The following is a 55,210-nucleotide window of genomic DNA, read 5'->3' as shown; positions in this document are numbered from 1 at the left end:
GGCAGGTACTGGCGACTGTTGGCGGCGACCTGGGCCGCTTGCTGGCGAGCGCGTTCGGCGTTCAACCGGGCCTGTTCGGCTTGATGCGCCTGTTGCACTTGCTGCTCGGCGAGGCGTTGTTGTTCAGCCTCGCGAGTGCGTTTTTCCGACTCAAGGCGCTGGCGTTGTTGCTCGGCCTGAAGCTCGCGCTTTTTGTCTTCGACCCGTTTGCGCGCCAACGCAGCTTGTTCGAGTTTCTGCGCCTGGATCTGTGGGTCGATGGCGGGTTTGACGGGAGCCGGAGCAATCGGTTCGGGCGGTGATGGCTCGACCAACGCCGGTGCCGGTTCGGGTGCCACAGGTTGCGGCGCCGGCGGCAACATCACCAGTTGGGTTCTCAGCACAGAAGGCGGTTCGACGGGCGGCTTCTGCGGCGACCAACCGTGCACCAGCAACGCGAGGACGGCCGCGTGCAACGCCACCGCCAGGCTCGCCGCCAGACTGTTCTGCCAGAAGCCGCTGCGAGCACCGGGCAGCAACGTCATGGAAGGACTGTGCATGATCATCGCCGTCATTGCGGGGCCTCGGTCACCAGCCCGAGGTTGCTGACTCCGCCCTGCTGCAACGCCGCCATGGCCGCGACCACGCTGCCATAACCGGCGTCCTTGTCGGCGCGAATGTAGACCTGAGTGTCGTGGCGCTCGGCGACGATTTGCGCCACTTTCGCCCGCATGTCGTCAAGGCTCACCGCACTGTCGGTCTGGTGTTGAGTGTCGAGTTCACCGCCGACATTCCAGTAGTAACCACCCTCGGCCTTCACCGACAACGTGAGGATTTGCTGACGCGTGTCAGTGGCCAGGGCTTCACTGGCAACCTTGGGCAGTTCGATCTTTACACCTTGGGTCAGCATCGGCGCCGTGACCATGAAAATCACCAGCAGCACCAACATCACGTCGATGTACGGCACCACGTTCATTTCGGCCTTGGGTCCGTGTTTGCGTTGCGGTTTGATCAGCATCTTCACGCTCCTCTCAGGCTGCGGCGGCCAGGTTCAACGGCGCACCGTGCAATGTGCGATGCAGACGCACCTGAAGTTCATTGCCGAAGGCGTAGTAACGGGTGAGCAAGGTCTGGCTGCGGGAGGAAAACCGGTTGTAGGCAATCACCGCCGGAATCGCCGCAAACAAACCGATGGCCGTGGCGATCAGCGCTTCGGCGATGCCGGGCGCCACGGTCGACAGCGTCGCTTGCTGGACCTGAGACAAGCCGAGGAAGGAATTCATGATCCCCCACACTGTGCCGAACAGACCGATGTAAGGGCTGACCGAGCCGACGGTGGCGAGAAACTGCAAGCCTTTCTCCAGCTGCACTTCCTGTTCGCTGATCGCCACATACAACGCGCGCTCCACACCTTCGAGCACCACGTCGGCGGGGTTGCCCGAACGCTGATTGAGATGACTGAATTCGCGAAGCCCTGCATGAAAAATCGGCTCCACACCGCTCTCGCTACCTGCCGTTTCCCGGTACAGCGGCTGCAGATCCGAAGCGCCGCGAAACTGCTGCACGAAGGCATTCATCTGCCGCTCGCGCTGCTGCAACACGCGACCGCGCTGGATGATCAGGTACCAACTGAGCAACGACGCCAGCAACAGGGTGAGCATGACCGCCTTGACCAACAGACTGGCGTCGCTGATCAGCCCCCAGATCGTCATGTGTTCGAGCGTGGCCTGCATGGTGAAACTCCTTGTCTGAAGCGCTCGGGCCGTCGATGCGCGACGGCCGTTGAGCTATTGGATGAAAGTGGGATGACAGGTTGATGACCGGCCCGGATCAAGGCAGCTTCAGGGCTTGAGTGACCTCGGTCCAGGGCACGAATTTGAAGTTTTGCGTCTGCTCGGGCATGCGCTTGCGGCCGTCCTGCACCACCAGCAGGCCTTGGCTCCAAGGCCCGCCGAGGTTCACCGAAGTGACTTCAAGGCCATCGGTTTCCGAAGCGCCATCGATGCCGAGCGCTGCGTTCAGGCCGACGCGAAAAGCGCCCCGCGAGGCGAACGGCGGCTCGGCGTCCAGCACCAGGTAGCTGTCGTTACCCTGGCTGGAGATCACCAGATAATCGCGAGCCTCGCTTTGATACAGCGCCAGACCTTCAACGTCGGCCTGCAGTTGTGGGCCGACCTTGATCACGCTGGTCAGTGTCGCCGGCTGGTCGGCGCGGGCATCCACCGCCCAGACGCCGACATCTTCTTCACCGAGAAACAGCCGTTGACGTTGGTCGTCGGCCACGCAGCCTTCGGGTTGGCTGTCGACCTTGAACTGGCGCACCAACTCACCTTTTACCGTGCCGTTCGGCGCACTCAGGCGGTATTGCAGGAACGTGCCGTCCTTGCCGTTGGCGATGGCGTAAAGCTCGCCACTGGCAGGCTGGAACAGGCAGATGCCGTAGATTTCCTTGAGCGGCGTGGGGATCTCGCCGGCTTCACGCAGCTCGCCGCTAAGACGGTCGATGCTGAACAGACTGAGGCTGTTGTGATCGCGATTGCTGGCGACGGCGAGGTCGACAGTCTGTGGGCCGAGTTTGAAATTCGGCCTCAGGTCGACGTTGTTCAGGCGCCCGACCGGTAACTCCTGCAGCAACTTGCCTTGCAGGTCATACGCCAGCAACCCCTGCTTTTTATTGGTGCCCAGCACCCGGCTCAGCGACGGTTGCTGCGGGTGAATCCAGATCGCCGGATCGTCCGCCGCATCGCCCTGACGGCCGACCGGATCACTCTGGCTGAGCGCTTTAACGTTCGGCAGCACCCGCGCCAAGGGCACCGGTGTCGGCTGCCAGTTCAGTTCGCCTTCATACAGACGGCCGTCGTCATCGTCGCGCAGAAGAACCTGCAGGCCTTTGTCGGTCGGGCGCAGGGCGAGGTTTTCCGGTTCTATCAAACCTGGCAGCGCCAAGGTCGCCTGGGCCGACCAGTGTTCGCCCTGCTGCTGGTAGACATGCAATTGCGCGGCTTTCGGGTCCAGCGCGACGAGGCCACCGGGCACCAAAGCCATGGCGCCAGCGGTTTTTTTGATCGTGCCGAACGGTTCGCGCATGGCCACCGGCGTGCGGCTGACCTCGGCTTCGGGATGCGCCGGATACACCCACCACCCCACATTCTCTTCGTTGACCACCAACTGATTGGCGCCGTCGTCGACCTGACAATCCGTGGCCGACGGTGGCAGCGGCAGACCGCGCACCCGTTGTGGTTGCGGGTTGAGCGCCGCGTCGTTACCCACCAGCCATTGCTCGCCCTTGCCCTCCTCGCCCACCAGAAACAGGAACAGGTTGCTGGCCTCGTCGCGATACAGGCACAGGCCGTTCACCGGGTAATCCCGCGTCGGCAGATACACCGGCTGGCCCCAACTGCGTTTGTCCGAATCGAGACTGACCAAAAATGCCTGCTGACGGCTGTTGTCCAGGCTTGCGACCAACACTTGCCGGCCGGCTGCGCGGCTGTCCACGCCACTGAACGATCCTGGTAAACGCGCCAGTTCCCGGCCCTGTGCATCGAGCAGCAGCAAACCGTCTTGATCGCTGGCCGCCAGGCGTTCGGCGCCAACATTGGCGGGCAGGAACGCCACCGCATCAACCGACAGATTGGCGCCCCATGGCTTGAGTGTCAGGCTGGGTACCGCCGCCAGCACCTGGCCGGCGGTCAGGCTGATCAATGCGGCCAGAAGATGGCGCTTGGATAGAAACGAAATACTCATGAACAGGCAAAGTCCTTGTCGTGGAATCGTGTAACGGCCATCGCGGGCGAGCCTCGCTCCTACGGCAATGCTGTTCACTTAAGTGCGGGCACCGACAATTGTGGCGAGGGGATTTATCCCCGTTGGGTCGCGAAGTGGCCCCCAGCGTCCGGCCAAACAGACTGAATTGTCCGGATCGACGACCGCTTCGCAGTCGAACGGGGATAAATCCCCTCGCCACAGTTGTCAGTGTTCGCCAAGCAAACAGCATTACGCTCCTACGGAGGCCGCATCGGGGCTCAAAAGTGGGTGAAGGTCAGGCCGAGCTTGTAGGTCGGGCCGTATTCTTCGTACTGGCCGTTGTAGGCGCGGTGGCCGGTGTAGACGAAATACGGCTCGTCGGTGAGGTTCTGCGCCTCGAAGCTGACTTGCAGGTTTTTGGTCAGCGAGTAACGGGCGCTGAAGTCGATAAAGGTCTGGGCATCGACGTGCAGGTCGTGGGCCTTGTCGTTGATGGACGCCAGTTCAAAGAGGTAATCCGACTTATAGTTGGCCGACAGGCGCAGGCTCAGCTTGTCGTCTTCCCAACCGAGCATCAGGTTGCCGACCGTGTCGGACTGGTTGGGTAAATCGATGCTGCGCTTGCGGTTGATGCCACTGGCGGCGTCGAAGCCCTTGATCTCGGCATCCGAACGGCTGAAGGTGCTGTTGGCGCCAATCAGCAGGCCGTTCCAGGGCGCCGGCAACCAGTCGAATTTCTGCGAATAAGCCAGTTCCAGGCCATAGAGCTTGGCGCTGTCGCCGTTGGCAAACGTGTGGGCTTCGGAGAAATCGACCCAGGCACCCGTGCCGGCCAGGTCGGTGTTGTAGACGAAATTCTTGATGTCCTTGTAGAACACGAACGCCGAGACGGTGCCGGCGCGGCCCATGTAATGCTCGATGCCCAAGTCAAGATTGCTCGACTCCAGCGGTTTGAGTTCCGGGTTGCCGAACGTGGCTTCGTCATCGTCGATGACAAACCCTGGCGCCAGTTGACCGAAAGTCGGGCGCACCACGGATTTGGTCCACGCGGCGCGAACCTGGGTGTTTTTGTCCAGTTGATAGCGCGCATGCAGGCCCGGCAGCCAGTGGTGATATTTGCGCTGGGTGTCGGTGGAAGTGAACGCGCCATCGGTCACGCCGGTGCCCTTGGCTTCGAACTCGGTGCCTTCGTAGCGCAGGCCGGCGATGAACCGCCAGTCGTCGATATCGATCGTGTTCATCAGGTAGCCGGCGTTGATGTCTTCGCTGATCTTGAAGTCGTTGACCCGCGATTCGACTTCGTCATAGAAGTCCGCCTGGTTGAGGCCGCCGATCAACTGCTTGATCGCACTGCCGCTGATCCCCGGGCCGAACTGGCCGAGGCGATAGTCGACGTTGCCTTTGGTGAAGTGCGACAGGTTGAGCTGATCGTCGCTGAAACCCAGGCCATCGAAATCCTCATAGACCCAGGCGTCGAGGTCGTTGTCCTTGTTGCGCCGACTGACCTTGCCGCCGAATTTGACCTGGGACGCGTAGCCTTTGAAGTCGTAATCCCGGGCCAGGTCCAGGCGCAGGTTTTTCTCGGTGTCGGTGGTTTTCTGCTTTTCCCACTCGACCTTATCGAGGCTGAAATTGGCCGGATCGTAGAAGGCCTGGCCAATGATCGGCCGTGGTTTGTCCTTGTCGTAGTAACCGCTGCCGGCAAAGTCATCAATGCCGGTGAACGCAGCGTTGGCAATGTGACCCGGGCTGTCTTCGCCGGAGCGGCTGTAGCCAGCCTGGCCGCTGAGGGTCCAGAGGCCGAACATGCGTTCGCCGCCCAGGACGTAGGATTGAATTTCCTGGGTCTCTTCGCGTTGTTTGAGTTTGCGCGAGCCTTCGGCGTCGCCCAACTCGCCCGCAGCTTGCGGGTCGGCAAATTCGAAGGCCGCGGCGTTGCGTGTTTCGCTGTCCTTGTAACGGCTGTAGAGGGTGCGCAGGTAATAGCTGCTGAGGTCATCGGGCTTGTAGTCGAAGTTCAGACCACCGCCGGCGCGTTCGCGGCTGATGTCGTAGTCGCGTTGCTCGAACTCTTCGAGACGGGCGCCTTGCTCGAAATCCCAGGCACCGCCGGTTTCGACGTTGTCCGAACCGAAATCGCGCTTCTGCCAGCTCAGCGCGGCGGCCACACCGAAATTGTCGATGCCGTCGCCGAGGCTGAAGCGGTCACTGATGGCGCCGGAAAATTTCGGGCTGGTCTGGTGGGTGTTTTTGTCATAACTGGCTTCGCTGCTGCCGGTGTAGAACAGGCCTTTGTGATCGAACGCCGAGAGGCTTTTCACGTCGACGGTGCCACCCAGGGAGTTAGCGTCCATGTCCGGGGTCAGGGTCTTGATCACCGATAACGACTGCACCAGTTCCGAGGGCAACACATCGAGGGCTACAGCGCGGCGCTCGCTTTCCGGCGACGGTACGAGCGTGCCGTTGATGGTCACGCTATTGAGGTCCGGACCGAGGCCGCGTACGCTGACAAACCGCCCTTCGCCCTGATCGCGCTCGACGCTGACTCCCGGCAGTCGCTGCACGGCTTCGGCGACGTTTTCGTCCGGCAGCTGCGCCACGCCGTCCGCATGCACCACGCTCTTGATGCTGTCGGCGTTGCGTTGTTCCTTGAGCGCCTGGTCGATGCTTGCCGCTTGCCCCACCACTTCGACGTGTTCCGTGTTCGCGGTGGTTTCGGCAGCGCTCAAGCGTTCGCTGGCCATTGCCATGGCCAATGCGGTGAGCGTGAAGCTGACGAGCCCGGCAGTGCTGCTGCGCTGGTACATGGTGTCCTCCCCCAAGAGTCCGATAACGCCAGGCAAGTGGCCCGGCAACTGGGAGGGCAAGCTAGGTTCGGGGGATGACGGTTCTGTGACAGGGGTTGGCGGGAGACGCTGTAAACCGGGGTTTTGCCAGGCTTCAGGCTGGTTAATGAGCTCAAATGACCTGAGTCTGGCGCTAATCCTGTGGCGAGGGGGTTACCCCCGTTGGAGTGCGAAGCGCTCCCCTATCAAACACGCAGTGAATCTAACGGCGGCCGCTGCGCGACCGAACGGGAGCAAGCGCCCTCGCCACAGGTCATCGCCAGGCAGAAAAAAACCGCTGCACCATGAGCTGATTCGACCTTTCACCCCAGTCACCCCACTGTCACAAACATCTGCTGTGCTGACGCGCATCGCCTCTTTGCCAAAGGATCACGGCCATGTTCTCAGTGCTCAAACCCCATCGTTGGAAACTTGCACTGCTGCTGTTGGCGGCGAACGCGGGATTGCTGTTGCACCTGGCGTGCGGCGAGTTGAAAAGCATCAGCGAATGGGTCTGGCTGGACATCGTCGGCGAAGGTGGCTCGGCGCTGCTGGCGCTGGTCTGGTTGGGGCTGGTACTCAAGAGTCGCCCGGCCGGTCGCGTCACCAATTATCTGGCGCTCGGCTTGAGCGGCATCTTTTTCTCCTGGTGGATCGACAGCCTCGACGAGTTCATCCGCCTGCCCGACAGCATCACCTGGGACCACTGGCTGGAATCCGGACCGATGCCGGTGGGCATGATTCTACTGACCCTCGGCATCTATCACTGGCACCGCGAGCAACTGGCGATCAGCGCGCAAATGGAGAAGCGTGAAAAGCTGTTCCGCGAGCACCGGTTGTTCGACAAACTCACGCCACTGGGCGGCGCCGACTACCTCAAGCGACAACTGATCGAAAGCCTTGAAGAGAGTCAGCGGCAACAGCAGCCGCTGTCACTGCTGGCGCTGGATGTCGATAACTTCACGGCCATCAACCAGACGTTCGGCCATGCCGAAGGCGACGCCGTATTGCAGGCGCTCAGCCATTTGTTGCTGCTCAATCTGCGGCGGCAGGACTTGCTCTGCCGACTGGCCGGCGACCGCTTCGTGGTGCTGCTCCCCAACACCGGCGAGAGCCAGGCACGGCTGCTGGCGCTGGAGCTGGAACAGGCGGTTCAGGGCTTGGCACACAAAACCCGGCAACACGGCGAGCGCGTGCAGTTGTCGGCCAGTACCGCCGTGGTCATGGCGGTCAACGAGGCTCCGGATCCCCTGCTCAAACGCCTTAACCTGGCGCTGGCACGGGCCAGGCAGCCGTTGGCAAAAACGGCCTGAGGCGCGGTCATGACCCTGAAAACCACATGGTATGAAACCGACAGCCGCTTCATTCCCGGGCATTACCAACCGGCGACCTTGATTGATCTGGCCTTGTCCCGGGATATCGATAGCCATCGCCTGCTGCGCGGCACCGGCCTGTTTCATGAAGACATCCTCGCCGGCCAGACCCGCCTCAGTCCCCAGCAATTTTTCGGGCTGATCAACAACAGCCGCCGGTTGCTGGACGCCGACGACAGCAGTTTCCTGTTCGGCCAACGCTTGCTGCCGGGACATTACGGACCGGCCAGCCATGCCTTGCGCCACGCACAAAACCTGCACCAGGCACTCGACACACTGGTGCAACAACAGGCGCTGCTCAGCCCGCTCGCAACGCCGCGGTTGGTGCTGGATGAAAAGCACGCCTGGTTCTATTGGCTGGACAGTTGTGGCGCGGGCGAACAATGGCGTTTTCTGCTGGAAGCGAGCATGACCTCCATCGTCGCCATGAGCCGCTCACAGAGCGGCCAACGCCTGCCGTGGGAATGCAGCTTCAGCCATGCCGAGCCACGTTACGTCGAGCAATACTGGGTGCATCTGGGCGAGCACACCCAGTTCAACCGCCCACTGGACCTGATGCGCATCCCACGGGAATACCTCACGCTCGCCTGGCCCGCCGCGTCGGCCACCGCCAGCCAGGTCGCCCGTCAGGAAGCCCAAGGACAAATCGAACAACTGGGCTTTGCCTCAAGCTTCGTCGACTGCCTCTATCGCTACCTGCAAACCCATATACGACAAGCCCCGAGCCTGGAACAAGCCGCTCAGGCCTTCGCCATGAGCCCCGCCACGCTCAAACGCAAACTGCAAAAGCACGACACCGGTTTTCAGCAACAGGTGGATCGAGTGCGCAAGCATGTGGCGCTGTACCTGTATCAGATCAAGGGGTTCAGCAACGAGGAAGTCGCGGAGTATTTGAGCTTTAACGATGCGGCGAATTTCCGGCGTTCGTTCAAGCGCTGGACCGGTAGTACACCGAACCTGATCCGTCAGCTGTTCACTTCAGGTTAAGACAAACACGAAAAAGCCCAACCTCAATAAGGTCGGGCTTTCTCATTTATGGGCGGGTATCCATCATTTTGTCAGCGAGGGCCTTGGCTCTTTCAATCAACAGATTCTGCCTGTCCTCATGAGTGGCCCCTCCCACAACTGGCGCCGTCAGATGGCTTTCCGCAATCAGCGCAGCGCAGAAATATTGATCCCACACGGCTTTGTCCGCGGACGTCTGTGCGGTGGTTGGGTCGGCAGTCATAGTGCGGCTCCTTTTGATGAAGTAGCCCTGCCAGTTTACGCCTGATTCATAACCCGCAACCGGCCACCATTCGTCGCCTGAAAACTCCCGTCAAGAAACTGTAACCACCTTTGGCTCAAGCTTTGCAAACGCTGGCCGTAACCGCCCCGGAACGACGGAATTCTGACGTGGAGGCCAATCAATCAATATTTATGGGCACCAGCGCTACGCTGGGTCCGGCACCCGGAGATGTAACGTGTCAACTCTCAATGAAATCGCAGCGAACCACGCGAAAATGGCGAAAAAACTGGCGGGAGAGTCGACCGAAATGTGTGAACGACAGCCGCTGGTGGTGGGTGGGTTCGAGGTCACGTCAGTGGATGAGCAACCCCATGTACCCATGCATCTTATCGTTGCGGCGCAGGACAACCATCTCGTGCAGGTTGCTGGCTACTTGCCCTGAGCCGCCTCAGTTCAAATACCACCCCCAGGGTCCACCGCCGTATCGGGTGATTTGCTTGGTCTCGAGGTAATTGTTGTAGCCCCACTCACCCAGCTCGCGTCCGATACCGCTCTGCTTGTAACCGCCCCAAGGGGCCTCGACAAAAGTCGGTTGCGAGCAGTTGACCCACACGATACCGGCGCGAAAGCGTCGGGCCACTCGTTCGCAACGCGGGATATCGCGGGACATGACCGCGGCCGCCAGACCGAATGGCGAGTCGTTGGCCAGGCGAATTGCTTCGGCTTCGCTGTCGAAGGCCCGCAGGCAGACCACCGGGCCGAAGATCTCATCGCGCCATACCGAACTGTGCTCCGGCACATCGGCGAATATTGCCGGGGTCACGTAATAACCTTTCTGCAGATGGGCCGGGCGTGTGCCGCCTGACACCAGTCGCGCCCCCTCTTGCTGACCGGCCGCAATGGCGTCGAGCACCTTGTCCAGTTGCCCCTGACTGACCAACGGCCCGAGTTTCACACCCTCGGTAAAACCTTGGCCAATGCGGATCTGCTCTGTGGCTTTGATCAAACGCTCCAGCAGCGCCGGATACAAGGCGCGCTCCACCAACACTCGCGACGTGGCCGAACAGACCTGGCCCTGGTTCCAGAAAATCCCGAACAGGATCCACTCCACCGCAGCGTCGAGGTCACTGTCGGCGAAGATCACGAACGGCGATTTGCCGCCCAGCTCCAGGCTGATGCTTTTGATCTCGGCCGCCGCCGCTTGCATGATCTTGCGCCCGGTCGGCACGCTGCCGGTGAAGGCGATCTTGTCGACGTCCGGGTGTTCGGCCAGCGGCGCGCCGGCCTCACGCCCCAGCCCGCTGACGACGTTCAACACCCCCGCTGGCAAGCCGGCCTGGTCGGCAATAGTTGCCAATTCAAGGGCGGTCAGCGGCGTCAGTTCCGACGGTTTGAGCACCACCGTGCAGCCCGCTGCCAGCGCCGGAGCGACTTTCCACGACGCCATCAGCATCGGGAAATTCCAGGGAATGATCGCGGCGACCACGCCCACCGGCTCCTTGATCACCGAGGAACTGAAGCGCTCATCGGACACGCTGATCGACTGCTCGCTGTGTTGGTCCGCGCCTTCGGCGAGCCCGGCATAGAAATCGAAACAACCCGCGGTGTCGGCGATGTCCCACAGCGCTTCCGGCAGCGGCTTGCCGTTGTCGCGCACTTCGATCGCGGCCAGTTCGTCCTGACGCGCACGAATGCCGTCAGCGATTCGCCGCAGAACCTGCGCTCGCTGCACACCCGTCCAGCGCGGCCAGTCACCTTCGTCGAACGCCTTGCGCGCGGCGGCGACGGCCAGGTCGATGTCTTCCGCCGTGGCGGCAGCAACCTGTGCCAGCACCGATTCATCACTCGGGTCTAACGTCTCGAAAACGCCACGCTGCACCGGCGCAATCCACTCGCCGCCGATGTACAGCCGTTGATAGTCACGCATGACAAATTCCCTCGCTGACCGGTTGCTCCAGCCGAATATTCTCAAGGCGACTGAACGCATCCACCCGCACCCCGCTGCCCACGCTCACCCCCGGCCCGAACACCACGCAAGGCTCGATGCGCACGTCCGTGGCCAGTTGCGTATCAGCGCTGAAAAACACCGTGTCCGCCGCCACCAGGCTGACACCAGACTGCATGACCGAACGGCGTCGGCGCTGCTGGAAAAGTTGTTCGGCCGCATGCAATTGCTCGCGATCATTGACCCCGAGCACGTCGTCCTCGTCCACTTCCACCGCTGTGACCGGCAGGCCGGCGCTGTTGGCCACTGCCACTGCATCAGTGAGGTAATACTCGCCCTGCGCATTCTGGTTGCCGATCCGGTCCAGCAGCCACAGACAGGTATCGGCACGTAAACCCATGACACCACCATTGCAGAAGTTGACTTCAAGCTCTTTCGGGCTGGCGTCCCTGGCTTCGCGAATGGCCAGCAAGCGACCCTCCTCCACCAGCAATCGTCCGTAAGGCCCCGGCTGTGTGGTGTGAAATCCCGCGACCGCCACGGCGGCACCGTCGATCAGTGCCTGACGCAATTGCGCCAAGGTCTGCGCGCTGATCAATGGCGAGTCGCCAAACAGCACCAGCACGCAACCCTGTTCATGAGCCTGCAATGCGGGCCGGGCGGCAAGCAACGCATGGGCCGTGCCCAACTGCTCTTGCTGGGTAAACGTTCGCGCAGTCGGCGCTGCCTGTTTCAAGTAATCGGCAACCGCCCGACTGCCTGCGCCCAACACCACCGCGCATTGATCGATATTCGCCGCCTCGACCGCCGCCAGTACATGGCCGAGCAACGGCCGGTTACCCACCGGGTGCATGACTTTCGGCAGCTGCGAACGCATGCGGGTGCCCTGCCCGGCGGCAAGAATCACCGCCAGGGTCCGCCAGGAAATATTGTCGCTCATTGCGACCCTCCCACTGAGTCAAGCCTGATCGCGATAGAACACGTCGTCGGCATACGGATACCACCAGTCCTGAATCTTTGGCTGGTGATCGATGATGACCATTTTCGAGCGTCGGAACGCTTCGAGGCCCTGACGCCCGAGTTCGCGCCCCAGGCCGGACATCTTCCAGCCGCCAAACGGCAGCGCGTCGTTGTCGATCAGCGGGTTGTTGACCCAGACCATTCCGGCTTCGAGGCGCTCGGCAGCCTCCATGGCTTCGGCAAGGTCGGTTGAAAACAGTGATGCGCCCAGACCGAACGGCGAATCATTGGCCAGCCGCACCGCTTCATCGAAATCGCTGACACGACAGATCGCCGCGACGGGGCCGAAACACTCTTCCTGAAGAATCGCCATGTCAGCGGTCACGCCGGTTAGGATGGTCGGCTCATAGAACCAGCCCACGCTGTGCTGCGGCGGAATCCGCCCACCGCAAACCAGCGTCGCGCCCTTGGCCAGGGCGTCGTCGACCAGGCGCATGACTTTGTTGCGCGCAGCCTCGCTGACCATCGGCCCGATCTCCGTATGTTCCAGGCCATGGCCGATGCGCAAGGCGCGGGTGCGTTCAGCGAACTTCGCGACGAACTCATCGTGGACTTCATCAACCACGTAGAAGCGCTCTGCCGAGGTGCAAATCTGCCCGCTCAGGTGGAACGCGGCGGTCACCGCACCTGCCGCGGCGACGTCCAGCGGCGCGTGTTTTGAGATGATCAGCGGGTCGCTGCCACCTGCCTCGATCACGCACGGTTTCATCTGTTCGGCACACGCCACTGCCACCGCTTTGCCCGCCGCCACGCTGCCGGTAAAGGCAACTGCGTGAGTGCCGGTCGACTTCACCAGAAACTGCGCCGTCACCGCATCGCCCGGCACACAAGACACCAGCCCCGGCAGCAACGAGGTGAAATGTTCCATGAACTTGAGCGTGCACAGGGTCGTGGCTTCCGCCGGTTTGATGATGCAGGCATTGCCCGCGGCCAACGAGGCAGCGACCGTCCAGCACATCAACAGGATCGGAAAGTTGAACGGCATGATGTGCACGCTGACGCCATACGGTTCATAGCGCACATGCTGGAACGAGCCAATCTGCGTGGTGCCGGCAACCTTGCCGGCATCGTCCCGGGCCATTTCCGCATAGTAGCGAAAGATCGGCGCGCAGTTGGCCAGTTCACCCATGGCTTCGGGAAACGGCTTGCCCATTTCCAGGGTCATCAACCGTGCGACTTCACGGTTGCAGGCGACGTCTTGTTCGATGGCATTGGCCAGCGTGTGCAAAAGCGCGGCGCGGCTTTTCGCGTCGATCAGCCGCCACTGTTTTTGCGCGGCGGTGGCGGCATCGACGGCGGCTTGCACGTCAGCTTCGCCACACAGCCCGACCTGCCCGACAGGTTGCAGCGTTGCCGGGTCGAGCACTTCGCGCGCGCGGGCATTCGTCAGCGGCAGGTATTCAGAGTTGATGAAACGCAGTGCGATGTCAGTGTTGAACGTGGCCATGGGGTAATCCTTGAACCAATCGATAAGGGGTTTCGCGCAAAACCGCGAGGGTTGCGGGCGACAGATCGTCGCGCCAGCCCGGCACATGCCCGTTGAGCCAGGCGCGCAGCGGCGCGAACGCCTCGGCCTCCAGCGCGCGAACAAACAAACCCAGGGTGCGCGGCAGGTGAGCCAGGTAACCGTGCTTGCCGTCGCGGCCCGCCAGTCGCACAAAAATCCCCAGCACCTTGGCGTGACGCTGGGCGGCCAGCCGCCGGTAATCCTCGAGAAATCGCGGCGCATCGAGCTCCGGGCGTTGCATCAGGTAGTGCGTCAGCAGCGCCACGCGCAACGCTTCGGACACGTCGCGGCGCGCGTCTTCGAGCAATGACATCAAGTCGTACGCCGCCGCACCGATCAGTGCGTCCTGAAAATCCAGCAGACCGCAGGCCGCAACGCCATCGCGGCCTTCGAGCAGCATCAGGTTATCGACGTGGAAGTCGCGCAACACCAGCGCTTCGCGACGTAGCGCGACATCGCTGCAGGCCTCGGCGAACAGCGCCAGATACGACTCACGAAGGCCCAGCGCCGCTTCCTTGCCAATCAGCAACGGCACGTACCAATCGATAAACAGCGCACACTCGTCACTCAGTTGTCGAGCATCGTAGGGCGCCACTTCCGCCGTCGGTGGCGCGCGGTGCAACGCCACCAGCGCGTCGACCGCCAAGCGATACAGCGCCGCTTCCGGATGCCCGGCTGCCAACAATCGGGTGTAGGTGTCGTGACCGAAATCCTCGATCAACGCCAGCCCCGCCGCTTCGTCGACCTGCAGCAAGGCCGGCGCGGAAAGCCCCAGTCGGTGCAGGTGCCGGGCAACCTGGACAAACGGACCGATCGGCTCGCTGTGCGGTGGCGAATCCATCAACAGCAGGCCTGCACCGCTCAAGCGGAAATAACGCCGGCTCGAGGCATCCGCCGGCAGCGCAATCAACTGCGCCTCGGCGAAGCCGGCACGCGCCAGGAAGGCTGCGCGCTGGTCCTCGCGGGTTGGCGATGATGCACGTGTCTCAGTCATGGCAATCACCGGATCATGTAGACCTTTTTCACCGTCTCATGGACGGTGCACACGCCTTTCCAGTCCTTGCGGAAAAAGGCTGCAGTGTCGGGCTTGATCTCGATCACTTCGCCGGATTCGTGGACGTAGGTGCAGCGGCCTTCGAGGAAATGGCAGAACTCATCACTGGTGACGTGGCAAAACCATTTGCCCGGCGTGCAGATCCACACGCCACACTCGGACTGACCTTCGGGGCCTTTGTGCAGCACCACGCCGGAAACACGGGATTCACCTTCAAGCATGGTCGGGATCACGCCCCAATCCTTGACGTCAGTGATGCTCAGCGGGTCGTACAGAAACGGGGTAGTCATGTGTTGCTCTCCAAAAAAGTCAGGTTCAGACAGATAGAACAAACGTCGAGTAACGTGTGGCGAGGGAGCTTGCTCCCGCTGGGCAGCGAGGCGGCCCCACCCTCTCTATCTGAAAAGAAGGGGCCTGCTGTGCAGGCCAGCGGGAGCAAGCTCCCTCGCCACAGGGGCTGGCATTCAGGCCAGCATGTAAACGTTGCGCAGGGTTTCCCGGACGTGGCATTCACCGGTCCAGCCGGCCGGGAACAGCACCAGGGTGTTCGGGCGAATCTCGATCACTTCGCCGTTGTCATTGCGATAAGTGGCGACGCCGGCGATGAAGTGGCAAAGCTCGTCACGGGGAATCGACAGCCGCCAACGACCCGGCGTGCAGACCCAGAGCCCGGTTTCTGGGCTGTTATTCGGGCCTTTGAACAGCAGCCGGCCGCTGGAATGCGAGACGCCTTCGACGGCGTCGCTCTGCACGCCCCAGTCCACCAGATCGGTGCGACTGCTGACGGCTTCGAGGTACGGCGTGATACCCGCCGTGGTGTTTTGCTCAGGCATTGTTCAGCACCTTGTCGAGAATGGCGGCCGCGTCCGCCGGCCCTTTGCGTGATTGCATCTGCGCGCTGGTGCGCTGAAGACGTTGGCGCATTGCCTCGTCGTTGAGGCACGCCGCGAGCTTCTCCGCGAGCTGTGCTTCGCTCCACTCGTAGCGGTCGAGCTTGAACCCGTGACCGCTTTCTTCGGCGCGCATGGCGTTGTCATGACCGTCCCAGACGTAGGACATGACGATTGCCGGCTTACCGAAAAACAGGCACTCGGTGAAGCTGTTGTTGCCGCCGTGATGGATCACCGCATCGACCTGGGCAATCACCGATGGCTGCGGGAACCAATTGGAGATCAGCACGTTGTCGGGCAGGTCCGGGTATTCATCAAGGTGCTCACCGACATTGAACAACGCGCGGTAAGGCAACTTGCCAACGGCGGTGATCAGTCGCTGGAGCAGATCGACGTCGCCCGAACCGAGGCTACCGAAACTGACGTAGAGCAACGGCTTGTCGTTGTTGGCGCGAAACTCGGGAATGTCGTAGGCCGTATCATGACGAACGCAACCTTGCAGGTAGTGGAAACGCTCGGCCGGCAATGGGTGACGACGCTCGAACTTGACCGCGTCCGGGTACAGCAGCAGGTTCATGTACGGCGAGGCTTCGAAGAAGGTGCCAAGCGGATACGGTTGCTCGCCATGGGCTTGCAGGAACTGGTTGAAGTCTTCATGAATCGGCCCGACCACGTCTTCGAAGCGCTGGCGAAACTGCGCGTGGCCCGCCTTGTCGTGAATGCTCATGCCCGACAGGTGCGGCGGGATATCCGGGTCTTCGATCTCGTTTTCCGAGCAGGAAATGATGCGCACCCAAGGCTTGCCGTATTGCTTGATCGCAGGAAACAGGATCACGTTGTCGACGCAGATCAGGTCGGGTTTGACCTTGTCCAGCACCGCCGGCAAATCCTTCTGCGCCCACTTCGCGGTGTCGACGATGGCGGCCCAGCATTCCTTCACGTAGTTGTCGATTTGATCGATTGGGGATTTGCGGAAATTGGGAATGTGGCCGTTGATGAAATCGACCCAGTAGCGGGCCATCTCCTCGGCGGGCATCGGCGCCGACATGTTGACCATGTGTTCTTCAAAACCGTAGCCGGCATACACGCCGCTCATGCCGGGGTCGGTGAGGAAAACCGCCTTGTGGCCGAGGGCTTCGCACGCCTGGGCGATACCAACCGAGTTCAGTGCCGGGCCATAAGCGGCTTCCGGAAAGAAGGCGATCACTTTCTGTTTCATCGAGCGGTACTCCTGCCTGGTCTTTTTTATTGTTCAGCGCGTCAATACACGGGCGTGGCGAGCCTGCCAGCCGAGACGGACGCTCATACCGATAGCAAAATGCGCAAATTCGAATTGCGAGGACGGCACCCGGACGATCAACGCCTTGTCGCTAAGCGCCGTCTGCACATGCAGGTTGGTGTCGAGACCGTGATAGGCGATTTCGACGATGTTTCCGGTGACCTGATTGGCACACGTCTCGCCCTCCTGCGCGAGCACCTGTAGACGCTCCGGGCGCACGACGACGGCAACCTTTTGCCCAGGGACCAGCGGCACGTCGGTTTCGACAACCAGTTCCTGGCCGTTGACGCGCACCGTGTGCTGGCCCGAACGCACGCCTTCAAACAGATTGCTGACGCCAATGAAGTTGGCGACAAAACGGCTGTTGGGGTTTTCGTAGAGTTCGGTGGGGCTGCCGCACTGGCAAACCTTGCCGCCATCGAGCACCGCCATGCGGTCCGACATCACCAGCGCTTCTTCCTGGTCGTGGGTGACGATGATGAAGGTGATGCCGCTCTCCAGTTGCAGGCGCTTGAGTTCGAGTTGCATTTTTTCCCGGAGCTTTTTGTCGAGTGCACCCAACGGCTCATCGAGCAACAACACCCGCGGACGCTTGACCAGCGCCCGTGCCAGTGCAACGCGTTGGCGCTGACCACCCGAGAGCTGATCCGGCTTGCGCTCGGCCAGTTCACCCAGCTGCGCGGTACTCAGCACTTCATCCACCCGGCGACGGATTTCCGACTCGGGCAAGCGCTCCATTTCCAGCCCGTAGGCGATGTTCTTGCGCACGGTCATGTTGGGAAACAGCGCATAGGACTGGAACATCAGGTTCAACGGACGCTTGTTGGCCGGCAGCGGCGAGATGTCTTTGCCATCCAGGTAAATGCAGCCGGCGCTGGGTGTTTCGAAGCCGGCGAGCATGCGCAACAGCGTGGTCTTGCCGCAGCCGGACGGCCCCAGCAGCGCAAAGAACTCGTTTTCGCGGATGTTCAGCGACACCTCGTCAACCGCCAGACCGTTGCCATAAGACTTGCTGACCTTGTCCAGGATCAGTACCGCCGAGGAGTTATTCATGGGTGCGAGGAGCCTTGTTGAGACGCTGCGAAGCCAGCAGCGCGGTGATGCTGACCAGCATCACCAGCGTCGCCAGGGCATTGATTTCCGGGGTGACGCCAAAACGGATCATGGCGTAGATCTGCATCGGCAACGTGGTGGAAGCCTGGCCGGAACCGGAGTTGAAAAACGCGATGATGAATTCGTCCACCGACAGCGTGAAGGAGAGCAAACCACCCGCCAGCACACCGGGAAAAATCGCCGGCAACAGCACCCGGCGAAAGGTGGTGAACCAGCTCGCGCCCAGGTCGATCGAGGCTTCGAGGATCGAATAGTCAAAGTGTTTGAGCCGCGTGCGCACCACCGCGCAGACGAACGCGATGTTGAACACGGCGTGGCTGATGATGATCGAGTGCAGGCCCAGCCCGACCTTGAGCAAGTTGAAAAAGCTCAGCAGCGCAATCGCCAGGACGATGTCGGGAATGATCATCGGCGCCATCAGCAACGTGTCCACCACTTGCCCCTTGTCGTTACCCTTGCGGCGCAGTTCGATGCCCAGCGCAAGGAACGTCCCCAGCACGCAGGCAATGAAGGTTGCCGACAGTGCAACGATCAAGGTATTGAGTGCCGCCGACAAAATCGCCGAGTTATGCGCCAGCGACACGTACCATTTCAGCGATACGCCGCCCCAGGCCGTCGGCAACCCTGACTTGTTGAACGACAGCAGGATCAACACCAGGATCGGCACATACAGGAAGGCATACACCAGCCACAGGTGCGTATTGAGTGCGGTGCCGCCCAGCGAACGAGACTGACTCATGCGCGTCCCCCTTCTGCACGACGGGCCACCAGGGCCTGTACGAACAACAGGATCAGCATGATCGCGATCAGGAAAAAGCTGAGTGCCGCACCGAACGGCCAGTCCCGCGCCGTGAGGAATTGCGAGTAGATCAGGTTGCCGACCATCTGCACCTGCTTGCCGCCCAACAGATCGGCGGTGATGAAGTTGCCGATGCTCAGGACGAAGACAAACACAGCACCGGCGGCGACACCGGGCACGCTCAGCGGCAGGATGATCCGGCGAAAGGTCATCCAGCCCGAGGCGCCAAGGTCCTTCGAGGCGTCCCAGAGTTCGTTGTTGATGCGTGACAGCGAAGAGAAAATCGCCAGGATCACAAACGGGATGTAGTTGTAGACCAGCCCCAGCACCACCGACGCCTCGGTGTACAGCAGGCTGATCGGTTCGCCGCTGTAGCCGAACATCTGCAGCATCCGGTTGATCAGGCCTTCGCGATTAAGCAGGACGATCCAGGCATAGGTGCGGATCAGGTAGTTGCTCCAGAACGGCAGCATCACCAGAAACAGGAACACCGCTTGATGGCGCCGTGGTGCACGGGCAATCGCATACGCCGCCGGGTAGCCGATCAGCACCGCAAACAGCGTCGCCAGCCCGGCGATTTTCGCCGACTTGAGCAGGATGCCGAGGTACAGCGGATCGAACGCGCGCTGATAGTTTTCCCAGGTGAACAGCCAGTCGATGCCGCCGTATGCACCGCGTTCGACGAAGCTGTAGACCAGCACCAGCACGCACGGCACCACTAGAAATATCAGCAGCCAGCCAAAGCCGGGCGCAAGAAGCCAGGCCGACAGACGCCTGTCAGCATGCAAAGCACTCATTACCCATATCCTCCCGCCCCGGAACGAAGGCGGCTTGCGAGCGTGGCGAGGCATGACGGGCATGCCTCGGTTCGGTGCGGCTTACGTTTTCAAGGCTTAGTTCTGTGCCGCCATGATTTCGGTGACAGCCCGGGTGTAGGCCTTTTGCGTGGTGCCGCCCAGATCACGCAATTGCTCCATCTTTAACAGCTCGCTCGGGGCGATCGTCAGGTTGGGATATTGCTTGAGCAGGTCAGCCGACAAACCGGCCATTGCGGCCTGGTTCGGGACTTTGTAGAGGATGTTTTCCGCCACCCAGGCGTGGTTTTCTTTGGCAAGCATGAAGTTGACGAACTTGAACGCCTCCTCCTGATGCTTGGAGCTTTTCAGCACGACCATGGTGTCCACCCAGAGGTCGGAACCTTCCTTGGGTACGACAAACTTGATAGCCGCATTGGCTTGCGTGCCGTAGTTGCACCAGCCATCCCACGCGTGCGCCATCAGCGACTCGCCGGACGCGAGCTTGGAGTAGAAGGTGGTGTCGTCGAAGGCGAGGATGCGTTTCTTGGTGGCGATCAACTGATCGCGGACGGCGGCGATCTGCTTGGGATCGTTGTCGTTGACCGACCAGCCCTTGGCCAGGAACCCGGCGCCGAGCATCCAGCGGTCGGTGGCGAGCATCGTCACTTTGCCTTTGAGCGCATCGCTCGGGTTGAGCAGATCGTTCCAGCTCACCGGCGCCGGCGTGACCTTGTCGGAGCGGTAGCAAATCCCGGTCGTGCCCCAGGTGTATGGCACCGAGAAATGGTTGCCCGGGTCGTATTCCAGCTGGTTGGCTTCGGGATAAAGGTTTTTCAGGTTGGGGACTTTGACGGGGTCGATATCGGCCAGCAGACCTTGCTTGTGCAGGACCTCGGCGAAGGGAGAGGAGACAAACACAACGTCATAGCCTTCACCGCCAGACGCCATGAGCTTGCCCATGATTTCCTCATTGGTCGCGTGCAAAGCCTTGTCGACGTCAACGCCGCTGGCTGCTTTGAACTTGTCCAGCGCATCCGGGGCCATGTAGCCGTCCCAGATCGAAATCACCATGTCTTTTGCACTTGCGGCCTGTGAAGCGATCGCCAGGGAAACGCTCAATCCCAGACACATAAGGCCTTTCAGCTTTCTCATAATACTCACCCGACGATTGATTATTGTTGTGTTCGAAGGCAGTACGGCGAAAAGATAAACGGTTTGACGTGTTTTTTTTTAGAAATTAGGACCAGCGAGAAAAGATGTCAACGCTTTTTTCGTGCCTGACGGCTCAACGGTGCATGGCATAAGATGAGCACCTGAGTCCAAAGCGACCAAAAGAGATAAGACGCTTGAGCACAACACCCGAGAAAAAACCCCGCACCAATCACCTGGAACTCGCCCGACGGATTCTGGAACACACCCAGGAAACCGGGCTAGTGGCCGGCGACCCGGTTGCCGAGCAAGCGCTGTCGCGTACCTTCCAGGTGTCTCGCACCCTGATTCGGGGCGCACTGAAAGTACTGCTGGAAGAAAACCTGGTGAGCCATGAAGCCGGCAAAGGCTATCGACTGCTCGCCGCACCAGGCGGCCAAGCCTTCAACGCGGCCTTGCCACAAGCCGAGGAAGAAGAACTGGCGACCTCGGTGTTGCGCGACCGCATGGCCGGGCGCCTCGGGGACAGCATCAGCATCAGCGAGCTGATGCGTCGTTACGACATCGGCCGGCCGGCAGCGCAGAAGGCCCTGCAGCAACTCAGCGAAAGCCAGGCGATAGAACGCGGCCCCGGCCAGTCCTGGCTGTTTCGCCCGTCGCTGAACAGCCTCGCGGCCCTCGAAGAAAGCCTCAAATTCCGCCTGATCCTGGAGCCGGAAGCGCTGCTCAGCCCCCACTTCAACGCCGATCCGCAACGCCTGGCACTGCTGCGCAGCGCAATGCAAACCCTGCTTTCAAGCCCGGTTGAACACTTCGACATCCAGCAATTTCGCGAGCTGGACATCAGCTTCCATGAACTGATCGGCCAGAGCTGCGGCAACCGCTTTATCGGCGACGCCCTGCTCCAGCATCAGAGCCTGCGACGCCTGCCGAATCTGTTGCCGACCGTCAGCGTGCACCGCCTGCAGGAAGCCCTGCGCGAGCACCTGCAAATCATTGCGCACATCGAGCGCGGACAACTGGAGATCGCTGCCGACCTGCTGCGCCTGCACCTGCGCCTGAGCGCTGCCCAGCGTCCGCAAACCGCCAATCGCGGGATTCCGCAGGGCCATTTGTTCGGGCGTCGCTGAACACTTTAAAAAACAGGATGATTTTTTTTATAAAATAAGACAGCATCCAATCATCTCAGGCACGGTGGGCTTTACCCGCCACGGACTTTCTTCGCCATGCACCCACACAAACTGATCGCCTTGTTTCCGGAAGCCAGTTTCGGCGCGGCCTTGAACTGCATTGGTATCGCCCAGTCACTGCGTGAGCTGGGAGCAAAACCGGTCTTTATCTGCCACGAACATTTCCAGGGACTCTTCGCCGAATACGGCTTTGACGAGTATCCGATTCCGCAAGCCAGTCCTTTGTCGGCAGCGGAGCACCAGCATTACTGGGAGCGCTTTATCGAGCGCAACATCCCCTACTTCGACCAGACCCCGCTGGCACAGATCGACAGCTATGTGGCGCCGGCCTGGGAAGCGATCATCGACACCGCGATCGAAGCGGAAAAGCCACTGCAACAGTTGCTCGGCCGCCTTAAACCGGACGTTATCGTCCTCGACAACGTGGTGATGTTCCCCGCCATCGCCAACGCCGGATGCCCGTGGGTGCGGATGGTTTCATGTGCCGAAACCGAATTGCCGGATGCCGCCGTACCGCCGTACTTGTCAGGCTGCCTGGCTGGCGACAAAGAGGCCCGCGAACGTTTTGCCGAGCATTACCGCAAAGCCGTCGCGCCGGCCCATGAACGCTTTTCGCAGTTTCTCGCGAACAACGGTACCGCGCCCTGCCCGCCCGGCCAGTTTCTTGTCGATTCACCGTGGCTCAACCTGTTGCTGTCGCCCACGCCGGTGCGTTATGAACGCCAACCGCCGCTGGACCCGAAACGCTATGTGTACCTCGACGGCTGCGTACGTCGCGAAGCGCCCTACATCGTTCCCGACTTCCCAAGGCACAACGACGCGCCGCTGATTTACATCAGCTTCGGCAGTCTCGGGGCTGCCGACACCGACATGATGAAGCGCCTGATCGGCACCATCGAACATCTGCCCTATCGCTTCCTCATCAACGTTGGCGCCTATCGGGACATGTACACCACCGTCCCGGACAACGTGTACCTGGACAGCTGGTTTCCACAGCCGGCCGTACTCAAGGAATGCCAGCTGTTCATCCACCACGGCGGCAACAACAGCTTCTGCGAAGCGCTGTACTTCGGCTTGCCGTCATTGATCATTCCTTACTGCTGGGACGGTCACGACAACGCCGCACGCGCCGAGGAAGTCGGCGTTGGCCGCTACTTGCCACGGTTTGCCGATCCGCTGTCCGCGTTACCTGCGGCTCTCGAACAACTGCTGGCGGACCAGGCGATGAAGCAACGTCTCGAATCGTTAAGCAAAAACATGCAGGCGACTCGCGGCACTGACATTGCCGCAAAGGCGATCATGGCGCTGCCCAACACTTAAGCTTCGCGCCTACAGGCATCACCCCCTGAGAATCATGAACACCTTGCGCACCGGCGTCAGGTTCTCCCAGGTCCCTTTGAATCCGGCGGCGACCACGAACGTGGCGCCCGTCTTGAACTCCTGGCTGACGCCCTTGCTGTCGGTCAACCGGACATGCCCTTCGAGCAAATGACAAAGCTCGTCGTAATCACACTCACAGCGCTCAAGGTGCTCGGGGGCCTCCCAGATGCCTGCGACAGCATTTTTCTCCGGCGCCATAAAGTGCCGCCAACTGCGACTGCGATACGGGGCGTCGACCAGCGCAGGATCGCTGGTTTCCAGCTCGACGACGGGCAACTCGGGGTTGGCGAAATCGATGATGTGATCGGGGTTGTTCATGGTCATGGTCATGCTCACTTCAGTTCAAGAATCAAAGCCAATCCCCAACGCATCAAACCCCTTGAGCAACCAGTCGCGGTGCCCGGTAAGGTCTTCGCGGGCCAGCGAGCGCTGCGCCAGGGAGACGCCCGCGTATCGCAAGGGCTCGGGTGGAAACGGGAAAGGCGCCGTCGAGGTCATCGCCAACTGCGTGCGCTCGGTCGATTGACCTTCGAGCAAATCGAGCATGGTCAACGCCGCGAAACGACTGGCAGACACGCCCTGCCCCGTGAACCCCTGGGCATAGGCAACGCGACCATCAGACGAAGTGCCACAGAACATGGTGGTGCGCGCAGAGGTATCGATGATGCCGCCCCAGGCATGGCTGAACGTGACGTCCGCCAATGCCGGGAAGGTTGATTGAAATTGCCGGGCCAGCGTCACGAAGCTGTCGGGACGCTGGGTCAACGCCTCATCGCGTCGGCTGCCAAAATGATAGATAGCGTCATAACCACCCCAGAGAATGCGGTTGTCCTCGGTCTTGCGCAGGTAATGAAACTGGTTGCCACTGTCGGCGATACCGTAGCGACCGACCCACCCGATGGCGCGCAGCTGCGAATCGTCGAGGGGCCGGGTCGCCAGGGCATAGTCATATATGGGAATGACCTTGGACTTCAGCGCCCCCAGCAACGGCGGCGCGATGTTGGTGCCGAGGGCGACTTTCGCCGCTTTGACGGAGCCCAACCCGGTCTCCAGCACTTGATGGATTCCGTCCTGGCGCAGGCTGGTTACAGGAGAATGCTCAAACAGCTGCACACCTTGCGCAAGACACACACGGCGCAATTCAGCGACCATCTTGACCGGGTTCAGCAACGCATAATTGGGCTCGAAAACACCCGCGACATAGGCCGGTGAATCCAGGTGGGACTTCAGCGCGTCGCCTTCCAGATAATCGCAGGCGATACCAAAGCGCTGGTAGTTGCGCTGCATCGACTTCAGCCCTTCAACCTGCCACGGCTGGCTCGCGACGTTCAACTTTCCGGAGCGCTCGAACGCTACATCCATGCCATAGCGCTGAAGATCCTCTTCAAACGCCACGAGGTTTTCCCTGCCCAGTCGAACCAGTTGCTCCGCTTCCCCGGGCCAACGTTTCAGCGCATTGGAAACGCCGTGAGAGATGCTCGGCGCGCAGAACCCGCCATTGCGCCCACTGGCTTCACCGCCGCATTGCCCGGCCTCAAGCACAACGATCGTTGCATCTGGCCAACGCTGACGCGCCATCAGCGCCGTCCACAACCCGACGAATCCGCCGCCCACTATCGCAATGTCACACAGCACTTCGCCGGTGAGCCTCGGTGCAGCAGGCGCAGAAACTCGCGTCTCCTGCCAGACAGGATAAGGCCTGGCATCTGCCAGGGATCGGTTCGCGGTGTGAAGCGTCATGCACTCATGCTCCGAAAAAATCATGGGCTGACGCTAAAGCAATCGCCGGCGCTTTCACAGGCACAACGATGCGGTAAACCTCGCAGCGGACACGGGCGGAAAACCACAGCATCTGGAATACTCGTGGCTTCGCCCTGATCTGTGCCATGGAGCTCGTTGTGGAAGCACTCGATTTACACACCACCCCCACCTTCCTGGCGGACCCTTCGAGCGCGCAGACTCATGAAGTTGCCGTGCGTTACCACCAGGCCTGGAAAAGACGCGACCTGGACAGCGTGATGGCGCTCTATCACCCGGCTATCGAGTACAACGATTTTTTCCAGAACCGGACCATCGAGCACTCGCAGCTGCGCGACTATCTCGCGGCGAGCATGCCGGTAGGATCAGAAGAGTTGCAGACTTACACCGATCGCTTGCGCATCGACGGCGACACCGCGTTCCTGCAGTACCGGGTGACACTCAATGGCAGCGACGGCCTGGTTTCATTTCGCACTGTCGAGGCGCTCTCGGTGAAGGATGGATTGATTGTTAAAGTCAACGAACATGCGGTATTGGTCAGCCAGGCGACCACTGTGATTCGTCCGGCATACAGTGCCGATGCCGTGAGTCGGCTGGGATTGTCTGCCCGTCAGGTCGGGGCGCTGTCCAATGATTTGCAGCAGTACTTTGAGCAGTCGAAGCCCTATCTGGATCCTCGGCTGGACCTGTCTCATGTAGCGGCATCGACGGGTTACACGCGTAACCAGATTTCGTTTTTTCTCAATCAGGTTCGGGGGCAAACGTTTTATGCGTTGCTCAATCAGTTGCGGCTTGATGAGGCGCTTGAACGCTTGAATGCGCAACGGCATGCGTCACGGGTTGACGATATTGCCGGTGCTGCGGGGTTTAACTCGCTGTCGACTTTTTATCGGTGCTTCAAGCAGAGGACCGGGTGTTCACCGAAGGTTTATGTGCAACGACTTGGCAAGGCCGGGCAGGTTTCCGACATGCCGTACCCGCTGTGCACCTGAATCCCTTTGGCCCGGTCGCCGACCTCGACCTCTTCATAACGAAGGACTTCGGGACCACCGGTTTCGTAGAAGCGTACGGCGTTGGCCATTTTTTCTTATTCTCCAGTCTCAAGTTGGGACGTGCTGCGTCGAATTGCGCTGATTGGACTGTAGGACGCCGTCTGGCGAGTCGCTTCTCATCAGACGACAATGGCTTTTCATTTCATGACAGAGGGCTGCGACGACGCCCTGTCTCGCACTGTCCGGTTATCGACGTCCTGGCCTTCCCGAGGGCGGCCCTGGCCACAGGTGAATTCGAGGCGTAAAAAAGCCCGCGCTGTGCGGGCTATTGAAATGATCCGAACATGGTCAGGCGCCAGATTCCGGATCGCTCGCCGGCATGCCGCGAGCCTCCTTATGATCTTCATCCTGATCCGGATTATCGACGCGACCGCTCGTTCCAGCGTCGGGATGCTCACTCGATACCGAGTTGTTGGCCTCCACGTCGGTCATATCTTCATCAACAGGGGCTCCGTCGTCCGGCTGCAACGGAATCCCTGGCTCATCCCTTTCAGGGTCATGGCCGGTTTCGTTGTCCGCCGTGCGCGTCACGTTCTGTTGGGATCTGTTGCCAGGTGCATTCTCGTCAATTTCCATGGTGACTCTCCGCTCTCACGCCCGGGTGAATCCGTGCTTAAACGTGAGAGAGCCACACCGCGCTCAAGTGCCCGGCATTGGACGAATGGCGAAAACCAACAACCCGGCACAGTGGCCGGGCAGTCAAGAAAGTAAGCCCACCCTGACCAGTTGCGGCCACTCAGCATTTCTCTGAAACAGCTGGCAGGGCGAACTGCTGCACCTTATTCGAGTGCGGCTTTCCCGTATATCAGCTTTTCCCTGATACCCGCCGTCAGCCTTCTCCGCACATGTCACGTACACGGAAAAGACCAATGCTGTGAACATTGGCCTTAGTCATTGAAAAATATGCTCGGGACGGCGTGATTCGAACAAACAGGCGTTGGTGCGAAGAATCAGGTCAATGCGACGTCGGCGCCAACACCCAAGCCTCGCCCAGAGCCCGTGACTAGCCCTCCCCGATCTCGCCTGCCAGTGACCAGCGCAAATCAATGCCACCAAACACTTTATTTTTTTATATACTATAATTTAGCAAACTGATTAATTAGTGACCAATCGTATGCCCGAATCAGATATCCAGCAGCTACACGCCAATGCCGATGCTGCCAGCCAATTCCTTAAAGCCCTGGCCAATCCGGATCGCTTGATCCTCCTGTGCCAGCTATCCCAAGGCGAGCGCAATGTCAGCGATCTCGAGTCACTGCTGGGGATACAGCAACCGACTCTCTCTCAACAGCTGGCAGTGCTTCGTCGCGAAGGGCTGGTGGAGACCCGCCGCGACGGAAAGCAGGTGTTCTATCGCATCAGCAGTCCCGCAGCATTGGCAGTCATCCAAACCTTGTATCAACATTTTTGCGCCGGAGAAATGTCATGAATGTCGACTGGCTCAACTTCACTCCCTGGTCATCCCTTGCCGGTGGCGCATTGATTGGCCTGGCGGCCAGTCTATTCGTCGTCGCCAACGGGCGTATCGCAGGCATCAGCGGCCTGATCGGCAGTCTTTTACAGCGCGGGAGCGAGGGGGTAAGTGAGAAAGCACTTTTTCTCCTGGGCCTGCTCATCGCGCCACTTCTATGGGGCTTGTTCGCTGCGCTGCCGCAGATTGAGTTCCAAAGTGGCTGGCTCGGACTGATCGCCGCCGGTGTATTGGTGGGCATCGGCACACGATACGGATCAGGCTGCACCAGTGGTCATGGGGTATGCGGCCTGTCGCGCCTTTCGCCGCGATCGATGGTCGCCACTGGGTGTTTCATGTTCAGTGGTTTCGCCACAGTGTTTGTCTTGCGTCATCTGCTGGAGGGCTGGACATGATCAAACTGACCGCATTCATTGCTGGCCTGCTGTTCGGCCTGGGTCTGCTTCTGGCAGGCATGGCCAACCCCAGCAAAGTACTCGCTTTCCTGGATTTAACCGGTGCCTGGGACCCTTCCTTGGGGTTGGTCATGGTGGGGGCCATTGGCGTGGCTTTTGGCCCGCTGACCTGGGCCCGCCGACAATCCAGCTCGCTGCTGGGGAGGCCAATGCAGCTACCAGTCAAACGTGAGTTGGACCCGCGCTTGATTGGCGGGAGCCTGTTGTTCGGCATCGGCTGGGGAATAGCGGGCATCTGTCCTGGCCCCGCAGTGGCCATTCTGCTGACAGGGCACTGGCAAGTGATCGTGTTCATGTTGGCCATGCTGGCCGGCATGTTGTTGTTTACTGCGCTGGAGAGCCGGCGCAGCCATTGATCGGGAGATCGCCATGAAAGCGAACATTGGAACCATTGACCGTAGCCTGCGCATTGTCGCCGGCCTGCTTCTCATTGGGCTCAGTTTGTCCGGTGTGATCGGCGCATGGGGTTGGATCGGTTTGGTGCCGCTGGCCACTGGCATTTTCCGTTTCTGCCCTGTCTACACCTTGCTGGGCATCAAGACCTGTAACCGTCGCTGAACGACGGCCGTTGCACACTGGCGGGCGCCTGAAGGCGCCCGTGGTGGTTCAGGTCTGCAGCGCTGATCACGATTCCTGACCAAAAGCCCATTGGTAGATCAGCACTCCACTTCGCATATCGAAAAGAGAATTCCATCATGAAACCCCATGTAGAAGCTTTTTTTGACTCCGCTACGTATACCTACAGCTATGTTGTCAGCGACCCGAATACAGGGCACTGCGCCGTTATCGACTCAGTGCTCGATTACGATCCCGCATCGGGTCGCACGTCTTGCAACAGCGCGGAACGTCTAATTGCCTACGTGCGGGAGCAAGCCCTTACGGTGGAGTGGTTACTGGAAACCCATGTACATGCCGATCATCTTTCCGCAGCGCAGTATCTAAAGCGCGAGTTGGGCGGCCAACTGGCCATCGGCGAGCAGATCACCGTGGTTCAGAATACTTTTGGTAAGTTGTTCAACGTTGGCAGCGAGTTTGCCACTGATGGTCGTCAATTCGACCGGCTGCTGAAAGACGGTGAGCGCTTTTTGGTCGGAGGGATCGAAGCGCACGCCATCCACACACCAGGACATACACCGGCCTGCATGACCTATCTAATCGGTGATGCCGGTTTTGTCGGCGATACGCTGTTCATGCCTGATTACGGCACTGCCCGATGCGATTTTCCCGGTGGCGATGCGCGAAAACTCTTCCAGTCCATTCAAAAGTTGTTCGAGTTGCCCGACGATACCCGTTTGTTTATGTGCCACGACTACAAGGCCCCGGGTCGAGATGACTACCGCAATGAAACCACCATTGCCGAGCAAAGAGCCCATAACGTTCATGTGCATGAGGGCACTGGCGAAGCAGATTTCGTTGCTATGCGCCAAGCGCGGGACGCTACGTTGGGCATGCCGACACTTATCCTGCCATCCGTGCAAGTGAACATGCGAGCAGGTAATTTGCCTCCAGCTGAAGGCAATGGCACTTGCTACCTGAAAATTCCTCTTAATGTGCTCTGAGTGGCTGACGTTAATTGACTCACTTAAACCTTCAGCGTCTACCAATGTCATCGCAGCCTCCCAAGGGTAGCTGAACGCTTCAGTTCGTGATTCAACTGCCTGCCAAGGCCATGCGCTGCAAACCCCGGCAGCTGAATCTATAAACGTACAAGTGGATTGCTATTGTTTAAAACTATTCTGAGCGGAGCAGTTTCAAAACTTGTTTGAACAAGGAGATTTGAATGTCCGACCTGAACGATCCACGCCCGCTCATGCCCCCTCAGCCCGTCCCCGTTGAGCGCGCACAGGAGAACCTCATTGAAGAAGCCGGTCGGTGAAGCTGCAAAAGAGCCCATACCCATTCCGTCACATTCCATGGCCTGGCATACCCTGCCTGCAGAGCAGGTGACGAACCTGCTTGAAGTCAATGCGCATGTCGGGCTGGCGGCCGATGAAGTTCAAGCCCGGCTTGACCGAACGGGTTTCAATCGCTTGCCAGAAGCAGTACGGCGACCTGCCTGGCTGCGATTCCTCCTGCAATTTCACAACATTCTGATTTATGTACTTCTAGGATCCGCCGCGATTACCGCGATGTTGCAACACCTGTGGGATACGGTGGTGATTCTGGCGGTGGTCATTACCAATGCAATCATTGGATACGTCCAGGAAGGCAAAGCGGAAAAAGCCATGGACGCTATCCGGCAGATGCTGGCACCGCACGCCGCCGTGATTCGCGCAGGCGAACGCTTGAGCGTTGCAGGCGAGAAGCTGGTCCCGGGCGATATCGTATTGTTGGAGGCCGGCGACAAAGTCCCTGCTGATTTACGCCTGCTGCACGCGAACAGACTACAGATTCAAGAAGCCATTCTTACCGGTGAATCCCTACCCGTAGAAAAACATACCAGACCAGTAGAGCTTGACGCTGCCCTGGGTGATCGTACCTGCATGGCGTTCAGCGGCACGCTTGTGACGTGCGGGCAAGCGACAGGGGTTGTCGTTGCTACCGCAGCAGCGGCTGAAATCGGACGCATCAGTACGCTGCTTGCGGAAGTAGAAACGCTGACGACTCCGCTGGTGCAACAAACGAACGTATTTGCACACAGGCTGACGATCCTGATCTTGTTGGTTGGCGGGTTGTTACTCGTATATGGCCATTATGTCGGGCACTACGAGTTCACCGAGATCTTCATGGTCGTGGTCGGGATATCGGTGGCTGCAATACCTGAAGGGCTGCCCGCCGTCCTGACCATCACGCTGGCTGTCGGAGTCAGGGCGATGGCTCGTCGCAACGCCATTGTTCGTCGTCTGCCTGCCATCGAAACACTCGGCTCGGTATCCGTCATCTGCACTGACAAAACCGGCACACTTACCCGCAACGAAATGATGGTGGCTTCGGTCGTGACGAACGATCTCGTCTTCACGGTCGATGGTGCAGGTTATCAGCCAATGGGCAGCATCAGCCTTGCAGATCAGCCAGTCGACAAGTCGTCTCACCCTGCGCTGGAAGAGCTGGGGCGCGCAGCCGGTTTGTGCAACGATGCCGTGCTGCGCCTGCATGAAGATTCATGGAAGGTTGAGGGTGATCCGATGGAAGGTGCCTTGCTGGCATTTTCCGGAAAAACCGGAATCGATCGTGATGAAGATCATCAGGCCTGGCCCCGCACCGACGCCATACCGTTCGACGCCAAACACCGCTTCATGGCGACACTGCACCACAACCATGATCGACATGCCTCTATCTACGTAAAAGGCGCGCCAGAACAAATACTGGCCATGAGCACGCAGCAGCTTGTAAACGCTCGCGAGACTGAACCGCTCAATGCGGACTACTGGCACGCACAGGCAAACGCCATTGCCGCCAAGGGGCAGCGTGTATTGGCGTTAGCAGTTAGACAAGTTCCACCCGAGCATACCGTGTTGGAATTCGAGGACGTGCAAGGAAGTTTAACTTTGCTTGGCATGGTCGGATTGATTGACCCGCCCAGGCCCGAGACAAAAAAGGCCATTCAGCAATGCCAGGCAGCAGGCATTGTCGTCAAGATGATCACTGGCGATCACGGAGGCACCGCCGCCGCTATCGGTCGCCACATTGGCCTGCAAAATGCCGACAAGGTGCTGTCTGGCGCTGACCTGGACGCCATGAGCGATGCCGCCCTCAAGGAGGCAGTCAAGGTCGTCAATATCTTTGCTCGCACCAGCCCTGAGCATAAGCTCAGGCTTGTGATGCTGCTGCAATCGAACGGTATGACAGTGGCCATGACCGGTGATGGGGTGAACGACGCACCAGCGCTAAAGCGTGCCGATGCCGGTATCGCCATGGGTGGAAAAGGCAGTGAAGCCGCCAAGGAAGCCGCCGATCTGGTGCTGGCCGATGACAACTTCGCATCGATCGTGGCCGCTGTGCGCGAAGGCCGGACGGTCTACGACAACATCAAGAAAGTGCTGAGCTGGACGCTACCTACCAACGCGGGCGAGACAATGACCATCATCGTCGCCCTGCTGCTCGGTATTACGCTGCCGGTGACGCCGATACAGATTCTGTGGATCAATCTGATAACCGCAGTGACGCTCGGCATCGCACTGGCGTTCGAGCCCACCGAAGAAAACACTATGCTCAGACCGCCCCGTTCACGCAAAGCGCCACTCATAGGCGGTGCTTTAGTCTGGCATATGGTGCTTGTTTCTATTCTGTTCCTCTGCGGCGTTTACGGTATTTTTTCGTATGCGCTCGACCGGGGCTACTCAGTGGAGTTGGCCCGAACCATCGCGGTTAACACGTTAGTCGTGATGGAAATTTTCCACCTGTTCTTCATTCGCAACCTCTACAGCACATCGCTTACCTGGAAGGGCATTCGTGGCACCAAAGTCGTGTGGATGACAGTCGCCGTGGTCACCTTCGCGCAGTTCGCCATCACGTATGCGCCACCGCTGCAAAAGGTTTTTGCAACCGAAGCGATCCCCTTCGTTGATGGCCTGCTGATCATCGGGGTGGGCGTTGCGCTCTTTGCAATCATCGAGATTGAAAAACAGATTCGAATCCGCCTGTCCGAGTAACGCGGGTTGCGAGCTGAATTGAATCGCTATACTCGATCATCTTGCACCGATCCAAGGTTCGTCCGTGGTGGTAGGAGGCGGTAAGTCAGGGGCACAGATTCTGTGCCAAAGTCTCAAAGGGTTCAGTCCGTCCTGTCTGACGGTTTCATATCGCCTCTGCATGCCGAGGCAAGGCGATAGAAACCAGAGCGGCCAGCGACACGAATGCGCTCGATATCCACAAGCACGCGCCCAACCCGTACATCTGATAAACCCAGCCCGAGAGCACCGTGCCCATCAGTCGCCCCATGGCGTTCGACATGTAATAAAACCCCACGTCCAGCGACACACCGTCTTCCTTGGCGTAGGCCACGATCAGGTAGCTGTGCAACGACGAATTCACCGCGAACAGCGCCCCAAAGAGCATTAATCCGCCGAGCAGCACCGCCTGCTGCGACAAACTAGTGTTCAGCCCGAGAGCGATTGCCGCCGGGAGGCCTGCCAGTGCAAGTGCCCACAGAAATGCCGTACGACCATCCGGTACGTGCCCACGTTTCTTTCCAGTGATGTTCGGCGCGAAGGACTGCACGATGCCGTAGCCAATCACCCAGGCTGCCAGGAACCCGCCAACCTTCCAGAAACTCCAGCCGAAGACACTACTCAGGTACACCGGCAAGGCCACCACAAACCAGACATCACGGGCGCCGAACAGAAACATCCGCGCCGCCGAGAGGATATTGATCGCCCGGCTCTTGGAGAGGATGTCGCGAAATTTGGGCTTGGCTTTGGCCTTACCCAGGTCCTTTTTTAACAGGATCAAGCTGCTGATCCAGATCAGCGCCAGGACACTCGCCATGGCCAGCAAGGCACCTTTGAAACCGATCAATGCCAGCAAGGCTCCGCCAAGAAAGAAGCCGACACCCTTGAGCGCGTTCTTCGAGCCGGTGAGGATGGCTATCCATTGATAAAGCTTGCCCTGCTGCCCATCGGGCACTAAAAGTTTGATCGAGCTTTTGGCGCTCATCTTGTTCAGGTCTTTGGCAATCCCCGACAACGCCTGCGCGCCCATCACCCAAGGGATGGTCAACAAGGCCGAGGGTACTGTCAGCATCAACAACGCTGCGACCTGCATCCCCAGCCCGATGTTCATGGTTCGGTTCAAGCCTAATCGCGCGCCGAGATAGCCCCCCACCAGGTTGGTGATCACGCCAAAGAGTTCGTAGAACAGAAACAACGCCGCGATTTGCAGTGGGCTGTAGCCCAACGCGTGAAAGTGCAGCACCACCAACATGCGCAGGGCGCCATCGGTGAGAGTGAAGGCCCAGTAGTTGCCCGTCACGAGCAGGTACTGCCGCACTTCCGGCGCCAGGGCTGACAACGATTTCATAACCGCTCCTCAGACTGCCAGACCGACCATTCTGGCCAGTTCAACGGTGCGGTTGGCATAGCCCCATTCGTTGTCGTACCAGGCATAGAGTTTGACCTGGGTGCCGTTGATAACCATGGTCGACAGCGCATCGATGATCGATGAACGCGGATCGGTACGGTAGTCGATAGACACCAATGGACGCTCCTCGAAACCGAGGATGTCTTTCAGTTCATTCTCGGAAGCGTCCTTGAGAAGTTTATTCACCTCTTCGACAGTGGTGGCTCGCTCGACCTCGAAGACACAGTCCGTCAGCGAAGCGTTGGCCAGCGGCACGCGTACGGCGTGACCATTCAGGCGCCCACGCAGCTCCGGGAAGATTTCGGCAATGGCGGTGGCCGATCCGGTACTGGTTGGGATCAGGCTCATTCCGCAAGCACGCGCACGGCGCAGATCCTTGTGCGGTTGATCGAGAATGCTTTGGGTGTTGGTCAGGTCGTGGATGGTGGTGATCGAACCGTGGCGAATGCCCAGCTTCTCGTGGATGACTTTCACCACCGGCGCCAGACAGTTGGTGGTGCATGACGCCGCCGTGACGATGCGATGTTCAGCCGGCTTGAACAGCTGATGGTTGACACCCATGACGATATTCAGCGCGCCCTTCTCTTTCACGGGCGCACTCACCACTACGCGCTTCACGCCTTGGTCGAGATACGCCTGAAGCACCGCGACGGTCTTCATCTTGCCGCTGGCTTCAATCACCAGATCGCAACCCGACCAATCGGTGTCGGCAATTGCCTTGTTGGCCGTTACCTTGATTCGTTTGCCGTCAATGACGATGCTGTTGCCCTCGGAGTCGGCCTGGTAATTCCAACGACCATGTACCGAGTCGAAGTTCAGTAGGTGCGCATGGGTCGCCGCGTCACCCGCTGGGTCGTTGATCTGCACGAATTCGAATTCTGGCCAGCTCCAGGCTGCTCGTAGCGCGAGGCGACCGATCCGGCCGAAACCATTGATACCAACTTTGATAGCCATGTTGTTGTGCTCTGTATTGAGTGTCAGTGGGCGTTCGACCGGGTGTCGAACTGGCCGATGTATTCAATGTGGGCAGGATGCTGGATAGCGCGCGGGCGCAGCGACTGAACATCGCGGATGGCATCGCACAATGGCACACCGCTTTCGATCAACAGCCGAGTGGCAACCAAACCGGTTAGCGTCAGCAGTGCCGATGCCCCCGCGTCCTTGACGGTTTGCAGCGCCTCGAAAGGCTTGGTGCCCTTCGTGCCGGGACACGGGGTGAAGATCAATTGGCCATTGAACTGTGCCAGCGGCAGTACGGAATATGGGTGTTGTTGCACGGTGAAAAACCCTCAGATGGAGCGCTGATTGACACGTTTCATGAGTTCTTCCGCCGACTCCTTGCGCTCGGAATAACGATCGACCAGATAGTCCTGACGGTCGCGAAGCAGTAGCGTGAACTTCACCAACTCTTCCATCACATCAACGACACGGTCGTAGAACGGAGACGGCTTCATCCGGCCGTTGTCGTCGAACTCCATATAGGCCTTTGGCACTGAAGATTGATTGGGGATGGTGAACATGCGCATCCAACGTCCCAGCACCCGCAGCTGATTGACCACGTTGAACGACTGCGAGCCGCCGCACACCTGCATGACGGCGAGGGTTTTGCCCTGGGTCGGGCGTACCGCGCCCATCGCCAGTGGCACCCAGTCGATCTGCGCCTTGAAGACCGCGCTCATGGAACCGTGACGCTCTGGAGAGCACCAGACCTGCCCCTCGGACCACAACATCAGTTCGCGCAGTTCCTTCACACGGGGATGATCGTCGGGTGCGTCATCGGGCAGCGGCAAACCTGACGGATTGAAAATCCGCGCCTCGGCGCCGAAGTGCTCCAGCAATCGAGCGGCCTCCTCGACCAACAGGCGACTGAAGGAGCGCTCACGGGTCGATCCGTACAGCAGCAAAATGCGCGGCTTGTGGATGGAGGTCTTTTCGATACCCAGTTTGTCAGTCGATGGGAGATCAACCAGTTCGGTATCGAGTTGAGGGATAGAGTCATCAAACATAGTGTTTGTCCTGCGCAACGGCGCTCTTGGATTCATCGAACCAACGGCGTTTCAACCAGAGGGCCACGCCGACCAGGGAAATCAGCACTGGCACTTCCACCCAAGGGTCAATCACCGTGGCGAAGGCCACTGGTGACGGGTCAGGTAACGGTCCAGGAAAGAAAGACGGCCTTTACTCATGTTAATTGCTCCTGTGGTTACAGCGTGCCAATCAGGGCCAGCTGTGCCTTGAGCTGTTCGGCACTCAGTTGCGAAAGCGGTAATGCCAGGAAGGCCTGGATACGGGTTCTGATCTGCTCCAGCGTGGCTTCAAAAGCCGCCTCGATCTCTTCTTGAGTCCCGTGATATTCCGAAGGATCAGCCAGCCCCCAGTGGGCCTTGGTGGCCGGTCCGAAAAATACCGGGCAAGCTTCACCGGCAGCCTTGTCGCACACCGTGATGACGAAGTCGGGCGCCAAATTCACATGGGCATCGCTGGACTTACTGAACAGCCCAAGCGTCGAAATACCAGCGTTTTCCAGAGTCTTGAGACTCAGCGGATGCACTTCACCTTTGGGCTGACTGCCCGCACTGCAGGCTTTCATGCCTTCCGGTGCCAAGTGATTGAAGACTGCTTCACAGAGGATGCTGCGACAGCTATTGGCAGTGCAGAGGAACAGGATTTTCATCGAGCGATCTCGTAGTCGAAGGCGGAGTCAGGCTATTTAGCGTTCACAGCAGGCCAGTGCCCGTTCAGGACGGTCGCCCATTTCATCAAGGCGTTTGGCATCAGGGCTCAACCAGTGCTTGTTGCTTTCGAGCACAGTGGTCAGTACTTGATGAACCCAATCCGGGAGATTCGGGTGCAGTCGGTAATACACCCATTGGCCTTGTCGACGGTCCGACAACAGGCCGCAACTCCGCAGCTGCGCGAGGTGCCTGGAGACTTTTGGCTGACTCTCGTTCAACGCGCAGGTCAGCTCGCAAACACAAAGCTCTCCTTCACGGGTGATGAGCATCATCGTGCGGACCCGAGTGTCGTCAGCCAGGCATTTGAAAACAGTGGTCGGTGTCAGATGGTCAGCCATATCGTTTCTCAGTGTTTGTTTTTGACCAAGACGAACATCTTGATGCGCTCATGAATTTCGTGAAGGGTGAGACGAAAGGCATCATGTTTGGTGCTGGTGACCGGGTCTTCAAAACTCCAGACGAACAGGACACGGGCTTTGCTGGTCATTGTGCAGCCTCAGCTCATATACGGCTTAACGAATATATGTTTTCCCATATGCAAGGTAAAGAGTCAACGACACATTAATCCATCAAAATGACTGGATCCCGACGACCGTTGTCAATGAAAGCCCTGTAATACAGGGTTAGCCACGTCGAATCGCTTTCCGGCGCTCTTCAAATACCTGCTGCGAAATATATATGGTATCTGTAATAAATCTGTCGCTCACGCGGCCTCAAGGGTTGTCTCTCCAGTGCCACAACAAGATGTCTGGTTTGCCGAAGCCTTCAAGCGATCATCGACTTCATCGAATTCCGAGTTGTAAATGCCAGTTTCCGGGAGGACCAGCTCAACCCTTTTGACCGCGTCCCAATCACCCGCCAGCGCCGCGACGACAGAGCGAACTTGCTCATACTCCCGGCGCCACAATGAGTTCGTCCACTGGTGGGAGTATCTGCTCTCCCGCCTTCACGACCTGTTCCGGCACCTTGTGTCGGATTGGACGATGTACGGCTCCTCGCGTCAGTATTAATTTTTCGCTGCAATCTCAGTGAATTCGATGACCTGGATTTCAATCCATTCTGGTTGTCATCCTCCCAATGGAATTTTTCCGCCTAGACTTGCCTCTTGTCCGCCGCATGAATGAGCTCCAATGCCTGGAATGTACAAAAAACTAAAACAAGAGGAATACCTCCGATGTTCAAGTCAATATGCAAAGCACTCGCCTGTACCCTTGTCTTCGGTACGCTGAGCACAGCGATGGCCGCCGATCCAATAATTATCAAGTTCTCACATGTAGTCGCCGAGCAAACGCCCAAGGGTCAAGGCGCCTTGCTGTTCAAGAAATTGGTCGAGGAGCGCCTGCCCGGCAAGGTCAAGGTCGAGGTCTATCCCAACTCGTCCCTGTTTGGTGACGGTAAGGAGATGGAAGCCTTGCTGTTGGGAGATGTGCAGTTGATTGCCCCCTCGCTCGCAAAGTTTGAGCAGTACACGAAGTCTGTCCAGTTGTTCGATCTGCCCTTCCTGTTTGACGACATCGCCGCGGTCAACCGCTTCCAGTTGAGTCCGCAGGGGCAAGGGCTGCTCAAGTCCATGGAGAGCAAGAACATCACCGGCCTGGCCTATTGGCACAACGGCATGAAGCAACTTTCGGCCAACAAGCCACTGCGCGTCCCTACCGATGCCCGTGGCCTGAAGTTCCGGGTGCAGGCGTCTGCCGTGCTTGAGGAGCAGTTCAAGGCTGTTCGCGCCAATCCGCGCAAGATGAGTTTTGCAGAGGTTTATCAGGGGCTGCAGACCGGTGTGGTCAACGGTGCGGAGAATCCTTACTCGAACATTTACAGCCAGAAGATGTATGAAGTGCAGAAGTACATCACGGAATCCAATCATGGTGTACTGGACTATATGCTGATCACTAACACCAAGTTCTGGAATGGTTTGCCGCCGGATGTTCGAAGTGAACTGGACAAGATTGTCGTTGAAGTCACAGCTCAGGTGAACAAGGACGCGGAACAACTCAATGAGGGCGACAAGCAGCGCATCCTGGCGGCCAAGACCACTGAAATCATCACCCTGACGCCAGAGGAACGCGAACAATGGCGAGAAGCGATGAAACCGGTATGGAAGAGGTTTGAGGGCGATATCGGTCCTGAATTGATCTCTGCCGCTGAAGCCGCCAACAAGGCCCAATGATCGCAATGCAGGTGCTGCCCAGGGCGGCACCTGCCGATCATTACTCGATAGGAGATGCCATCCATGAAAGCGCTTCAGCGTATCTGGGAACACTTCGAGGAGGGTTTTATCGTCTTCCTTCTTGCCGCCATGACGCTGGTCACGTTCGTTTATGTGATCCTCAACAACCTCTACAGTTTTTTCTACTGGCTAGGCGATCACTGGGGTGCTGCGAGCGCCCCGTTATTCGCAATGGGCGACGGGATCATGGGCATGGCCCAGGCGATGACCTGGAGCAGCGCACTGACCAAAGCCCTGTTTGGCTGGTTGATCTTTTTCGGACTGGCCTACGGCGTGCGCACGGCGGGGCATATAGGTGTAGACGCGCTCGTCCGACTGACCAGCAGATCGGTACAGAAGTACATAGGTATTGTGGCCTGTCTGTGCTGCCTGACCTATGCAGGGCTACTCAGCGTTGCCAGCTTCGAATGGATTCAGACCCTGATGAATGCAGGCATCGGTGCCGAGGACCTTGGCCACTTTGGCATCATGCAATGGCATATCGGTTTGATCGTCCCTTTGGGTTTTGCCCTGGTCTTCATTCGCTTCGCTGAGATTCTCGTGCGCATCCTGCTGAACCGCCAAACCGGTCTGGGGCTGGCTGATGAAGCCGCCGATGCCTTGAGACTGGCCGAACACGAGGACGACAAGCCATGACCATTACTTTCCTTTTCGCGGCCCTGTTCGTCCTGATGTTCATCGGCGTTCCCATCGCCATTTCCCTGGGACTGGCCGGCTCCTTGACCATCATTTTTTTCAGTCCCGATTCCGTGCGCTCCCTGGCGATTAAGCTATTCGAGACTTCGGAACATTACACGCTGCTGGCCATTCCGTTTTTCCTGCTCGCTGGTGCATTCATGACCACCGGTGGCGTTGCCCGTCGACTGATCGATTTTGCCAATGCCTGTGTCGGCCATATTCGCGGCGGCCTCGCTATTGCGGCGGTGTTGGCCTGCATGCTATTCGCTGCTCTTTCCGGCTCCAGTCCGGCGACTGTGGCCGCCGTAGGTTCGATTGCCATTGCCGGTATGGTGCGCTCCGGTTATCCGCAGGCCTTTGGCGCAGGGATCATCTGCAATGCCGGGACCCTGGGCATTCTGATTCCTCCCTCGATCGTGATGGTAGTCTATGCCGCCGCGACCGAAACCTCCGTCGGCAAGCTGTTCATGGCGGGTGTGGTGCCAGGTTTGTTGTTGGGTACAGCGCTGATGGTGGCGATCTATATTGTCGCCGTTAAGAAAAACCTGCCCGCGCTGCCCCGCGCGACATTGCGTGAACTACTCGGTACCGCACGCCAGGCAATTTGGGGCCTGTTGCTGATGCTGATCATCCTGGGTGGCATCTACTCCGGAATGTTTACCCCGACCGAGGCGGCAGCTGTGGCGGCGGTTTACTCGGCCTTCATCGCCTTGTTCGTCTACAAGGACCTGACGTTTCGTGAAACCCCGAAAGTCCTGCTGGACTCTGCGAAGTTGAGCATCATGCTGATGTTCATCATCGCCAACGCCATGCTCTTCGCCCATGTGCTGACCACCGAGCAGCTTCCGCAACAGATTACCGCCTGGGTGATCGAGGCCGGCCTGACGCCCGTCATGTTTCTGCTGGTGGTAAACATCGTGCTACTGATTGCGGGCGCCTTTATGGAACCGTCGGCCATCATTCTGATTCTGGCGCCGATCCTCTTTCCCATTGCCATCAAACTGGGTATCGACCCGATTCACCTCGGCATCATCATGGTGGTCAATCTTGAGATCGGCCTGATCACGCCACCGGTGGGCCTGAATCTGTTCGTCACCTCGGCTGTGACAGGTATGACATTGCCAGCCACCGTAAGGGCCGCCATGCCCTGGCTGATGATCCTGCTGCTGTTCCTGATCCTGGTTACCTACGTTCCCTGGATTTCCCTTGTGCTGCCAAACTGGCTGGGCATGAGTTGACTTTCCACCTTGGCCGCCCGTGTCATGAAGGAAATTGCCACGGTTTAAACGGATAGCCAGACGACAAAAAGCCCACACTTGGCGGGCTTTTTGTCGAAGGGGGACCAAATCCTTTGGTCGCCACATTGACTGTCACGATACGAAAGGCGTCCCACCAGCCGTAACCACTGTGAAAACAACCAGGTACCCACCAATATCCCTTGGACGGAGCACCACGGTATCTGCCGTCCTCGCACGACCAACCAGTGTTTCCGAGCATGATGTTCGAACGCTGATCCGGCTGTACCCTGGCGGGAGATGTTCGTTACTCTCGACGCTGAGAAAGAGCCCAGCGGAGCGGGCGATCTGTTTAAAACTAGGCAAGCGGTAACCAGACGCACACTTCGAAACCCTCCTGTCGACCTGTAGCAGGGGAAAACAGTTTCATTCTCGCGTTAACCCCCTGAACGATGGTTTTAGTAATCGCCAACCCCAGCCCTGAACCACTGATTTCACTGTGACCGCGCACAAAGCGCTCTGTCAGATGCTGCAATACCGACTGCGGCACCGCCGGGCCGCTATTGACCACCCGCAGTTGTGCCTGTTCGGTGAGGCTGACTTCGATCGGTTGATCCGCTGCGCCGTACTTCAGCGCGTTCTCGATCAGGTTGCGCAACAGGATACCAAAGGCGTCCGGATCGATGCTCGAGTACACGCTGGCTTGACCGGGCAACTGCAACTCAATGCGCTGACCGCTGCGATGGTTCCACTCGTCGACCCCATGGGCCAGCAATGGAATCAGGTCCTGAGGTGTTTCGGACAACAGCCCACCGCCCTCGGCCTTGGCCAGTTGCATGAGCTTTTCCGAAAGCCGAGCCAACTCGCGCAACGCGTTTTCGATCTTCGCCGCTCGTACCCGCAACGGGCCTTCGGGCGCCTCGTGGTGTAACCGCTGGATCTGCGCCAGGGTCGCGGCCAGTGGCGTGCGCAGTTCATGGGCGCTGTTGGCGGTAAAGCTGCGTTCGGCTTCCAGGGCCTTGCGCAAGCGCTCCAGCAGGTGGTTGACCGCCTCGGCCAATGGATCGATTTCTGCCGGCAGGCGGGCCACCTTGATCGGCGACAAATCACCCACGCCACGCGCCTCGACCGCACGACGATACGCCAACACACTGCGCAGGCTGATCCGCACGAACAACCAGGTGCCCAACAGGCTGACGGGAATCAGCGCCAACAGCGGCAACAACAAGGCAAACAAGGCTTCCCGCGCGGCTTCACGGCGATGCCCCAGCGGCTCGGCGATCTCAATGAACAGCGTTTCGCGCAATGCACTGGCGCCATACAAGCGGTATTTTTCAGAGGTGGAAAAACCCTCAGTCGGCTGTTGACTGAAGATCTTCGGGTTGGCGTCGTGGGATTGCATCAGGATCTTGCCGCTGGCATCGCGCACCAGGTACGTCAGGTATTCCTTGTGCATTTTCAACGTCGCAACGTGCTGAGCCTCACGGGGTTCCTCCCGGTTGCTGATTTCCAGCACGGCCAGTGGCAAGATGCGTTGCGCGGTCTCTTCCAGCGCGCTGTCGAACGCCTCGTTCAACTCATGTTGCACCACCAGCCAGGCGCCGACGGTCGCGCCCAGCCACAGCAAAGTCATGCCCAGGGTCAGCCCCAGGCCGAGGCGTTTTTGCAGGCTCAAAGAAGACTTCATACGGCCATCAACCGGTAGCCCATGCCGCGCACGGTTTCAATCAGCTCTCGTCCCAGTTTTTTGCGCAGCCGGCTGATGTAGACCTCGATGGTATTGCTCTCGATTTCGGCGCCGAAGGCATACAGACGTTCTTCCAGCTGCGACTTGGACAACAACGCGCTGGGCCGCTGCACGAACGCTTCGAACAGCGCCCATTCGCGAGCCGTCAGGTCCACGGTGGTGCCGGCCCGCTGCACGGTGCGGGCACTCATGTCGACCTGCAAATCACCGAGCTTGATCTGCGGGTTGGGATTGCCGCTATAACGCCGGGCCACCGCCGCCACACGGGCCGAAAGCTCGAAAAGATCGAACGGTTTGACCAGGTAATCGTCGGCCCCGGCATTGAGGCCGGCAATGCGATCGGATATCTGATCCTGGGCCGTCAGGATTATCACCGGGGTCACGTCACCTGCCGAACGCTGCTGACGCAAAAAGTCCAGCCCGCGACCGTCCGGGAGCATCAGGTCCAGCAGGATCAGGTCGTAAGGCGTGGTGCGGACGCTGTTGCGTGCGTGGTCCAGGCGCTGCACCCAATCGACGGCGTGACCGTCATCGGCAATCTGCTCGCGCACCGCATCCCCCAACCCTGGTGCGTCCTCGACCAATAGAACCCGCATCTGGAACCTCCTGTGATGGTTGTCGTGCAGCACCTTAATCGCCTTACCTGACGTGAATCTGAAGATTCAGCTGGTTGTCAGGAATGCACCTTAGGGTATGCCACAGACGCCGACCTCGGCAGGAGACAGATCATGAAATCAGGTTTTATTGCCAATGCCGCGCTGTTGAGCCTGCTGCTCAGCGGTTACGCCTTGGCGGACGACGACTGCAGCGACCCGGTGAGCGACTGGCAACCGCGCGACACCTTGCGTCAGCAGGTCGAGCGGCAATACGGCTGGAGCGTGCAGCGCATCAAAGTCGACGACGGCTGTTACGAGCTCAAGGGCCTGGACCGCAAAGGCAACGCCATCGAAGCCAGCTACTCACCGGCCTCGCTGCGCCTGCGCACCCTCGAGATCCACTTCCGCGACGATGGCAATGCCAGGGATTACCTCGGTAGCCCGATCACCGAATGACACCTCACCTGTCGATGAGTTTTTCCTGCGTTTCAGGTTGCTGTCAGCAAGCAGGTCCAGGCTCTCGACCTAACGATCAAAAGGACACCCTCATGAAGAAGATCATCGCAGCCACCTGCCTCGTCGGCGCCATTGCCCTGCCAGGGCTGGCCCAGGCCCGTGAAGTGACCCTGACCACCCAGCTCAAGGACTACAGCGGCAATGATGCCTACCTGGCGATCTACGTCACCGACGCCAATGGCCAATACCAGAAAACCCTGTGGGTGGCCGGCAAGAAGGCCAAGTACTACAAGCATTTGGGCGACTGGGCCCGTGGCAGCGGGATGAACCCCAGCGAATTTGACGGGGTCAGCGGCGCCAGTGTCGGCAGCGGGCGCACGCTCAAAGTCAGCGTCGAACTGGCAGACACCCTGATCGATGCCGGGTATCAGATCCGCATCGACAGCGCCGTCGAGGACAAACGTGACGCTCGCGCCGATGTCAGCGTGCCGTTGACATCCAAGGGCGCCGGCAAGCCAGCGCCCGGCAGTACCTATGTCGAGTCCTTTACTTACGATCTATAGCACCCGCCATCTCTGGAGGCTGAACATGCTTCGTCAGTTCCATTCCCTTCCTGGCCTGATCGCCGCCCTGCTGGTCATGTTATTGGCCATCAGCGGCGCGATCCTGTCGGTCGACCCGGCGCTGGAACGCCTGCACAGCACGTCCACCCCTGCCGGACAACTCAACGTCGGCCAACTGGCCGGGCGCGTTGCCAACCACTTTCCAGGCGTGGAGCAGATCCAGCGCTCAGCGTCCGGCACGGTGATCGTCTACTACAACCAGAACGGCCAGGCCGGGGCGGAAAAGGTCGACCCACTGACCGGCAAAGGCCTCGCCCCTTACGAACCATCCGCGTTCACACGCTGGGTGAAAGACCTGCACCGCTCGCTATTTCTTGGTACGCCGGGCCATGGGGTGTCGGGGGTCGGCGCCCTGTTCATGCTGATGCTGTCAGTGTCCGGCGCGCTATTGCTGGCCCGGCGCCTGGGTGGCTGGCGCAACCTGCTGCGGCCACTGCGGGGCACTTTCAGCCAGCGCTGGCATGCTGAAGTCGGGCGATTGGCCTTGCTGGGGCTGCTGCTGTCGGCTTTGAGCGGGCTCTACATGTCCGCCACCACTTTTGGTTTTATCGCCGACGGCAGTCAAAGTGAACCCGCCTTCCCCGCCCACGTCAGCGCCGGCCCGGCCTTGCCGGTAGCGAAGCTGCAAGCCTTGCAGGCCACCGACCTGAACGACCTGCGCGAGCTGGTCTACCCGAACCCCGGCAACCCGCGCGATGTGTTTTCCCTGCGCACGGCCCAGGGCGACGGCTATGTGGATCAGGCCAGCGGCGCTTTGTTGTCCTATCAGGCCCACGACTCGATGCACAACCTCTACGAATTGATCTATCAGTTGCACACCGGCGAAGGCCTCTGGTGGCTGGGCCTGCCGCTGGGGCTCTGCGCCCTCTGCGTGCCGTTGATGAGCGTGACCGGCATCCTGTTGTGGTGGCGCCGCCGCAAGGCTGGCCCGAACATCCGCCACAACAGCCCTGCCCACTCCGCCGACAGCGTGATTCTGGTGGGCAGCGAAAACAACAGCACCTGGGGCTTTGCCAAAACCTTGCACGACGCCTTGCACCAGAGTGGCCATCAGGTACACAGCGCGGCGATGAATGAATGGGCGGGCGATTACCGCAATGCCCAACGGGTCTTCATCCTCACCGCGACCCACGGTGACGGCGATGCGCCGGCCTCGGCTTCGCAGTTTCTGGCGCGGCTGGCCAAAACCGGCCTCAAGCCCGGCCTGCCCTTTGCGGTGCTGGGCCTGGGCGACCGCCAGTTTGCGCAGTTCTGTCAGTACGCCCATCAAGTGCAGGACGCCATGTTGCAGGCCGGTGGCTCGCCATTGCTGGCGCTGGAAACCGTCAACCGCCAGTCCCCTCAGGAGTTTGCGCGCTGGGGCCACGCGTTGGGTGACGTGTTGGGGCAGGAGCTGGCGCTGGTTCACACCCCGCAGCAGCCGCGTACCCATCAATTGAAGCTGACAGAGCGGATTGCCTATGGCGAACAGGTGAACGCGCCGACCCACATCCTGCGCTTCAAAGCCTGCGGCGAACTGCCGGACTTTCTGGCCGGCGACCTGGTCGGGATTCTGCCGCCGGGCAGCCCGATCCCGCGTTTCTACTCGCTGGCCAGCGGTTCCCAGGACGGCGTGCTGGAGATCTGTGTGCGTAAACACAACGGTGGCGTGTGCTCGGAATTCCTTCATGGCCTGGACATCGGCGCGCAGATCGAAGCCTTCATCCAGCCCAACCCGCAATTTCGTCCGGCATCGGGCGCGCACCCGGTGATCCTGATCGGCGCCGGGACCGGCATCGGTCCCCTGGCCGGTTTTATCCGCAACAACAAGGCCCGACACCCGATGCACTTGTATTGGGGCGGGCGCAACCCGGCTTCGGACTTTCTCTACGAACCGGAGCTCAACCAATACTTGTCGGACCGCCGCCTCACGGCACTGCGCGCCGCCTTCTCTCAGGTTCAGGACCGCAGCTACGTGCAGGACCGGCTGATAAGCGATGCCCTGGCCTTGCGCCGGCTGATTGAAAAAGGTGCCCAGGTGCTGGTGTGTGGCAGTCGCGAAATGGCCAAAGGCGTGATGCAGGCCCTCGATGAAGTGTTGGCGCCTCTCAACCTGAGTGTGCTGACTCTCAAGGCACAAGGACGCTACCGTGAAGACGTCTACTGAGTTGCAGCGCTATAGCCTGAACGGCGAAACCATGGGCACCCGATACACCGCCCTGTTTTATGCCGGGGCCGGGATCGATACCGACGAAATTGGCCAGCGCCTGGCGCGCGCCGTGGCCCGGGTGGACCAGCAAATGTCCAGCTGGAAACCCGACTCGGACCTCAACCGCCTAAACGCCGCCCCCGAGCAGGAATGGGTGTCCGTGCCCAAGGAACTGGCCACGGTGCTGTCTGCGGCACTGCGCGTCAGTCAGCAATCGGGCGGCGCCTTCGACATCGCCGTCGGTGACCTGGTGAACGCCTGGGGCTTCGGCCCAGGGGAGCAGACGGTCACAGAGCAGGCGATCGGCACGATTGCGCCGCGCGCCCGGCTGTTAGCCAGCGCCGCATTGGTGGTTGAGCCGCAACGCAATCTGGCGCGCAAGCGCGTCCCGCTGAACCTTGACTTGAGTGGCATCGCCAAAGGTTTTGGCGTTGATGAACTGGCCCGTTGCCTGGAGGGTTTTGGCATCACCCGCTACCTGGTCGGCATCGATGGCGAGATGCGCGCCCGGGGCGTCAAACCTGACGGCCAGTGCTGGGCCGTGGCCCTGGAAAAGCCCAACCGGGGCATGCGTGAAGTCATGGGGGTGATGGAACTCAGCGATGCCGCAATCGCGACCTCCGGGGACTATCGACATTGGGTAGACGTGGCCGGTCAATCCTATGCTCACACCATGAACCCGGCCACCGGCGCGCCGCTGTGCAACCCGCTCGCCGCCGTCACCGTGGTGGCGGCCTCGTGCATGCTCGCCGATGCCTGGGCCACGGCGCTAATGGTCCTGGGCGAAACCGAGGGCCCACGTCTGGCTCAGGAACGCGGGATGGACGCGCTGTTCGTGCTGCGCGAGGGTGAACAATTCAAAGAAATATCCATTGTCGGCGGCCAGCTGCAGGCGCAAATTGAAACCCGCTGACGCCGATTACCGGCCCGCTCGGAACCCGTCCGACGTGGACCGCCTAATGACAGGGAATCCCTTTAAACAATGAAATTCATGCACAGGCACACCGAGGCACACAGAAGCGATCGTATCGGCTGGCTGCGCGCCGCTGTCCTGGGTGCCAACGATGGGATTGTCTCTACCGCCAGCCTGCTGATCGGCGTCGCTGCCGCCAACGCCAGCCATGCCACGTTGCTGGTCACCGGAATGGCGGGGCTGATGGCCGGGGCCATGTCCATGGCCGCTGGCGAGTACATTTCCGTACACTCCCAGGCCGATACCGAGCGGGCCGATCTGTCCCGCGAACGGGCAGAATTGGCAAGCGACCCGAAAGCCGAACACCTTGAACTTGCGAACATCTATATGCATCGCGGCGTGTCACCTGAACTGGCGCATCAGGTGGCCGATCAATTGATGGCCCACGACGCGCTGGGCTCTCACGCCCGGGACGAGCTGGGCATCAGCGCCACCCTCACCGCCAAACCCTTGCAGGCCGCCCTCGCCTCGGCCGCCAGTTTTGTGGTGGGCGCCGCATTGCCACTGGCGGTGACGCTTGTTGCTCCGGAGCACAGCGTGGTGCCCTGGATATCGGGCATGTCATTGGTGTTTCTCGGGATATTGGGTGCCATTGCTGCCAGGGCCGGCGGGGCCAAGGTCATGACCGGAGCCTGGCGGGTGACCCTCTGGGGTGCGCTGGCCATGGGCATGACGGCGCTGGTGGGATCGCTGTTCGGAGCAGTGGTTTAGTAAGACATACGCACCCTAGGGGTGTGGGTGTTGGCTGTGATCGTGACGGTATTTCACGGCCGCCTGGTGCAGCCGCAGCACAGCCTGAGTGCAACGCACGAGACGCCCTCCACGCTGCAACAGGTGGATGAACATGCGCTGCATGCCAGCGGCTGCCTTAAGCATTGTGCCGATGCAGCAAAGGCGATCAGTCCCACATCGCAGATACCGACACTGGATCTCACCAGTTTAGCGCTTGCGTTGCTGCTACCTGCGATGATGCTGCTTAACTCCGCTCAAACAATAACCTTCGCCGCGCTCGCACTGAAGCGCCCCGCTCCATCGGGGCCACCCGCCCGCCTTATATTCGTCCGCTTCAACGATTAATTCGCCTTTCAGGGCGGCCACACCGTGGCCGCCCTGCTTCATTGCGCCGATTCGGCGCGGCTTAGTAGTTCCTACCTATCTCTAAATACCTGGAGTTCACCATGCAAACACAATTGAAACTGGTTCTTGCCGCCATTTTGGCCAGCAGCGTCTTCATGGCTTCTGCCGAAGATGAGCATCACCCAGCCGACGCACCTGACAGCGCAACGGCTGCCAGCGCACCGTCCGAGTCGGCGATGAATAAAGCGATGAGCGAGCAAATGCAGAAAATGCAGGCCGCTCATGACAAAGCCGCCGCTGCGAAGACGCCAGCCGAACGGCAAGCCGCTATGCAAGAGGGCATGAAAATGATGAATAAATCCTGGCAGTCAAACCTGCTCTAAAATGCTTTTTTCAGCACCTCGGCCTATTTCCGTCGGCCAAACAGAATCCTCAACCTATGAGCTAGATCAGTTGGGTTCAAACCTGGGTCGCTATACTGGCTACCGCCCCAGCATCGACTCAAGGTTTTTCCCATGACTCTTTCGCCCAGTGACCAACGAGATGTAGTGATTATCGGTGGGGGGCAGTCAGCCTTGGCGGTAGCGTATTTCCTGCGCCGAACTCAACTTTCGTTCGTTATCCTCGACGCAGAGGAAGAGCCCGGTGGTGCCTGGCGGCATGGCTGGAATTCGCTGCGCTTGTTCTCTCCGGCCACCTGGAGTTCGATACCAGGCTGGATGATGCCGCCCGCCCAAGAAGGCTATCCAACGCGAAATCATGTAGTCGACTATCTCAACCAATATGAGCAGCGCTACCAGTTTCCGGTGGAGCGCCCGGTTCGGGTCGTTTCTGTGGAACGCTTAGAGTCTGGCTTGCGAGTACGTTCTGACGGCAAGTATTGGGATGCCAAGGTTGTAATCAGCGCCACCGGCACCTGGAGCAATCCGTATATCCCTCACTACCCTGATGCCGAGTTGTTCGCCGGTCGGCAATTGCATTCCGCGAACTATGTCGATGCACAAGCCTTTGCTGGCAAGGAGGTTTTGGTGGTGGGTGGCGGCAATTCAGGAGCGCAGATTTTGGCAGAAGTATCCAAGGTCGCCGAGACCACTTGGGTAACCCCTGCCGAACCGGTGTTTTTGCCTGACGAAGTGGATGGACGAGTACTGTTCGAGCGCGCCACCCAGCGCTTGAAGGCCCAGCAGGAGGGGCGTGTCATTGACCAGCCCGTCGGCGGGTTGGGGGACATTGTCATGGTGCCACCAGTTGCAGAAGCCCGTGAGCGGGATGCTCTCAAGTCTGTACGCCCCTTTGAACGCTTCACTCGCGATGGTGTGATGTGGGCCGATGGATCTGAATCCGCAGTGGATGTGGTGATCTGGTGTACCGGGTTCAGGCCCGCACTTCAGCATCTTGATTCGTTGGGGGTGATCGACACTGAAGGTCGTGTTGAGGTGGACGGCACTCACTCGATCCAGGAACCAAGACTATGGCTGGTGGGCTATGGCGAGTGGACAGGTTCGGCTTCCGCCACACTGATCGGTGTAACGCGCACAGCACGCAGCACAGTCAATGAGATCGCGACCTATCTTGGCGATCCGTCCGTGGCCTAGTGCCCTACATCCCAGGAGTAGAGGACATGAATGAAACGATCATGCGCTGGCCGGAGCGCAATCCCCGCCTGTTTTTAGCGGTAGCAGCGCTTGTCTGGTTCGGATTGTATGAAGCCCTGATACCTGTTTCAGAGGCTTTGGTCGCAGCGCTTCCTGTTGATCGCAACAGCCACTTGGGAGGTGCCTTACAGTTTTTTTTCTACGACACGCCCAAGGTGCTGATGCTGTTGACCGGCATCGTGTTCTTGATGGGCATGATCAATTCCCACTTCACGCCTGAACGCACCCGCGCAATGTTGGCAGGGCGAAGCGAGGGCATGACCAATGTCATGGCGGCCACTCTCGGTGTGTTTACCCCATTTTGCTCGTGCTCAGCCGTTCCTCTGTTTATAGGTTTTGTTCAAGCTGGAGTACCCCTGGGGGTGACTTTCTCATTCCTCATTTCTGCACCCATGGTGAACGAGGTAGCGCTGACACTGTTGCTTGGCCTGTTCGGCTGGAAAGTTGCATTGCTGTACCTCAGCCTGGGGTTGTTTATTGCGATTGTTGCCGGCTGGGTCATTGGGCGTCTGAAAATGGAGGCCTATCTGGAAGACTGGGTCCGTGATATGCCCAAGATCCAGGCAACCGCCGGGGACACGAGTATGCCGCTGTATGAGCGGATAAATGCCGGGTTCAGCAGCGTGCGTGAAATCGTCGGAAAAGTGTGGCCTTACATCCTTGCCGGTATTGCCATTGGCGCAGGCATTCACGGGTATGTGCCTGAGGATTTCATGGCCAGCTTCATGGGCAAGGAAGCCTGGTGGTCAGTTCCGCTCGCGGTTCTTATCGGCATCCCCATGTATACCAATGCGGCAGGCATCATCCCCATTGTGCAGGCACTGCTCGCAAAGGGCGCAGCGCTGGGCACTGTGTTGGCCTTTATGATGAGTGTCATCGCTCTATCCCTTCCGGAAATGGTGATCTTGCGCAAGGTGTTGAAAGTGCGCCTGATAGCCACCTTCATTGGGGTCGTCGCCGTCGGCATTCTCATCGTTGGTTACGTCTTCAACTTCGCTTTGTAATCCACCTACCGAGGTTTTTATGAAAGACATCAAGGTCCTGGGCACCGGTTGTGCAAAATGTAAATCGACAGTAGCCATCATCGAACAGGTGGCGAGTGCGAAAGGCGTCCCCGTTAAGCTGGAAAAAATCGAAGACATGCAACAGATCGTCGGCTACGGGGTGATGTCCACGCCCAGCGTCGTGATTGATGGAAAAGTCGTTCACTCAGGGGGCATCCCGAGCCGTGAGAAGGTTGAAGAATGGCTCTGCGCTTGAGACAAAGGCCTCTGCACACCCAGAGGCCTGACTGCCCTTCTCCGACAATGACGCGGCGTTTCTTTCGACGGCAGCCGCTGCGGCAGCTCTGGCGAGGGTGCCTATAGAAACCCTCAACAGCCAGTGCTTTTGCATCAGCCTTGATAAAGACGTCCTCTACGAAACTCTGGAGTCGACGCTTTCGGGCAGCCAGGTTTGTTTGAGCTTGCGCAGCAACGCTGCCCTCCTCTATTCGCAGCCCATCCAGTCTTCATCGCACCGGCCCACCTGCATCGTATGGCGCAGGTAGTGCGCGCGGTCGAAGCAGTCGTTTCACTCCGAGCTTACCGTGAGGAAGTGCTGGCTCACTCTCCTGCTATCGCACGACATGATCCGGGTGGGGTCAAGGGAGTGTTCTTTGGGGATGACTTTCATGTCATTGAGAACAATTTCGGCCTGATCGAGATCAACACCAATGCTGGTGGGGCAATGCTCAATGCCGTGTTGTCACGAGCGCAGCAATCGCTCAATGGAGCGCCAGGAACAGACCCAAGTAGCTGGATCGTCCAAACACCCACGCGTCACCTTATGCGTTCAGGCCAATCCAGCCATGAACGCCCACGTAAAGGCCAACACCGATGATCAGCACGCTGGACAGGTAAGGTGCACGACGAGCCACGGTGCCCAACCACGGCCAACGGTTGGAAGCCTGTTTAGCACCAATAGCTGCCGCAGCACCGACAGTGACCAAGGTGATCGCCAAACCGATGCTGAAGCACAAGACGAGCATACCTCCCAATGTCACCTCCTTAACCTGAAGGCATAGCAACAGCACGGTGATGGCCGCCGGACACGGAATCAGGCCACCCGTCAGACCGAACATGACGATTTGGCCGGTGGTGACTTCGCGGTTGGTGAAGCGTTTACGGATATCGTTGGCATGAGCACGTTCATGCGCATCCTGATAGCCATCAATCGACAGCTCCAGACCTTCCAGTTCGGAATGCGCGTGCCCGTGATCATGCTCCTGGTACTCCAGGTCGTAATCATGGGAGTGACCTGCATGCCCAAGACTCAACCGCGCACTGAACTCATGAGGCTCTGGAATATCGACCGCCGACTCCAGGAAACCTTCGCGCTCGACGAATGAAAACGTTTGAGTGCTGCCGTCTGGACGGGTAGTGGTCAGACGAACGTCTGAAGCAAGCCACGCATGCCCGGTCAATGCCTTCAAGCGCCAGTGCGGTGGCATACCCTCTTCAAAGATCGACAGTTCGATGCGGCCATGGCCGGTATCGATGCGATGGGTTTCATCGTGATGACCATGGTCATGCTCGCCGTGATGGTGATCATCCTCTTGCTCGAACTTGAACATCTGCTCGCCACGCCAGGTACGCCACAGCATCCAAAATGCAATCACAATGATCAGCGCGGAAGACGCAAGCTGGAAGTAAGGCTCAGTGGTTTGAGCATCCAGGCCTTTGCCCAGGTACATGCCACCGATGGCGACCAACCACACCACTGCGGTGTGCGACAGCGTCGCGGCCAAACCCAATAAGACGGCCTGTTTGACCGAGCCACGGATGGCGACGATGAAGGCCGCCATCATGGTTTTTGAATGGCCCGGTTCCAGGCCATGCAAAGCACCGAGCAGGATGGCGCTCGGGAAATACAGCCAGGCGTGTGAACCGCCCTGTTGCAAGAGTTCAGCAAAGTTGGGCATGTCAGACCTAGAGGTACTTGGTGATTTGCTTGAAGGCTTCCAGTGGTGCGCGCTCGCCATTGTTCAATGCCGAGACGGTGTCCTCCAGGCAGTGATCGATGTGATCCTGAATGAGTGTGCGCTTGGCTTGGCATACCGCTTTTTCAACTGCATGCAGCTGCTGGGCGATGTCCACGCACTGACGCCCCTCTTCGATCATGGTGATGATGCCGCGTAAATGGCCGTCCGCCCGTTTGAGGCGTTTGATGATCGCCTCATGACTTTGGTGAGTGTGGGGATGGTTGTGTTCGTGATCGTGCTCACTCATGACTTGAGCCTCAGGCCTCCATAAATTACGCTGGCATCCTATCCCCCCTAGGGGGATCTGGTCAAACACATGAAAGCCCTATAAAACGAATTGAAACCCGAATGCCATGTTCAGCAGAACACTGACAACGACAGTGGTAATCGCGCTTGTTCTCGCCATGTTTGTGGCCTGGGCCGGACATACCTATACCTTGTCAGTGACGCCGAAACAGCCAGCCTGCGAGATTGCGCAAGACGCCCATCACGCCCATGAACAGCAAGCCGAAATGTCGGGTGCGGGCTGCTCGGATCAGCGAGCGTGACCATGCCCGAACGGGTGACCATGACTTGCTCGACGACCTTGATGTCCTGCCCTTCCCCACCGCCGACCTTGACCAGCTTGTGCTTGAGCCAGCCGGTGTTCAGGCGCGGTTGGTACGCAACCCAGCTCGAACGAGCGGTACGGCGATGAATCCAGCGGTTCTGGTTCAGCCAGGCGAATAGATTGGTTGGGCGAATGCCGAGAAGCTGGGTGGCCGTGGTGATGCAAACGTCGCCTTGTGATTTGGCCAAGCGCTGCAGTGCTTCGACTTTCGGCGCTTGCTTGGCGATGACCTGCTGAAGCTGGAGATTCTCTTCGGCTTGCAAGGCGGCGAACCGCAGAGCCTCGGGAAGAATTTGCGGGATCGTGACAACCTGTCGTGACACGTTTTCTAGTTCGTGCAAACGTGTCACGACACGGTATCGAAGTGGCGCGCTGTACCCGGAAAGCAGCGTGATGACCAGATCCTGACCCAGCACGTACTCGGTCTGCTGACGGTTCAGGCCATCGAGATAGATGCGTCCAAAAGTGGACGCATCGAAACCAAGGTCGCCGAGCATGCGTTTCGTGTCGCGCATGACGTGCTGATGCTGCTTGCCGGTGAGATCAGCAATCTCCCGGCTCGACATGGTGACCGTATTGCTTGGAGCGACGATCGTGTTCTTAATGGCTCCACTGTGTTGTACAAGTTATTGAAAAAGCCGGCCTGCCAGGCGGTTTTTTTATGTCTGGGATTCAGGCAGCCTACAGCGATTCGCGCAGAACCTGCAGCGCGTCGATTGCTTCAAGAATTGCTTTCTCGCCCTGGGCTTTTTCGTGCTGGCCCTGATCACCGCGCAACGCCGAACCGACATCCTTGATATGCGCTTTCGGGAGGGATTCCTGTACGTCGTGCAGAAGAAGACGGCCAAGGCCAGTGACGCGGCATGGATTCGCTTTCAGGTGACGCCGGAACTCCAAGCAGTCATCAGTCGGTGCCGTGACGATGTTGTCTCGCCGTACCTAGTGCACCGCAAGCCCGATCGCCTGAAACAGAGACAGGCACAGACCAAGGACCACTGGACGAAGGTTGAAGAGCGATATTTGACTCGAGCGTTCAAGGAAGCCCGGGAGGCGGCGGAATGCTACAAGGGATGGAAGGAAGAAGAGATGCCGGGCTTCCAGGAAGTGCGAGCGCTGTCGCTGCATCTCTACAAAAAAGCCGGAAAGGATGGGCAAAAAATTGCGGGGCATGCGAGCGAGGGCATGACCAAAAACTACCAGCGAGACCACGAGGAAATCATCTGGTCCGAGGCCATTCCGGACCTGAATATCAACGAAATCACCGGATAGTTTTGCGCTAGTTCTGCGAAGACACAAAAAAGCCGATCCAGATGATCGGCTTAACTGTCTGATTTTACTCAGGAAATATGGTCGGGACGG

56 protein-coding genes and 3 pseudogenes (1 of these 59 cut by a window edge) are annotated in these 55,210 nt (G+C 59.3%); 26 read left to right on the top strand and 33 right to left on the bottom strand.

From position 1 onward, the window contains the following. The 5 genes from ACM6IQ_RS11780 to ACM6IQ_RS11760 form a co-directional block, all read right to left on the bottom strand. On the bottom strand, positions 1 to 554 hold the 5' portion of the coding sequence (locus ACM6IQ_RS11780) for a TonB family protein (protein ID WP_414878838.1). Its footprint begins 253 nt before the window's first position; 554 of the gene's 807 nt are visible here — the first part of the coding sequence; it begins with the start codon at positions 552 to 554; its stop codon lies beyond the left edge, outside the window. Continuing rightward, positions 551 to 997, bottom strand: a complete 447-nt coding sequence (tolR, locus tag ACM6IQ_RS11775; protein WP_017337900.1) for a protein TolR — start codon at positions 995 to 997, stop codon at positions 551 to 553. The genes ACM6IQ_RS11780 and tolR overlap by 4 nt, the downstream gene beginning before the upstream one ends. 13 nt (positions 998 to 1,010) lie before the next feature. Further along, entirely contained in the window at positions 1,011 to 1,712 is a 702-nt protein-coding gene (gene tolQ, locus ACM6IQ_RS11770; protein WP_017337899.1) for a protein TolQ, read from the bottom strand. 97 nt (positions 1,713 to 1,809) lie between these two features. Continuing rightward, positions 1,810 to 3,723, bottom strand: a complete 1,914-nt coding sequence (locus tag ACM6IQ_RS11765) for a phytase (protein ID WP_414878837.1) — start codon at positions 3,721 to 3,723, stop codon at positions 1,810 to 1,812. Positions 3,724 to 4,001: 278 nt separating this feature from the next. Continuing rightward, complete coding sequence (locus ACM6IQ_RS11760; RefSeq protein ID WP_414878836.1) at positions 4,002 to 6,530, bottom strand: TonB-dependent receptor; 2,529 nt, start codon at positions 6,528 to 6,530, stop codon at positions 4,002 to 4,004. A gap of 416 nt (positions 6,531 to 6,946) precedes the next feature. Here ACM6IQ_RS11760 and ACM6IQ_RS11755 point away from each other — a divergent pair, with 416 nt between their 5' ends. Both ACM6IQ_RS11755 and ACM6IQ_RS11750 read left to right on the top strand, forming a co-directional pair. Then, the gene (locus ACM6IQ_RS11755; protein ID WP_414878835.1) at positions 6,947 to 7,861 is read left to right on the top strand and encodes a GGDEF domain-containing protein; all 915 of its coding nucleotides are present in this window, start codon (positions 6,947 to 6,949) and stop codon (positions 7,859 to 7,861) included. 9 nt (positions 7,862 to 7,870) lie between these two features. After that, positions 7,871 to 8,908 (top strand): AraC family transcriptional regulator, encoded by a 1,038-nt coding sequence (locus tag ACM6IQ_RS11750; protein ID WP_017337895.1) that lies wholly within the window; start codon positions 7,871 to 7,873, stop codon positions 8,906 to 8,908. A gap of 46 nt (positions 8,909 to 8,954) precedes the next feature. On the opposite strand, the gene ACM6IQ_RS11745 is transcribed toward ACM6IQ_RS11750, so the two are convergent. Further along, a complete protein-coding gene (locus ACM6IQ_RS11745) occupies positions 8,955 to 9,149 on the bottom strand; it encodes a hypothetical protein (RefSeq protein WP_017337894.1) in 195 nt (64 codons plus the stop codon). 235 nt (positions 9,150 to 9,384) lie between these two features. Between ACM6IQ_RS11745 and ACM6IQ_RS11740 the strand changes: the two genes are divergently transcribed. Next, entirely contained in the window at positions 9,385 to 9,591 is a 207-nt protein-coding gene (locus tag ACM6IQ_RS11740) for a hypothetical protein (RefSeq protein ID WP_017337893.1), read from the top strand. A 6-nt stretch (positions 9,592 to 9,597) separates the two neighbouring features. Here the strand turns inward: ACM6IQ_RS11740 and ACM6IQ_RS11735 are convergent, their stop codons facing one another. The 11 genes from ACM6IQ_RS11735 to ACM6IQ_RS11685 all read right to left on the bottom strand — a co-directional run bounded on the left by ACM6IQ_RS11735 (position 9,598) and on the right by ACM6IQ_RS11685 (position 20,624). Beyond that, positions 9,598 to 11,076 carry an aldehyde dehydrogenase family protein gene (locus ACM6IQ_RS11735; protein WP_414878834.1) on the bottom strand — a complete coding sequence of 493 codons (1,479 nt, stop codon included), beginning with the start codon at positions 11,074 to 11,076 and terminating at the stop codon, positions 9,598 to 9,600. Further along, positions 11,069 to 12,034 (bottom strand): NTP transferase domain-containing protein, encoded by a 966-nt coding sequence (locus tag ACM6IQ_RS11730; protein WP_414878833.1) that lies wholly within the window; start codon positions 12,032 to 12,034, stop codon positions 11,069 to 11,071. The genes ACM6IQ_RS11735 and ACM6IQ_RS11730 overlap by 8 nt, the downstream gene beginning before the upstream one ends. 18 nt (positions 12,035 to 12,052) lie before the next feature. Further along, a complete protein-coding gene (locus tag ACM6IQ_RS11725) occupies positions 12,053 to 13,561 on the bottom strand; it encodes an aldehyde dehydrogenase family protein (protein ID WP_414878832.1) in 1,509 nt (502 codons plus the stop codon). Beyond that, positions 13,542 to 14,615, bottom strand: coding sequence for an aminoglycoside phosphotransferase family protein (locus ACM6IQ_RS11720; RefSeq protein ID WP_414878831.1), 1,074 nt, complete (start codon positions 14,613 to 14,615; stop codon positions 13,542 to 13,544). The genes ACM6IQ_RS11725 and ACM6IQ_RS11720 overlap by 20 nt, the downstream gene beginning before the upstream one ends. A 5-nt stretch (positions 14,616 to 14,620) precedes the next feature. Beyond that, complete coding sequence (locus ACM6IQ_RS11715) at positions 14,621 to 14,965, bottom strand: cupin domain-containing protein (protein ID WP_084317822.1); 345 nt, start codon at positions 14,963 to 14,965, stop codon at positions 14,621 to 14,623. A 174-nt stretch (positions 14,966 to 15,139) separates the two neighbouring features. Continuing rightward, positions 15,140 to 15,508 (bottom strand): cupin domain-containing protein, encoded by a 369-nt coding sequence (locus ACM6IQ_RS11710; RefSeq protein WP_414878830.1) that lies wholly within the window; start codon positions 15,506 to 15,508, stop codon positions 15,140 to 15,142. Then, complete coding sequence (locus tag ACM6IQ_RS11705) at positions 15,501 to 16,784, bottom strand: nucleotide disphospho-sugar-binding domain-containing protein (RefSeq protein WP_414878829.1); 1,284 nt, start codon at positions 16,782 to 16,784, stop codon at positions 15,501 to 15,503. The genes ACM6IQ_RS11710 and ACM6IQ_RS11705 overlap by 8 nt, the downstream gene beginning before the upstream one ends. A 33-nt stretch (positions 16,785 to 16,817) precedes the next feature. Beyond that, positions 16,818 to 17,897 (bottom strand): ABC transporter ATP-binding protein, encoded by a 1,080-nt coding sequence (locus ACM6IQ_RS11700; protein WP_414878828.1) that lies wholly within the window; start codon positions 17,895 to 17,897, stop codon positions 16,818 to 16,820. Next, positions 17,890 to 18,696 (bottom strand): ABC transporter permease, encoded by an 807-nt coding sequence (locus ACM6IQ_RS11695; RefSeq protein WP_414878827.1) that lies wholly within the window; start codon positions 18,694 to 18,696, stop codon positions 17,890 to 17,892. Before ACM6IQ_RS11695 ends, ACM6IQ_RS11700 begins: the two co-directional genes overlap by 8 nt. Continuing rightward, on the bottom strand, positions 18,693 to 19,553 hold the full coding sequence (locus tag ACM6IQ_RS11690) for an ABC transporter permease (RefSeq protein WP_084317827.1): 861 nt from the start codon (positions 19,551 to 19,553) through the stop codon (positions 18,693 to 18,695). Before ACM6IQ_RS11690 ends, ACM6IQ_RS11695 begins: the two co-directional genes overlap by 4 nt. 96 nt (positions 19,554 to 19,649) lie before the next feature. Then, positions 19,650 to 20,624: a spermidine/putrescine ABC transporter substrate-binding protein gene (locus ACM6IQ_RS11685; protein ID WP_414878826.1), complete on the bottom strand. Its 975-nt coding sequence runs from the start codon at positions 20,622 to 20,624 to the stop codon at positions 19,650 to 19,652. 275 nt (positions 20,625 to 20,899) lie between these two features. On the opposite strand from ACM6IQ_RS11685, the gene ACM6IQ_RS11680 reads away from it, so the two are divergent. Next, positions 20,900 to 21,832, top strand: coding sequence for an FCD domain-containing protein (locus ACM6IQ_RS11680; RefSeq protein WP_414878825.1), 933 nt, complete (start codon positions 20,900 to 20,902; stop codon positions 21,830 to 21,832). 96 nt (positions 21,833 to 21,928) lie between these two features. Continuing rightward, entirely contained in the window at positions 21,929 to 23,212 is a 1,284-nt protein-coding gene (locus ACM6IQ_RS11675; protein ID WP_414878824.1) for a nucleotide disphospho-sugar-binding domain-containing protein, read from the top strand. Positions 23,213 to 23,230: 18 nt separating this feature from the next. On the opposite strand, the gene ACM6IQ_RS11670 is transcribed toward ACM6IQ_RS11675, so the two are convergent. Together ACM6IQ_RS11670 and ACM6IQ_RS11665 are read right to left on the bottom strand one after the other, a co-directional pair. Beyond that, positions 23,231 to 23,602 (bottom strand): cupin domain-containing protein, encoded by a 372-nt coding sequence (locus ACM6IQ_RS11670; RefSeq protein ID WP_414878823.1) that lies wholly within the window; start codon positions 23,600 to 23,602, stop codon positions 23,231 to 23,233. A gap of 12 nt (positions 23,603 to 23,614) precedes the next feature. Continuing rightward, complete coding sequence (locus tag ACM6IQ_RS11665; protein WP_414878822.1) at positions 23,615 to 25,012, bottom strand: NAD(P)/FAD-dependent oxidoreductase; 1,398 nt, start codon at positions 25,010 to 25,012, stop codon at positions 23,615 to 23,617. A gap of 158 nt (positions 25,013 to 25,170) precedes the next feature. Here ACM6IQ_RS11665 and ACM6IQ_RS11660 point away from each other — a divergent pair, with 158 nt between their 5' ends. Further along, complete coding sequence (locus ACM6IQ_RS11660; RefSeq protein WP_414878821.1) at positions 25,171 to 26,022, top strand: helix-turn-helix domain-containing protein; 852 nt, start codon at positions 25,171 to 25,173, stop codon at positions 26,020 to 26,022. 348 nt (positions 26,023 to 26,370) lie between these two features. Here ACM6IQ_RS11660 and ACM6IQ_RS11655 read toward each other — a convergent pair whose 3' ends face one another. Next, the gene (locus ACM6IQ_RS11655; protein WP_414878820.1) at positions 26,371 to 26,658 is read right to left on the bottom strand and encodes a hypothetical protein; all 288 of its coding nucleotides are present in this window, start codon (positions 26,656 to 26,658) and stop codon (positions 26,371 to 26,373) included. Between the two features lie 538 nt (positions 26,659 to 27,196). Between ACM6IQ_RS11655 and ACM6IQ_RS11650 the strand changes: the two genes are divergently transcribed. The 6 genes from ACM6IQ_RS11650 (at position 27,197) to ACM6IQ_RS11625 (ending at position 32,600) form a co-directional block, all read left to right on the top strand. Then, complete coding sequence (locus ACM6IQ_RS11650) at positions 27,197 to 27,511, top strand: ArsR/SmtB family transcription factor (protein WP_017337876.1); 315 nt, start codon at positions 27,197 to 27,199, stop codon at positions 27,509 to 27,511. Next, positions 27,508 to 27,948 carry a YeeE/YedE family protein gene (locus ACM6IQ_RS11645; RefSeq protein ID WP_414878819.1) on the top strand — a complete coding sequence of 147 codons (441 nt, stop codon included), beginning with the start codon at positions 27,508 to 27,510 and terminating at the stop codon, positions 27,946 to 27,948. Before ACM6IQ_RS11650 ends, ACM6IQ_RS11645 begins: the two co-directional genes overlap by 4 nt. Next, positions 27,945 to 28,364, top strand: a complete 420-nt coding sequence (locus ACM6IQ_RS11640) for a DUF6691 family protein (protein WP_017337874.1) — start codon at positions 27,945 to 27,947, stop codon at positions 28,362 to 28,364. The genes ACM6IQ_RS11645 and ACM6IQ_RS11640 overlap by 4 nt, the downstream gene beginning before the upstream one ends. A 13-nt stretch (positions 28,365 to 28,377) precedes the next feature. Then, on the top strand, positions 28,378 to 28,566 hold the full coding sequence (locus tag ACM6IQ_RS11635) for a DUF2892 domain-containing protein (protein ID WP_017337873.1): 189 nt from the start codon (positions 28,378 to 28,380) through the stop codon (positions 28,564 to 28,566). Positions 28,567 to 28,703: 137 nt separating this feature from the next. Further along, on the top strand, positions 28,704 to 29,567 hold the full coding sequence (locus ACM6IQ_RS11630; protein WP_017337872.1) for an MBL fold metallo-hydrolase: 864 nt from the start codon (positions 28,704 to 28,706) through the stop codon (positions 29,565 to 29,567). Positions 29,568 to 29,921: 354 nt separating this feature from the next. Further along, on the top strand, positions 29,922 to 32,600 hold the full coding sequence (locus ACM6IQ_RS11625) for a cation-transporting P-type ATPase (RefSeq protein ID WP_414878985.1): 2,679 nt from the start codon (positions 29,922 to 29,924) through the stop codon (positions 32,598 to 32,600). A 145-nt stretch (positions 32,601 to 32,745) separates the two neighbouring features. Here the strand turns inward: ACM6IQ_RS11625 and arsJ are convergent, their stop codons facing one another. The 8 genes and pseudogenes from arsJ to ACM6IQ_RS11585 form a co-directional block, all read right to left on the bottom strand. After that, positions 32,746 to 33,966 carry an organoarsenical effux MFS transporter ArsJ gene (gene arsJ, locus ACM6IQ_RS11620; protein ID WP_414878818.1) on the bottom strand — a complete coding sequence of 407 codons (1,221 nt, stop codon included), beginning with the start codon at positions 33,964 to 33,966 and terminating at the stop codon, positions 32,746 to 32,748. Between the two features lie 9 nt (positions 33,967 to 33,975). Next, positions 33,976 to 34,980, bottom strand: coding sequence for an ArsJ-associated glyceraldehyde-3-phosphate dehydrogenase (locus ACM6IQ_RS11615; protein ID WP_414878817.1), 1,005 nt, complete (start codon positions 34,978 to 34,980; stop codon positions 33,976 to 33,978). A gap of 23 nt (positions 34,981 to 35,003) precedes the next feature. After that, positions 35,004 to 35,303 carry a hypothetical protein gene (locus ACM6IQ_RS11610; protein WP_017337867.1) on the bottom strand — a complete coding sequence of 100 codons (300 nt, stop codon included), beginning with the start codon at positions 35,301 to 35,303 and terminating at the stop codon, positions 35,004 to 35,006. A 12-nt stretch (positions 35,304 to 35,315) separates the two neighbouring features. Beyond that, positions 35,316 to 36,032, bottom strand: coding sequence for an arsenical resistance protein ArsH (gene arsH, locus ACM6IQ_RS11605; RefSeq protein WP_414878816.1), 717 nt, complete (start codon positions 36,030 to 36,032; stop codon positions 35,316 to 35,318). Beyond that, positions 36,025 to 36,168: pseudogene (locus ACM6IQ_RS11600) on the bottom strand (arsenical-resistance protein); the annotation flags it as partial. The gene arsH and the pseudogene ACM6IQ_RS11600, both read right to left, overlap by 8 nt. Positions 36,169 to 36,229: 61 nt before the next feature. Beyond that, positions 36,230 to 36,700: an arsenate reductase ArsC gene (locus ACM6IQ_RS11595; RefSeq protein WP_017337865.1), complete on the bottom strand. Its 471-nt coding sequence runs from the start codon at positions 36,698 to 36,700 to the stop codon at positions 36,230 to 36,232. A 36-nt stretch (positions 36,701 to 36,736) separates the two neighbouring features. Further along, the gene (locus tag ACM6IQ_RS11590) at positions 36,737 to 37,099 is read right to left on the bottom strand and encodes a metalloregulator ArsR/SmtB family transcription factor (RefSeq protein WP_414878815.1); all 363 of its coding nucleotides are present in this window, start codon (positions 37,097 to 37,099) and stop codon (positions 36,737 to 36,739) included. 8 nt (positions 37,100 to 37,107) lie between these two features. After that, positions 37,108 to 37,218, bottom strand: a pseudogene (locus ACM6IQ_RS11585) (ArsR family transcriptional regulator); the annotation flags it as partial. A 717-nt stretch (positions 37,219 to 37,935) separates the two neighbouring features. Between ACM6IQ_RS11585 and ACM6IQ_RS11580 the strand changes: the two are divergent. The 3 genes from ACM6IQ_RS11580 (at position 37,936) to dctM (ending at position 40,907) form a co-directional block, all read left to right on the top strand. After that, positions 37,936 to 38,931, top strand: coding sequence for a TRAP transporter substrate-binding protein (locus ACM6IQ_RS11580; protein WP_414878814.1), 996 nt, complete (start codon positions 37,936 to 37,938; stop codon positions 38,929 to 38,931). 63 nt (positions 38,932 to 38,994) lie between these two features. Beyond that, positions 38,995 to 39,627, top strand: a complete 633-nt coding sequence (locus tag ACM6IQ_RS11575; RefSeq protein WP_414878813.1) for a TRAP transporter small permease — start codon at positions 38,995 to 38,997, stop codon at positions 39,625 to 39,627. Further along, positions 39,624 to 40,907, top strand: coding sequence for a C4-dicarboxylate TRAP transporter large permease protein DctM (gene dctM, locus ACM6IQ_RS11570; RefSeq protein ID WP_414878812.1), 1,284 nt, complete (start codon positions 39,624 to 39,626; stop codon positions 40,905 to 40,907). Before ACM6IQ_RS11575 ends, dctM begins: the two co-directional genes overlap by 4 nt. Before the next feature lie 355 nt (positions 40,908 to 41,262). Here the strand turns inward: dctM and ACM6IQ_RS11565 are convergent, their stop codons facing one another. Further along, on the bottom strand, positions 41,263 to 42,591 hold the full coding sequence (locus tag ACM6IQ_RS11565; RefSeq protein ID WP_414878811.1) for a sensor histidine kinase: 1,329 nt from the start codon (positions 42,589 to 42,591) through the stop codon (positions 41,263 to 41,265). After that, positions 42,588 to 43,247 (bottom strand): response regulator transcription factor, encoded by a 660-nt coding sequence (locus ACM6IQ_RS11560; protein WP_414878810.1) that lies wholly within the window; start codon positions 43,245 to 43,247, stop codon positions 42,588 to 42,590. Before ACM6IQ_RS11560 ends, ACM6IQ_RS11565 begins: the two co-directional genes overlap by 4 nt. A 132-nt stretch (positions 43,248 to 43,379) precedes the next feature. On the opposite strand from ACM6IQ_RS11560, the gene ACM6IQ_RS11555 reads away from it, so the two are divergent. The 10 genes from ACM6IQ_RS11555 (at position 43,380) to ACM6IQ_RS11510 (ending at position 51,479) form a co-directional block, all read left to right on the top strand. Further along, entirely contained in the window at positions 43,380 to 43,703 is a 324-nt protein-coding gene (locus ACM6IQ_RS11555) for a PepSY domain-containing protein (RefSeq protein WP_017337845.1), read from the top strand. Positions 43,704 to 43,795: 92 nt separating this feature from the next. Then, positions 43,796 to 44,266 carry a DUF2271 domain-containing protein gene (locus ACM6IQ_RS11550; RefSeq protein ID WP_414878809.1) on the top strand — a complete coding sequence of 157 codons (471 nt, stop codon included), beginning with the start codon at positions 43,796 to 43,798 and terminating at the stop codon, positions 44,264 to 44,266. A gap of 25 nt (positions 44,267 to 44,291) precedes the next feature. After that, positions 44,292 to 46,472, top strand: coding sequence for a PepSY domain-containing protein (locus ACM6IQ_RS11545; RefSeq protein ID WP_414878808.1), 2,181 nt, complete (start codon positions 44,292 to 44,294; stop codon positions 46,470 to 46,472). Beyond that, on the top strand, positions 46,456 to 47,427 hold the full coding sequence (locus ACM6IQ_RS11540) for an FAD:protein FMN transferase (protein WP_414878807.1): 972 nt from the start codon (positions 46,456 to 46,458) through the stop codon (positions 47,425 to 47,427). Before ACM6IQ_RS11545 ends, ACM6IQ_RS11540 begins: the two co-directional genes overlap by 17 nt. A 69-nt stretch (positions 47,428 to 47,496) precedes the next feature. Continuing rightward, positions 47,497 to 48,198, top strand: a complete 702-nt coding sequence (locus ACM6IQ_RS11535) for a VIT family protein (RefSeq protein ID WP_017337841.1) — start codon at positions 47,497 to 47,499, stop codon at positions 48,196 to 48,198. 27 nt (positions 48,199 to 48,225) lie between these two features. After that, entirely contained in the window at positions 48,226 to 48,564 is a 339-nt protein-coding gene (locus ACM6IQ_RS11530; protein ID WP_414878806.1) for a hypothetical protein, read from the top strand. Positions 48,565 to 48,665: 101 nt separating this feature from the next. After that, positions 48,666 to 48,947 carry a hypothetical protein gene (locus tag ACM6IQ_RS11525; protein ID WP_414878805.1) on the top strand — a complete coding sequence of 94 codons (282 nt, stop codon included), beginning with the start codon at positions 48,666 to 48,668 and terminating at the stop codon, positions 48,945 to 48,947. A gap of 132 nt (positions 48,948 to 49,079) precedes the next feature. Continuing rightward, a complete protein-coding gene (locus ACM6IQ_RS11520; protein ID WP_414878804.1) occupies positions 49,080 to 50,159 on the top strand; it encodes an ArsO family NAD(P)H-dependent flavin-containing monooxygenase in 1,080 nt (359 codons plus the stop codon). A 26-nt stretch (positions 50,160 to 50,185) separates the two neighbouring features. Next, on the top strand, positions 50,186 to 51,223 hold the full coding sequence (locus ACM6IQ_RS11515; protein ID WP_414878803.1) for a permease: 1,038 nt from the start codon (positions 50,186 to 50,188) through the stop codon (positions 51,221 to 51,223). A 19-nt stretch (positions 51,224 to 51,242) separates the two neighbouring features. Continuing rightward, a complete protein-coding gene (locus ACM6IQ_RS11510) occupies positions 51,243 to 51,479 on the top strand; it encodes a thioredoxin family protein (protein WP_414878802.1) in 237 nt (78 codons plus the stop codon). Between the two features lie 565 nt (positions 51,480 to 52,044). On the opposite strand, the gene ACM6IQ_RS11505 is transcribed toward ACM6IQ_RS11510, so the two are convergent. From ACM6IQ_RS11505 to ACM6IQ_RS11495, 3 genes are all read right to left on the bottom strand, one after another. After that, positions 52,045 to 53,181 carry a nickel/cobalt efflux protein RcnA gene (locus ACM6IQ_RS11505; RefSeq protein ID WP_414878801.1) on the bottom strand — a complete coding sequence of 379 codons (1,137 nt, stop codon included), beginning with the start codon at positions 53,179 to 53,181 and terminating at the stop codon, positions 52,045 to 52,047. Positions 53,182 to 53,188: 7 nt separating this feature from the next. Beyond that, positions 53,189 to 53,488, bottom strand: a complete 300-nt coding sequence (locus tag ACM6IQ_RS11500) for a metal-sensing transcriptional repressor (RefSeq protein WP_017337834.1) — start codon at positions 53,486 to 53,488, stop codon at positions 53,189 to 53,191. A gap of 110 nt (positions 53,489 to 53,598) precedes the next feature. Then, positions 53,599 to 54,417, bottom strand: a complete 819-nt coding sequence (locus tag ACM6IQ_RS11495) for a phage antirepressor KilAC domain-containing protein (RefSeq protein WP_414878800.1) — start codon at positions 54,415 to 54,417, stop codon at positions 53,599 to 53,601. A gap of 190 nt (positions 54,418 to 54,607) precedes the next feature. Between ACM6IQ_RS11495 and ACM6IQ_RS11490 the strand changes: the two are divergent. Next, positions 54,608 to 55,120, top strand: a pseudogene (locus tag ACM6IQ_RS11490) (integrase); the annotation flags it as partial. Between the last annotated feature and the right edge of the window lie 90 nt (positions 55,121 to 55,210).

This window comes from Pseudomonas sp. IT-P100 (assembly GCF_949767185.1).
Lineage (GTDB): Bacteria > Pseudomonadota > Gammaproteobacteria > Pseudomonadales > Pseudomonadaceae > Aquipseudomonas > Aquipseudomonas fluorescens_B.
The sequence above is the reverse complement of the archived record's forward strand: the minus strand, read 5'-3'. Positions and strand labels throughout refer to the sequence as shown.

What these genes read in the sequence shown, in the direction of transcription:
- tolR (WP_017337900.1), bottom strand. Translation starts at nt 997, where the DNA reads ATGCTGATCAAACCGCAACGCAAACACGGACCCAAGGCCGAAATGAAC.
- ACM6IQ_RS11500 (WP_017337834.1), bottom strand. Translation starts at nt 53,488, where the DNA reads ATGAGTGAGCACGATCACGAACACAACCATCCCCACACTCACCAAAGT.
- ACM6IQ_RS11720 (WP_414878831.1), bottom strand. Translation starts at nt 14,615, where the DNA reads ATGACTGAGACACGTGCATCATCGCCAACCCGCGAGGACCAGCGCGCA.
- ACM6IQ_RS11550 (WP_414878809.1), top strand. Translation starts at nt 43,796, where the DNA reads ATGAAGAAGATCATCGCAGCCACCTGCCTCGTCGGCGCCATTGCCCTG.
- ACM6IQ_RS11715 (WP_084317822.1), bottom strand. Translation starts at nt 14,965, where the DNA reads ATGACTACCCCGTTTCTGTACGACCCGCTGAGCATCACTGACGTCAAG.
- ACM6IQ_RS11685 (WP_414878826.1), bottom strand. Translation starts at nt 20,624, where the DNA reads ATGGTGATTTCGATCTGGGACGGCTACATGGCCCCGGATGCGCTGGAC.
- ACM6IQ_RS11545 (WP_414878808.1), top strand. Translation starts at nt 44,292, where the DNA reads ATGCTTCGTCAGTTCCATTCCCTTCCTGGCCTGATCGCCGCCCTGCTG.
- arsH (WP_414878816.1), bottom strand. Translation starts at nt 36,032, where the DNA reads ATGTTTGATGACTCTATCCCTCAACTCGATACCGAACTGGTTGATCTC.
- ACM6IQ_RS11735 (WP_414878834.1), bottom strand. Translation starts at nt 11,076, where the DNA reads ATGCGTGACTATCAACGGCTGTACATCGGCGGCGAGTGGATTGCGCCG.
- ACM6IQ_RS11650 (WP_017337876.1), top strand. Translation starts at nt 27,197, where the DNA reads ATGCCCGAATCAGATATCCAGCAGCTACACGCCAATGCCGATGCTGCC.
- ACM6IQ_RS11765 (WP_414878837.1), bottom strand. Translation starts at nt 3,723, where the DNA reads ATGAGTATTTCGTTTCTATCCAAGCGCCATCTTCTGGCCGCATTGATC.
- ACM6IQ_RS11730 (WP_414878833.1), bottom strand. Translation starts at nt 12,034, where the DNA reads ATGAGCGACAATATTTCCTGGCGGACCCTGGCGGTGATTCTTGCCGCC.
- ACM6IQ_RS11495 (WP_414878800.1), bottom strand. Translation starts at nt 54,417, where the DNA reads ATGTCGAGCCGGGAGATTGCTGATCTCACCGGCAAGCAGCATCAGCAC.
- ACM6IQ_RS11515 (WP_414878803.1), top strand. Translation starts at nt 50,186, where the DNA reads ATGAATGAAACGATCATGCGCTGGCCGGAGCGCAATCCCCGCCTGTTT.
- ACM6IQ_RS11590 (WP_414878815.1), bottom strand. Translation starts at nt 37,099, where the DNA reads ATGGCTGACCATCTGACACCGACCACTGTTTTCAAATGCCTGGCTGAC.
- ACM6IQ_RS11575 (WP_414878813.1), top strand. Translation starts at nt 38,995, where the DNA reads ATGAAAGCGCTTCAGCGTATCTGGGAACACTTCGAGGAGGGTTTTATC.
- arsJ (WP_414878818.1), bottom strand. Translation starts at nt 33,966, where the DNA reads ATGAAATCGTTGTCAGCCCTGGCGCCGGAAGTGCGGCAGTACCTGCTC.
- tolQ (WP_017337899.1), bottom strand. Translation starts at nt 1,712, where the DNA reads ATGCAGGCCACGCTCGAACACATGACGATCTGGGGGCTGATCAGCGAC.
- ACM6IQ_RS11580 (WP_414878814.1), top strand. Translation starts at nt 37,936, where the DNA reads ATGTTCAAGTCAATATGCAAAGCACTCGCCTGTACCCTTGTCTTCGGT.
- ACM6IQ_RS11750 (WP_017337895.1), top strand. Translation starts at nt 7,871, where the DNA reads ATGACCCTGAAAACCACATGGTATGAAACCGACAGCCGCTTCATTCCC.
- ACM6IQ_RS11645 (WP_414878819.1), top strand. Translation starts at nt 27,508, where the DNA reads ATGAATGTCGACTGGCTCAACTTCACTCCCTGGTCATCCCTTGCCGGT.
- ACM6IQ_RS11700 (WP_414878828.1), bottom strand. Translation starts at nt 17,897, where the DNA reads ATGAATAACTCCTCGGCGGTACTGATCCTGGACAAGGTCAGCAAGTCT.
- ACM6IQ_RS11745 (WP_017337894.1), bottom strand. Translation starts at nt 9,149, where the DNA reads ATGACTGCCGACCCAACCACCGCACAGACGTCCGCGGACAAAGCCGTG.
- ACM6IQ_RS11565 (WP_414878811.1), bottom strand. Translation starts at nt 42,591, where the DNA reads ATGAAGTCTTCTTTGAGCCTGCAAAAACGCCTCGGCCTGGGGCTGACC.
- ACM6IQ_RS11630 (WP_017337872.1), top strand. Translation starts at nt 28,704, where the DNA reads ATGAAACCCCATGTAGAAGCTTTTTTTGACTCCGCTACGTATACCTAC.
- ACM6IQ_RS11695 (WP_414878827.1), bottom strand. Translation starts at nt 18,696, where the DNA reads ATGAGTCAGTCTCGTTCGCTGGGCGGCACCGCACTCAATACGCACCTG.
- ACM6IQ_RS11635 (WP_017337873.1), top strand. Translation starts at nt 28,378, where the DNA reads ATGAAAGCGAACATTGGAACCATTGACCGTAGCCTGCGCATTGTCGCC.
- ACM6IQ_RS11535 (WP_017337841.1), top strand. Translation starts at nt 47,497, where the DNA reads ATGAAATTCATGCACAGGCACACCGAGGCACACAGAAGCGATCGTATC.
- ACM6IQ_RS11640 (WP_017337874.1), top strand. Translation starts at nt 27,945, where the DNA reads ATGATCAAACTGACCGCATTCATTGCTGGCCTGCTGTTCGGCCTGGGT.
- ACM6IQ_RS11595 (WP_017337865.1), bottom strand. Translation starts at nt 36,700, where the DNA reads ATGAAAATCCTGTTCCTCTGCACTGCCAATAGCTGTCGCAGCATCCTC.
- ACM6IQ_RS11520 (WP_414878804.1), top strand. Translation starts at nt 49,080, where the DNA reads ATGACTCTTTCGCCCAGTGACCAACGAGATGTAGTGATTATCGGTGGG.
- ACM6IQ_RS11760 (WP_414878836.1), bottom strand. Translation starts at nt 6,530, where the DNA reads ATGTACCAGCGCAGCAGCACTGCCGGGCTCGTCAGCTTCACGCTCACC.
- ACM6IQ_RS11525 (WP_414878805.1), top strand. Translation starts at nt 48,666, where the DNA reads ATGCAAACACAATTGAAACTGGTTCTTGCCGCCATTTTGGCCAGCAGC.
- ACM6IQ_RS11655 (WP_414878820.1), bottom strand. Translation starts at nt 26,658, where the DNA reads ATGGAAATTGACGAGAATGCACCTGGCAACAGATCCCAACAGAACGTG.
- ACM6IQ_RS11510 (WP_414878802.1), top strand. Translation starts at nt 51,243, where the DNA reads ATGAAAGACATCAAGGTCCTGGGCACCGGTTGTGCAAAATGTAAATCG.
- ACM6IQ_RS11725 (WP_414878832.1), bottom strand. Translation starts at nt 13,561, where the DNA reads ATGGCCACGTTCAACACTGACATCGCACTGCGTTTCATCAACTCTGAA.
- ACM6IQ_RS11625 (WP_414878985.1), top strand. Translation starts at nt 29,922, where the DNA reads ATGGCCTGGCATACCCTGCCTGCAGAGCAGGTGACGAACCTGCTTGAA.
- ACM6IQ_RS11710 (WP_414878830.1), bottom strand. Translation starts at nt 15,508, where the DNA reads ATGCCTGAGCAAAACACCACGGCGGGTATCACGCCGTACCTCGAAGCC.
- ACM6IQ_RS11665 (WP_414878822.1), bottom strand. Translation starts at nt 25,012, where the DNA reads ATGACGCTTCACACCGCGAACCGATCCCTGGCAGATGCCAGGCCTTAT.
- ACM6IQ_RS11675 (WP_414878824.1), top strand. Translation starts at nt 21,929, where the DNA reads ATGCACCCACACAAACTGATCGCCTTGTTTCCGGAAGCCAGTTTCGGC.
- dctM (WP_414878812.1), top strand. Translation starts at nt 39,624, where the DNA reads ATGACCATTACTTTCCTTTTCGCGGCCCTGTTCGTCCTGATGTTCATC.
- ACM6IQ_RS11555 (WP_017337845.1), top strand. Translation starts at nt 43,380, where the DNA reads ATGAAATCAGGTTTTATTGCCAATGCCGCGCTGTTGAGCCTGCTGCTC.
- ACM6IQ_RS11690 (WP_084317827.1), bottom strand. Translation starts at nt 19,553, where the DNA reads ATGAGTGCTTTGCATGCTGACAGGCGTCTGTCGGCCTGGCTTCTTGCG.
- ACM6IQ_RS11505 (WP_414878801.1), bottom strand. Translation starts at nt 53,181, where the DNA reads ATGCCCAACTTTGCTGAACTCTTGCAACAGGGCGGTTCACACGCCTGG.
- ACM6IQ_RS11560 (WP_414878810.1), bottom strand. Translation starts at nt 43,247, where the DNA reads ATGCGGGTTCTATTGGTCGAGGACGCACCAGGGTTGGGGGATGCGGTG.
- ACM6IQ_RS11705 (WP_414878829.1), bottom strand. Translation starts at nt 16,784, where the DNA reads ATGAAACAGAAAGTGATCGCCTTCTTTCCGGAAGCCGCTTATGGCCCG.
- ACM6IQ_RS11755 (WP_414878835.1), top strand. Translation starts at nt 6,947, where the DNA reads ATGTTCTCAGTGCTCAAACCCCATCGTTGGAAACTTGCACTGCTGCTG.
- ACM6IQ_RS11670 (WP_414878823.1), bottom strand. Translation starts at nt 23,602, where the DNA reads ATGACCATGACCATGAACAACCCCGATCACATCATCGATTTCGCCAAC.
- ACM6IQ_RS11615 (WP_414878817.1), bottom strand. Translation starts at nt 34,980, where the DNA reads ATGGCTATCAAAGTTGGTATCAATGGTTTCGGCCGGATCGGTCGCCTC.